At 51.4% G+C, this 56,907-nt stretch carries 56 protein-coding genes, 1 tRNA gene, 3 rRNA genes, 1 other RNA gene and 1 other annotated feature (2 of these 62 running past the window's edge); of the genes, 36 read left to right on the plus strand and 25 right to left on the minus strand.

What is annotated here, in order from left to right:
- The 3 genes from HV213_RS07725 to smpB all read right to left on the minus strand — a co-directional run.
- Positions 1-221, minus strand: the 5' portion of a protein-coding gene (locus HV213_RS07725; protein WP_181485264.1) for an integrase domain-containing protein. It extends 997 nt beyond the left edge of the window; only the first 221 of its 1,218 coding nucleotides appear in the window; the start codon lies at positions 219-221; its stop codon lies beyond the left edge, outside the window.
- A gap of 183 nt (positions 222-404) precedes the next feature.
- Positions 405-767: a transfer-messenger RNA gene (gene ssrA / locus HV213_RS07730) on the minus strand.
- Between the two features lie 144 nt (positions 768-911).
- Complete coding sequence (gene smpB / locus HV213_RS07735; RefSeq protein ID WP_110277446.1) at positions 912-1,394, minus strand: SsrA-binding protein SmpB; 483 nt, start codon at positions 1,392-1,394, stop codon at positions 912-914.
- Positions 1,395-1,544: 150 nt separating this feature from the next.
- On the opposite strand from smpB, the gene HV213_RS07740 reads away from it, so the two are divergent.
- Positions 1,545-1,982 carry a type II toxin-antitoxin system RatA family toxin gene (locus HV213_RS07740; RefSeq protein ID WP_197975057.1) on the plus strand — a complete coding sequence of 146 codons (438 nt, stop codon included), beginning with the start codon at positions 1,545-1,547 and terminating at the stop codon, positions 1,980-1,982.
- Entirely contained in the window at positions 1,972-2,262 is a 291-nt protein-coding gene (locus HV213_RS07745; protein WP_181485265.1) for an RnfH family protein, read from the plus strand. The genes HV213_RS07740 and HV213_RS07745 overlap by 11 nt, the downstream gene beginning before the upstream one ends.
- A 56-nt stretch (positions 2,263-2,318) precedes the next feature.
- Here HV213_RS07745 and bamE read toward each other — a convergent pair whose 3' ends face one another.
- The 3 genes from bamE to nadK form a co-directional block, all read right to left on the minus strand.
- Complete coding sequence (gene bamE / locus HV213_RS07750; protein ID WP_112217070.1) at positions 2,319-2,660, minus strand: outer membrane protein assembly factor BamE; 342 nt, start codon at positions 2,658-2,660, stop codon at positions 2,319-2,321.
- A gap of 147 nt (positions 2,661-2,807) precedes the next feature.
- Positions 2,808-4,469, minus strand: coding sequence for a DNA repair protein RecN (gene recN / locus HV213_RS07755; RefSeq protein WP_181485266.1), 1,662 nt, complete (start codon positions 4,467-4,469; stop codon positions 2,808-2,810).
- Positions 4,470-4,555: 86 nt separating this feature from the next.
- Positions 4,556-5,434, minus strand: coding sequence for an NAD(+) kinase (gene nadK, locus HV213_RS07760; protein WP_004104646.1), 879 nt, complete (start codon positions 5,432-5,434; stop codon positions 4,556-4,558).
- 124 nt (positions 5,435-5,558) lie between these two features.
- Between nadK and grpE the strand changes: the two genes are divergently transcribed.
- Positions 5,559-6,149 carry a nucleotide exchange factor GrpE gene (grpE, locus tag HV213_RS07765; RefSeq protein WP_110277451.1) on the plus strand — a complete coding sequence of 197 codons (591 nt, stop codon included), beginning with the start codon at positions 5,559-5,561 and terminating at the stop codon, positions 6,147-6,149.
- An 81-nt stretch (positions 6,150-6,230) separates the two neighbouring features.
- Here the strand turns inward: grpE and HV213_RS07770 are convergent, their stop codons facing one another.
- Both HV213_RS07770 and HV213_RS07775 read right to left on the minus strand, forming a co-directional pair.
- Positions 6,231-7,517: an HlyC/CorC family transporter gene (locus HV213_RS07770; RefSeq protein WP_181485267.1), complete on the minus strand. Its 1,287-nt coding sequence runs from the start codon at positions 7,515-7,517 to the stop codon at positions 6,231-6,233.
- Between the two features lie 18 nt (positions 7,518-7,535).
- The gene (locus tag HV213_RS07775) at positions 7,536-8,327 is read right to left on the minus strand and encodes a cytochrome C assembly family protein (protein ID WP_110277453.1); all 792 of its coding nucleotides are present in this window, start codon (positions 8,325-8,327) and stop codon (positions 7,536-7,538) included.
- Positions 8,328-8,493: 166 nt separating this feature from the next.
- Between HV213_RS07775 and ffh the strand changes: the two genes are divergently transcribed.
- The 7 genes from ffh (at position 8,494) to HV213_RS07810 (ending at position 14,126) form a co-directional block, all read left to right on the plus strand.
- On the plus strand, positions 8,494-9,858 hold the full coding sequence (ffh, locus tag HV213_RS07780; protein ID WP_110277454.1) for a signal recognition particle protein: 1,365 nt from the start codon (positions 8,494-8,496) through the stop codon (positions 9,856-9,858).
- 269 nt (positions 9,859-10,127) lie between these two features.
- On the plus strand, positions 10,128-10,376 hold the full coding sequence (gene rpsP, locus HV213_RS07785) for a 30S ribosomal protein S16 (RefSeq protein ID WP_110277455.1): 249 nt from the start codon (positions 10,128-10,130) through the stop codon (positions 10,374-10,376).
- 18 nt (positions 10,377-10,394) lie between these two features.
- Positions 10,395-10,943: a ribosome maturation factor RimM gene (gene rimM / locus HV213_RS07790; RefSeq protein WP_110277456.1), complete on the plus strand. Its 549-nt coding sequence runs from the start codon at positions 10,395-10,397 to the stop codon at positions 10,941-10,943.
- A gap of 46 nt (positions 10,944-10,989) precedes the next feature.
- Positions 10,990-11,757, plus strand: a complete 768-nt coding sequence (gene trmD / locus HV213_RS07795; RefSeq protein WP_110277457.1) for a tRNA (guanosine(37)-N1)-methyltransferase TrmD — start codon at positions 10,990-10,992, stop codon at positions 11,755-11,757.
- 39 nt (positions 11,758-11,796) lie between these two features.
- Entirely contained in the window at positions 11,797-12,144 is a 348-nt protein-coding gene (rplS, locus tag HV213_RS07800; protein WP_004104634.1) for a 50S ribosomal protein L19, read from the plus strand.
- Positions 12,145-12,264: 120 nt separating this feature from the next.
- Positions 12,265-12,702, plus strand: coding sequence for a DUF2946 domain-containing protein (locus tag HV213_RS07805; protein ID WP_181485268.1), 438 nt, complete (start codon positions 12,265-12,267; stop codon positions 12,700-12,702).
- Between the two features lie 53 nt (positions 12,703-12,755).
- Positions 12,756-14,126, plus strand: coding sequence for a PepSY-associated TM helix domain-containing protein (locus tag HV213_RS07810; RefSeq protein ID WP_181485269.1), 1,371 nt, complete (start codon positions 12,756-12,758; stop codon positions 14,124-14,126).
- A gap of 5 nt (positions 14,127-14,131) precedes the next feature.
- On the opposite strand, the gene HV213_RS07815 is transcribed toward HV213_RS07810, so the two are convergent.
- The 3 genes from HV213_RS07815 to HV213_RS07825 are packed head-to-tail and all read right to left on the minus strand — an operon-like array spanning position 14,132 to position 16,351.
- Complete coding sequence (locus HV213_RS07815) at positions 14,132-14,614, minus strand: OmpA family protein (protein ID WP_181485270.1); 483 nt, start codon at positions 14,612-14,614, stop codon at positions 14,132-14,134.
- 11 nt (positions 14,615-14,625) lie between these two features.
- Positions 14,626-15,849, minus strand: a complete 1,224-nt coding sequence (gene dgcN, locus HV213_RS07820; protein WP_181485271.1) for a diguanylate cyclase DgcN/YfiN — start codon at positions 15,847-15,849, stop codon at positions 14,626-14,628.
- Positions 15,842-16,351 (minus strand): regulatory sequestration protein YfiR, encoded by a 510-nt coding sequence (locus tag HV213_RS07825; RefSeq protein WP_181485272.1) that lies wholly within the window; start codon positions 16,349-16,351, stop codon positions 15,842-15,844. Before HV213_RS07825 ends, dgcN begins: the two co-directional genes overlap by 8 nt.
- Positions 16,352-16,693: 342 nt before the next feature.
- Here HV213_RS07825 and aroF point away from each other — a divergent pair, with 342 nt between their 5' ends.
- From aroF to HV213_RS07840, 3 genes are all read left to right on the plus strand, one after another.
- The gene (gene aroF, locus HV213_RS07830; RefSeq protein WP_181485273.1) at positions 16,694-17,764 is read left to right on the plus strand and encodes a 3-deoxy-7-phosphoheptulonate synthase AroF; all 1,071 of its coding nucleotides are present in this window, start codon (positions 16,694-16,696) and stop codon (positions 17,762-17,764) included.
- 9 nt (positions 17,765-17,773) lie between these two features.
- The gene (tyrA, locus tag HV213_RS07835) at positions 17,774-18,895 is read left to right on the plus strand and encodes a bifunctional chorismate mutase/prephenate dehydrogenase (protein ID WP_181485274.1); all 1,122 of its coding nucleotides are present in this window, start codon (positions 17,774-17,776) and stop codon (positions 18,893-18,895) included.
- 69 nt (positions 18,896-18,964) lie between these two features.
- On the plus strand, positions 18,965-19,837 hold the full coding sequence (locus HV213_RS07840) for an SMP-30/gluconolactonase/LRE family protein (RefSeq protein WP_181485275.1): 873 nt from the start codon (positions 18,965-18,967) through the stop codon (positions 19,835-19,837).
- On the opposite strand, the gene pheA is transcribed toward HV213_RS07840, so the two are convergent.
- The 4 genes from pheA to bamD all read right to left on the minus strand — a co-directional run bounded on the left by pheA (position 19,834) and on the right by bamD (position 22,602).
- Positions 19,834-20,994 (minus strand): bifunctional chorismate mutase/prephenate dehydratase, encoded by a 1,161-nt coding sequence (pheA, locus tag HV213_RS07845; protein WP_181485276.1) that lies wholly within the window; start codon positions 20,992-20,994, stop codon positions 19,834-19,836. The two genes, HV213_RS07840 and pheA, sit on opposite strands and share 4 nt — an antisense overlap.
- Positions 20,995-21,024: 30 nt before the next feature.
- Positions 21,025-21,149 (minus strand) — a sequence feature (Phe leader region).
- Positions 21,101-21,148 carry a pheA operon leader peptide PheL gene (gene pheL / locus HV213_RS07850; protein ID WP_101706155.1) on the minus strand — a complete coding sequence of 16 codons (48 nt, stop codon included), beginning with the start codon at positions 21,146-21,148 and terminating at the stop codon, positions 21,101-21,103. It overlaps the preceding feature by 48 nt.
- A gap of 106 nt (positions 21,150-21,255) precedes the next feature.
- Complete coding sequence (raiA, locus tag HV213_RS07855; RefSeq protein WP_110277468.1) at positions 21,256-21,591, minus strand: ribosome-associated translation inhibitor RaiA; 336 nt, start codon at positions 21,589-21,591, stop codon at positions 21,256-21,258.
- Between the two features lie 273 nt (positions 21,592-21,864).
- The gene (bamD, locus tag HV213_RS07860; protein ID WP_181485277.1) at positions 21,865-22,602 is read right to left on the minus strand and encodes an outer membrane protein assembly factor BamD; all 738 of its coding nucleotides are present in this window, start codon (positions 22,600-22,602) and stop codon (positions 21,865-21,867) included.
- A 131-nt stretch (positions 22,603-22,733) separates the two neighbouring features.
- Here bamD and rluD point away from each other — a divergent pair, with 131 nt between their 5' ends.
- The 8 genes from rluD to HV213_RS07900 all read left to right on the plus strand — a co-directional run bounded on the left by rluD (position 22,734) and on the right by HV213_RS07900 (position 34,346).
- Complete coding sequence (gene rluD, locus HV213_RS07865; RefSeq protein ID WP_110277470.1) at positions 22,734-23,714, plus strand: 23S rRNA pseudouridine(1911/1915/1917) synthase RluD; 981 nt, start codon at positions 22,734-22,736, stop codon at positions 23,712-23,714.
- Positions 23,711-24,442, plus strand: coding sequence for a purine nucleoside phosphorylase YfiH (yfiH, locus tag HV213_RS07870; RefSeq protein WP_181485278.1), 732 nt, complete (start codon positions 23,711-23,713; stop codon positions 24,440-24,442). The genes rluD and yfiH overlap by 4 nt, the downstream gene beginning before the upstream one ends.
- Before the next feature lie 129 nt (positions 24,443-24,571).
- Positions 24,572-27,145: an ATP-dependent chaperone ClpB gene (clpB, locus tag HV213_RS07875; RefSeq protein ID WP_181485279.1), complete on the plus strand. Its 2,574-nt coding sequence runs from the start codon at positions 24,572-24,574 to the stop codon at positions 27,143-27,145.
- A 441-nt stretch (positions 27,146-27,586) separates the two neighbouring features.
- Positions 27,587-29,126: ribosomal RNA gene (locus HV213_RS07880) — 16S ribosomal RNA — on the plus strand.
- A gap of 85 nt (positions 29,127-29,211) precedes the next feature.
- Positions 29,212-29,287: transfer RNA gene (locus HV213_RS07885), tRNA-Glu, on the plus strand.
- A 218-nt stretch (positions 29,288-29,505) separates the two neighbouring features.
- Positions 29,506-32,414: ribosomal RNA gene (locus HV213_RS07890) — 23S ribosomal RNA — on the plus strand.
- Positions 32,415-32,612: 198 nt separating this feature from the next.
- A 5S ribosomal RNA gene (rrf, locus tag HV213_RS07895) occupies positions 32,613-32,728 on the plus strand.
- Together the 16S, 23S and 5S rRNA genes with 1 tRNA gene alongside form the textbook arrangement of a ribosomal RNA operon.
- Before the next feature lie 319 nt (positions 32,729-33,047).
- On the plus strand, positions 33,048-34,346 hold the full coding sequence (locus HV213_RS07900) for an MFS transporter (RefSeq protein ID WP_181485280.1): 1,299 nt from the start codon (positions 33,048-33,050) through the stop codon (positions 34,344-34,346).
- A gap of 1 nt (position 34,347) precedes the next feature.
- On the opposite strand, the gene HV213_RS07905 is transcribed toward HV213_RS07900, so the two are convergent.
- The 5 genes from HV213_RS07905 to trxC all read right to left on the minus strand — a co-directional run bounded on the left by HV213_RS07905 (position 34,348) and on the right by trxC (position 40,072).
- Positions 34,348-34,674 (minus strand): YfiM family lipoprotein, encoded by a 327-nt coding sequence (locus HV213_RS07905; protein WP_181485281.1) that lies wholly within the window; start codon positions 34,672-34,674, stop codon positions 34,348-34,350.
- A 41-nt stretch (positions 34,675-34,715) separates the two neighbouring features.
- Complete coding sequence (gene pssA, locus HV213_RS07910) at positions 34,716-36,071, minus strand: CDP-diacylglycerol--serine O-phosphatidyltransferase (protein ID WP_181486358.1); 1,356 nt, start codon at positions 36,069-36,071, stop codon at positions 34,716-34,718.
- 114 nt (positions 36,072-36,185) lie between these two features.
- On the minus strand, positions 36,186-38,843 hold the full coding sequence (locus HV213_RS07915) for a bifunctional acetate--CoA ligase family protein/GNAT family N-acetyltransferase (RefSeq protein ID WP_181485282.1): 2,658 nt from the start codon (positions 38,841-38,843) through the stop codon (positions 36,186-36,188).
- 35 nt (positions 38,844-38,878) lie between these two features.
- Positions 38,879-39,577 carry a tRNA-uridine aminocarboxypropyltransferase gene (locus HV213_RS07920; protein ID WP_181485283.1) on the minus strand — a complete coding sequence of 233 codons (699 nt, stop codon included), beginning with the start codon at positions 39,575-39,577 and terminating at the stop codon, positions 38,879-38,881.
- Positions 39,578-39,646: 69 nt separating this feature from the next.
- Entirely contained in the window at positions 39,647-40,072 is a 426-nt protein-coding gene (trxC, locus tag HV213_RS07925) for a thioredoxin TrxC (RefSeq protein ID WP_004104599.1), read from the minus strand.
- Positions 40,073-40,275: 203 nt separating this feature from the next.
- Here trxC and HV213_RS07930 point away from each other — a divergent pair, with 203 nt between their 5' ends.
- Positions 40,276-41,346: a tRNA/rRNA methyltransferase gene (locus HV213_RS07930; RefSeq protein ID WP_181485284.1), complete on the plus strand. Its 1,071-nt coding sequence runs from the start codon at positions 40,276-40,278 to the stop codon at positions 41,344-41,346.
- A gap of 109 nt (positions 41,347-41,455) precedes the next feature.
- On the opposite strand, the gene ung is transcribed toward HV213_RS07930, so the two are convergent.
- A complete protein-coding gene (gene ung, locus HV213_RS07935) occupies positions 41,456-42,145 on the minus strand; it encodes a uracil-DNA glycosylase (protein ID WP_181485285.1) in 690 nt (229 codons plus the stop codon).
- 311 nt (positions 42,146-42,456) lie between these two features.
- Here ung and grcA point away from each other — a divergent pair, with 311 nt between their 5' ends.
- Positions 42,457-42,840: an autonomous glycyl radical cofactor GrcA gene (gene grcA / locus HV213_RS07940; RefSeq protein WP_110272046.1), complete on the plus strand. Its 384-nt coding sequence runs from the start codon at positions 42,457-42,459 to the stop codon at positions 42,838-42,840.
- Positions 42,841-42,884: 44 nt separating this feature from the next.
- On the opposite strand, the gene srmB is transcribed toward grcA, so the two are convergent.
- Positions 42,885-44,216 carry an ATP-dependent RNA helicase SrmB gene (gene srmB / locus HV213_RS07945; RefSeq protein WP_181485286.1) on the minus strand — a complete coding sequence of 444 codons (1,332 nt, stop codon included), beginning with the start codon at positions 44,214-44,216 and terminating at the stop codon, positions 42,885-42,887.
- A gap of 132 nt (positions 44,217-44,348) precedes the next feature.
- Between srmB and trmN the strand changes: the two genes are divergently transcribed.
- Positions 44,349-45,086: a tRNA(1)(Val) (adenine(37)-N(6))-methyltransferase TrmN gene (gene trmN, locus HV213_RS07950; RefSeq protein WP_181485287.1), complete on the plus strand. Its 738-nt coding sequence runs from the start codon at positions 44,349-44,351 to the stop codon at positions 45,084-45,086.
- On the opposite strand, the gene nadB is transcribed toward trmN, so the two are convergent.
- Complete coding sequence (nadB, locus tag HV213_RS07955; RefSeq protein ID WP_181485288.1) at positions 45,071-46,690, minus strand: L-aspartate oxidase; 1,620 nt, start codon at positions 46,688-46,690, stop codon at positions 45,071-45,073. The genes trmN and nadB overlap by 16 nt on opposite strands.
- A 285-nt stretch (positions 46,691-46,975) precedes the next feature.
- Between nadB and rseD the strand changes: the two genes are divergently transcribed.
- The 12 genes from rseD (at position 46,976) to acpS (ending at position 56,579) form a co-directional block, all read left to right on the plus strand.
- Positions 46,976-47,116, plus strand: coding sequence for a rpoE leader peptide RseD (gene rseD, locus HV213_RS07960; protein ID WP_167492730.1), 141 nt, complete (start codon positions 46,976-46,978; stop codon positions 47,114-47,116).
- Positions 47,113-47,688, plus strand: a complete 576-nt coding sequence (gene rpoE / locus HV213_RS07965; protein WP_110272050.1) for an RNA polymerase sigma factor RpoE — start codon at positions 47,113-47,115, stop codon at positions 47,686-47,688. The genes rseD and rpoE overlap by 4 nt, the downstream gene beginning before the upstream one ends.
- Before the next feature lie 32 nt (positions 47,689-47,720).
- The gene (gene rseA, locus HV213_RS07970; RefSeq protein WP_112215423.1) at positions 47,721-48,371 is read left to right on the plus strand and encodes an anti-sigma-E factor RseA; all 651 of its coding nucleotides are present in this window, start codon (positions 47,721-47,723) and stop codon (positions 48,369-48,371) included.
- Positions 48,371-49,327, plus strand: coding sequence for a sigma-E factor regulatory protein RseB (gene rseB / locus HV213_RS07975; protein ID WP_110272052.1), 957 nt, complete (start codon positions 48,371-48,373; stop codon positions 49,325-49,327). Before rseA ends, rseB begins: the two co-directional genes overlap by 1 nt.
- A complete protein-coding gene (gene rseC, locus HV213_RS07980) occupies positions 49,324-49,803 on the plus strand; it encodes a SoxR-reducing system protein RseC (protein ID WP_181485289.1) in 480 nt (159 codons plus the stop codon). Before rseB ends, rseC begins: the two co-directional genes overlap by 4 nt.
- 186 nt (positions 49,804-49,989) lie before the next feature.
- A complete protein-coding gene (gene lepA / locus HV213_RS07985; protein ID WP_181485290.1) occupies positions 49,990-51,789 on the plus strand; it encodes a translation elongation factor 4 in 1,800 nt (599 codons plus the stop codon).
- Between the two features lie 15 nt (positions 51,790-51,804).
- The gene (gene lepB, locus HV213_RS07990) at positions 51,805-52,779 is read left to right on the plus strand and encodes a signal peptidase I (RefSeq protein WP_181485291.1); all 975 of its coding nucleotides are present in this window, start codon (positions 51,805-51,807) and stop codon (positions 52,777-52,779) included.
- A 225-nt stretch (positions 52,780-53,004) separates the two neighbouring features.
- Entirely contained in the window at positions 53,005-53,685 is a 681-nt protein-coding gene (rnc, locus tag HV213_RS07995; protein ID WP_110272057.1) for a ribonuclease III, read from the plus strand.
- Positions 53,682-54,587 carry a GTPase Era gene (gene era, locus HV213_RS08000; RefSeq protein ID WP_181485292.1) on the plus strand — a complete coding sequence of 302 codons (906 nt, stop codon included), beginning with the start codon at positions 53,682-53,684 and terminating at the stop codon, positions 54,585-54,587. Before rnc ends, era begins: the two co-directional genes overlap by 4 nt.
- A gap of 131 nt (positions 54,588-54,718) precedes the next feature.
- Positions 54,719-55,456, plus strand: coding sequence for a DNA repair protein RecO (recO, locus tag HV213_RS08005; RefSeq protein WP_110272059.1), 738 nt, complete (start codon positions 54,719-54,721; stop codon positions 55,454-55,456).
- An 11-nt stretch (positions 55,457-55,467) separates the two neighbouring features.
- Positions 55,468-56,199, plus strand: a complete 732-nt coding sequence (pdxJ, locus tag HV213_RS08010; RefSeq protein ID WP_181485293.1) for a pyridoxine 5'-phosphate synthase — start codon at positions 55,468-55,470, stop codon at positions 56,197-56,199.
- Positions 56,199-56,579, plus strand: coding sequence for a holo-ACP synthase (acpS, locus tag HV213_RS08015; RefSeq protein ID WP_181485294.1), 381 nt, complete (start codon positions 56,199-56,201; stop codon positions 56,577-56,579). The genes pdxJ and acpS overlap by 1 nt, the downstream gene beginning before the upstream one ends.
- Here the strand turns inward: acpS and HV213_RS08020 are convergent.
- A complete protein-coding gene (locus HV213_RS08020; protein ID WP_181485295.1) occupies positions 56,576-56,836 on the minus strand; it encodes a YfhL family 4Fe-4S dicluster ferredoxin in 261 nt (86 codons plus the stop codon). The two genes, acpS and HV213_RS08020, sit on opposite strands and share 4 nt — an antisense overlap.
- Before the next feature lie 37 nt (positions 56,837-56,873).
- On the minus strand, positions 56,874-56,907 hold the end of the coding sequence (locus HV213_RS08025; RefSeq protein WP_181485296.1) for a LysR family transcriptional regulator. 893 nt of this gene lie beyond the right edge of the window; 34 of the gene's 927 nt are visible here — the last part of the coding sequence; the start codon falls outside the window, past its right edge — the gene reads right to left on this strand; it ends in the stop codon at positions 56,874-56,876.

The following is a 56,907-nucleotide window of genomic DNA, read 5'->3' on the forward strand; positions in this document are numbered from 1 at the left end:
ATCTGACGAGCTGCTGAGAGTGTAAGGGCTGGGTATGAGCCGAGACTCAAATTTGTGCGGCTGCTGCTTCCCGGTCGTTGATATCGGAAGCGCCAGAGCTTTTTACCAGTAGTTTTGACGAGTAAGAACAGGCCATCACCATCATGCAGGGTGAAGTCTTTTTCACGGGGTTTAGCTTTAAGTATTTCGTTGTTAGTAAGTGGGCGTGTAATGCGCGCCATGTCCGGATCCCTTCCATAATTGGTACACGTTTAATGGACCACAGTATAGCGTGTACCTAAACGTGTACCAATTTTCTCTGGATTTAGCCGGATGCCCTCGGACAAAGACAGACACAAAAAAGCCCGCAGGGCTTGTGCCATGCGGGCTTTCAGGATTTCACCGGACGTATCCGGATCATAATGTGGTGGAGCTGGCGGGAGTTGAACCCGCGTCCGAAATTCCTACATCCTCGGTACTACATGCTTAGTCAGTCTTTACATTCGCACGCCAGCTGCGGACAGACACGCCACTAACGAACTAGCCTGATTAGATTTAGCACTTCAGCCCCAGGCAGGACATCCATGCGATCTCTTTTGGGTTTGACCTCTCTTGATCCCCGTCTTAAGAGCGGAAGCTAGGGAGAGAGGGCTCTTAGCAGGTTATTAAGCTGCTAAAGCGTAGTTTTCGTCGTTTGCGACTATTTTTTTGCGGCTTTTTACGAGGCCAACCGCCCCTCGGCATGCACCTTGGGTTTCGCAAATCCCGTCGAATCCAGAATCAGCCCCAATGTGTACGTTGAGTATAACAGATTTATGAATGCGCTTACCAGCCCTCGTTTCGAGGATTATAGCGGTGAGTTGGGTGAAAAATCAGCATCAACAACGATATAGCGTAAGGGCCAGAAAACTGACCCTCATTAAGAAGGGGAATTAACGGCCAGCGTGTTTCATGATCCGGGCTTTATCCACCGCCCACTCACGATCTTTTATATCGGTACGCTTGTCGTGCTGTTTCTTACCTTTCGCTACGCCGATTTTTACTTTGCACCAGGCGTTTTTCCAGTAAAGAGAAAGAGCAACTACGGTGTAACCTTCACGGTTAATACGTCCATAGAGGTTGTCCAGCTCACGCTGATTTAGCAGTAGCTTGCGGGTGCGCGTCGGATCGCAGACGTAGTGGGTGGAGGCCACAGCCATTGGGGTAAAGTTGGCGCCGAACAGATAAGCCTCACCATCTTTCAGGATGACGTAGCTATCGCCGATGTTGGCTTTGCCTGCACGCAGAGATTTTACTTCCCAACCCTGCAGGGCGAGACCAGCCTCGTATTCATCTTCGATAAAGTATTCATGACGAGCGCGTTTATTCAGCGCAATGGTGGCTGATCCAGGTTTGTGGGCTTTTTTCTTAGTCATAGTATCCTGAAGTCATCGTCTTAAAACAGTCGTACCTCAATCCATCCTGCGAGGTGTAATGGGCTATCTTAGCACGAGTTGCAGTACAGCGTTTTTTTTAGCAGCAGATAAATGATATTATTTGCGCCGTGTTTATATGTGGAACCTGCTATGCCTCAGATTAGCCGTACTGCGCTGGTGCCTTTCAGCGCGGAACAGATGTATCAACTCGTAAACGATGTGAAGTCCTACCCTGATTTTTTGCCTGGTTGCACCGGTAGCCGTGTGCTGGAACTTGGGCCGACGCAAATGACTGCGGCGGTTGATGTGTCCAAAGCTGGCATCAGCAAGACTTTCACTACCCGCAATACGCTAACTAGCAACCAGAGCATTTTAATGAGCCTGGTCGATGGGCCGTTCAAAAAACTGATTGGCGGCTGGACGTTTATTCCGTTAAGTCCGGAGGCGTGCAAAATTGAGTTTCATCTCGATTTTGAATTCACCAATAAGCTGATTGAAATGGCTTTTGGCCGCATCTTTAAAGAACTGGCCATGAACATGGTGCAGGCGTTTACGGTCCGTGCTAAAGAGGTCTACAGTGTCGGCTAACATCGTTGTTGAAGTGGCCTATGCGTTGCCGGAAAAGCAGTATCTACAGAGCGTCAGGTTGGAGGTGGGAGCGACGGTTGAGCAGGCGATTGTCGCCAGCGGTCTCTTGACGTTACGCGATGATATTAATCTGGCAAAGAACAAAGTGGGCATCTATAGTCGCCCGGCAAAACTACATGATGAAGTGCATGATGGAGATCGTGTGGAAATTTATCGCCCGCTTATTGCTGACCCGAAAGAGCTGCGTCGCCAGCGGGCCGAGAAAAGCGCTGGAAAGTAATCATTTTTCAGACATTAAAAAAGCGCTCATTGAGCGCTTTTTTGCATTTTACGGCCTTACTCGGTAGTCAGAGCAGGTTTGTTATCTATATTAGTCAACACTCCACTGCTGTCGAAAGTCAGGGTGAGAGTCTGCTGGGTGACTTTTTCATGCCCAGGCTGCTGACGGAAAACATAGAACCAGGTGTTGGTACCAAACGGATCCGACATCATTGGAGTACCCAGTGCATAGGCGACCTGTTGTTGTGTCATGCCGACCCGAATTTTTGCTACATCGGTCGGTGCCAGATAGTTACCTTGGTTGATGTCAGGACGGTAAACCACTCGTTCCAGAGTGGAACAGCCTGCGGTCAACATAAGAAGAACCGCTGCGGCAGCAGTCAGCGTTTTACAGCGCATAGTGATTTGATTCCTTTTTGGGCCCGAGCAGTACGTGGCTCATCTGTAATATGCCGATGATAATAGACCTTTGCCCGGTTGGGAACCTTCGGCTGCAGGTCTATCGGCAATTTGCTGTTCACTATGACTCTGCGAAAATCAAAAAGTTTACGCAGCGAGCAACTCTTTCGCGTTTGCCAGGGTGTTGCGGGTGACCTCGCTACCGCCTAGCAGACGGGCTAATTCCTGCAAACGTGCACGTTTATCCAGAGGGTGCATATGCGTTTCCGTCATCTCCCCATCGGTTTCCTTACAGACGAAGAAATGATGATGACCGCAGCCCGCCACCTGAGGTAGATGGGTTACACACATCACTTGGGTTGATTCACCTAACTGGCGCAGCAGTTTGCCAACTACTGCTGCTGTCGGACCGCTAATACCGACATCCACCTCATCGAAAATCAATGCCGGCGTTTCCATTTTCCGTGCGGTGATAACCTGAATCGCCAGCGCGATACGAGAGAGTTCGCCTCCGGAAGCGACTTTGGCTATCGACTGTAGCGGTTGCCCGGGGTTTGTGGTCACTCGGAATTCTATATGGTCTGCACCTTCGGCGGTAAGGTGACGTTCATCAAACGAGACATCAATGGCGAACACACCGTGCGGCATGGAAAGTAAGTGCATACTCTCCGTAATCAGTTGGGTCAGCTCATCGGCACTGCTCTGGCGCAGGGCGTGCAGTTGCTTTGCCGTATCCAGCGCTAACTGATGGTGCTCGACTACCATTTGACCGAGGGATTCCAGAGAACCTGCGCTATCGTCCAGAAGACGCTGCTCTTCCAGCAAAGCCTGATGGAATGCCGGAAGTTCTTCGGGCGTAATCTGATACTTACGTGCCAGGGCAATTTGTCGGGAGATACGCTGTTCCAACTCAAACAGACGGTTCGGATCGAGATCGAGACGGTCGTTATAATGGCGTAGCTCATCGGTGGCTTCGATGAGCTGGATAGACGCCTCTTCCAGCATATCCAGCACCCCTGAAAGTTTGCTATCCATACTAACCAACTCATTTACCAGCTGTTTAGTGGTATAAAGCTGGCTTTGCAGATTGGCTTCTTCACCATCTGCTAGCACCGTTAGCGCATGTTGGCAGACGGTCAAGAGTTGGCCACTATTCGCCAGACGTTTGTACTCTTCATCAATTTGCTCAAATTCACCCGACAGCGGACTGAATTCGTTTAACTCTTTCAATTGATATTGCAGCAGATCCGCACGAGCTGCGCGTTCCTGACTTTGCTGCTGATGCTGAGCCAATTCGCGGCAGCTTTGATGCCACTGGCAATAGTGTTCAGCCATACGCTGAGTAAGTACATACTCACCGGTATAGCTATCAAGCAGTGTTTTCTGATGTTCGGATTTAGTCAGTAACTGGTGTGCATGCTGGCCGTGGATCTGGATAAGCTGCTGACCCAGCTCGCGAAGCTGGGAGAGAGGGACTGCGGTACCGTTGATAAAGCCGCGGGAGCGACCGTCTGCGCTAATAACGCGGCGAAGTAAACACTCACGTCCGCTTTCCAGTTGGTTCAGTTCCAGCCAACGTTGAGCTGCGGGAGTGTCTTTCAGGGAGAAGCGTGCGCATAAATCAGCACGGCTGGCGCCTCTGCGCACCATATCGGCTTCAGCCCGACCGCCGAGGCACAGCCCCAGCGCGTCGATAGCGATCGATTTACCAGCGCCGGTTTCACCGGTGATGGCGGTCATACCGTTGTGAAAATCGATTTCCAGCTCACGAACGATAGCAAAATTACTGATAGTGAGTTGTGCCAACATAGCTGCCTTCCTGTATGAAAAACCATTACTGTGTTTCCGTACAGTATAAACTGGTTTTTTATCCAGTAAAGAGGCTGGCTACAAAATCAGAACAATTTTTTCGACCAGCCAAGCTTGGTGCTTAATGTATTGAAATAACTGTAGTCTTTGGGATGGATGAGATTGAGATGATAATCGCAGCGGCGGATTAGCACATCTTCACCATCCTGAATGGGGAGTGCTATCTGGCTGTCGCAGCTAATTTCAAGGTCGCTGCAGCGTTGAGAAAAGCGCAGGCGGATGGTGCTGTCGCCGTTAATCACTAGCGGGCGGGCGGAAAGCGTATGCGGGAACATGGGCACCAGGGTAATAGCATCCAGCGATGGTGTGAGGATTGGGCCGCCAGCGGAGAGTGAATAGGCGGTGGACCCGGTCGGTGTGGAGATAATCAGGCCGTCGGAACGTTGAGAGAAGGCAAAAACCTCATCGATATAGACTTCGAACTCAATCATGTGCGCGACTTTACCAGGATGCAGGACGACTTCGTTAATTGCTGTGCTGATGCGTTTCTGGCAATCCTGCTGGCACACCTGTGCTTCTAATAAGAAGCGTTTTTCGGCGATATAGTGGCCTTCGAGAACATCAGCAAGTTGCTGTAGCGCATTATCCGGGTCGAGGTCAGTGAGAAATCCGAGATTACCGCGGTTAATCCCAATAACGTTAATGTCGTAGCGCGCCAGGGTGCGCGCAGCGCCGAGCATATTGCCGTCGCCGCCAACGACAACGGCGAGATCAGCCTGCTGTCCTATTTCCGCCAGTGTCCCGGTCTTAACGTTGCTAAGCTGTAGTTCATGAGCAATTTGCTGCTCAACCAGCACTTCATAACCTTTGCTGGACAGCCAGCGCCAGAGCATTTCATGTGTGGTCAGCGCGGTTGGGTGACGAGGATGCCCCACAATGCCTATACACTTGAAGTGGTTCTTCATGATCTGGATGTCCTTACGTTAAATGAATAGTGACAATCTGGCCGTGTTCACTTGAAACCCGGAAACTGATCCCCATAATAAGCGAAGTTAGCGAGATGAATGCGAAAAAAACGCGGAGAAATTCATGAGTAGTAAAGAACAGAAAACGCCTGAGGGGCAAGCCCCGGAAGAAATTATCACGGAGCAGCACGACGACGTTGAGGCGCTAGAGCCTGAAGTTTCGGCTGAGCAGGTGGATCCGCGCGATGAAACCATTGCGAATCTGGAAGCACAGCTTGTTGAAGCACAGAAGCGTGAGCGTGAAGTGATGCTGCGTGCGAAAGCTGATGAAGACAACTTGCGCCGTCGTACCGAGCTGGATATTGAAAAAGCGCATAAATTCGCGCTGGAGAAGTTCGTCAATGAATTGCTGCCGGTAATCGATAGCCTGGATCGCGCACTGGAAGTGGCTGATAAAGCGAATCCGGATATGGCTCCGATGGTTGAAGGTATTGAGCTCACGTTGAAGTCAATGCTCGATGTTGTGCGTAAGTTCGGCGTGGAAGTGATTGCTGATACCGACGTGCCTTTGGATCCGAACGTGCATCAGGCCATTGCGATGGTTGAGTCTGAAGATGTCGCGGCTGGCAAGGTGCTGGGTGTGATGCAGAAGGGCTATACCCTGAATGGTCGTACTATTCGCGCTGCGATGGTGACCGTGGCGAAAGCCAAGTAAATGACTTCAAACGGCTACCTCCGGTAGCCGTTTTGCTATTAATGGTGAACCGAAGTTTGCTGTGATCTTCTGGATTAGCCGTTACTCCGCAACGCTCTCGCGAATGGGCTTCACAGGCATCACCTTTACCTGTTTAATCATATTCTCCTGAACATCAAGAATATCGATATCATACTGTTCGATGCGTACGCGAGTGCCTGGCGCCGGGATCTCTTCAAGAGCTTCGAGGATAATTCCGTTAATCGTCCGGGCTTCATCTTCTGGCAGATGCCAGTTAAACGCTTTGTTAATTTCACGTACGTTGGCGGTGCCGTCAATAATCACTGAGCCATCGTTAAGCGGCGTGACTTCTTCTGCAAGCGTTGGCGACATTGATGTTGTGAAATCACCTACGATCTCTTCGAGGATATCTTCAACCGTCACCAGGCCCTGAATATCGCCATACTCATCAACCACCAGGCCAACTTTCTTCTTATTACGTTGGAATTTCACCAATTGGGTGCTGAGCGGGGTACCTTCCGGTACGAAATAAATTTCGTCGGCGGCGCGCAGCATTACCTCTTTGGTGAACTCCTTTTTCTCCGTCATCAGGCGATAAGCCTCGCGTACGCGTAGCATGCTCATTGCGTTGTCGAGGGTATCGCGGTACAGCACGATGCGCCCGTGTGGAGAATGGGTCAGTTGACGAACAATTGACTTCCAGTCGTCGTTAATATCAATGCCGACGATTTCGTTGCGGGGAACCATGATGTCGTCAACGCTGACTTTTTCCAGGTCCAGCACGGATAGCAGCATGTCCTGGTTACGGCGGGAGATTTGCGATCGCGATTCATTAACAATGGTACGTAATTCATCTTTACTTAATGCGCCACTGATAACGATGTCGGTTTTGATGCCCATCATGCGCATCAGGACTCGGGTGATAGTGTTGAGCAGCCACACCAGCGGCATCATCAGTATTTGCAGAGGGGCTAGCAGGAAACTGCTTGGATAGGCGACCTTCTCCGGATAAAGCGCAGCAATTGTTTTTGGTAGCACCTCGGCAAACACCAGCACCACAAAGGTCAGGACACCAGTGGCAATCGCGACGCCGACGTCACCATACAGGCGCATACCAACAATGGTGCCCAGCGCCGAGGCAAGGATATTGACGAGGTTATTGCCAATAAGCACCAGGCTGATTAAACGATCGGGTTTGCGTAGCAGCTTTTCGACGCGTTTTGCCTGGCGGTTGCCTTGTTTTGCCATATGGCGCAGACGATAGCGGTTTAGCGTCATCATGCCGGTTTCTGAACCGGAGAAATAGGCCGAGATAATCACCATAATGATCAGAGTAACGATCAGCGTGGTGGTGGAGATATGTTCCACTTAAGGTTCCTTAAAGACTTAACTCATGAACTGTTGTAATACGCGGCTACCGAAGTAAGCCAGCGTCAGCAGCCCTGCACCAGTCACGTTGAACCAGACGACCCGGCGTCCGCGCCACCCTTCATGATAGTGGCCCCAAAGCAGGACGATATAGACGAACCATGCCACGATTGACAGCACTGCTTTATCAATATTTTCCGCACTGAACAGGTTATGCATGTAGAACAGCCCGGTACACAGCGTCAGAGTTAGCAGAACTACGCCGATCTGGGTGATATGAAACATTTTACGCTCAATGCTCATGAGTGGCGGCATTTCGCTGCTAAAGGCCAGTCGTTTATTTTTTAATTGATAGTCAATCCACGCCAACTGTAGTGCGTAAAGGGCTGCGATAATTAGCGTAGCATAGGAGAAAAGCGACAGGCCGATATGCACCAACATACCCGGCGTGGTCTCCAGATGCGTGATGTACTCGTTCGGCATAAAGGTGGCGAAAGCGAGGTTGATCAACGCGAAGGTGTAGACGATAGGCAGCAATAACCAACCGCGATTACGTGACGCAACAATGGTCATTACCGTGCAAATCATCAGGCTAACCAGCGATCCCACGTTTAATAAACTGAGGTTTTGCCCGCTTTCGCCGCCGGGGAAAATGCGTGACTCCAACGCAAAGGCGTGACAAATCAACGCAATAGTTGCGGAAAGAATCGCCATCCGCCGCCAACTGCTATTTTTTTGCAGCAGTCCAGGGACGATCAGCGCGAGGCTGATGGAATAGGCGACAAGGGCGAGTAGAGCAAAAACAGGCATATGGGCGTCGACTGTTGACTAAATAGTAAAGAGAAGCAGTATAACGTCACGTGACTCAGGCTCCAACCGTTGCAGCACATTCGCGTTTATGTCGTGTTATACTGCGGCAATTCCATTTTTTTGTGTCGCTGCGGCGACCGACCGTTTCCACCTCAGGCGAGAGACAATGTTTGATAATTTAACCGATCGTTTGTCGCGTACGCTGCGCAACATTAGCGGCCGCGGACGCCTTACCGAAGACAATATTAAAGATACCCTGCGCGAAGTGCGCATGGCGCTGCTGGAGGCGGACGTCGCTCTGCCTGTGGTCCGTGACTTTATCAGCCGTGTAAAAGAAAGTGCGGTAGGCCATGAAGTTAACAAAAGCCTGACCCCAGGCCAGGAATTCGTCAAAATCGTGCGCAACGAGCTGGTTGCGGCGATGGGCGAAGAGAACCAGGCGTTGGATTTAGCCGCGCAGCCCCCAGCCGTTGTGCTGATGGCGGGCCTGCAAGGTGCAGGTAAAACGACCAGCGTGGCTAAGCTGGGTAAATTCCTGCGTGAGAAGCACAAGAAGAAAGTGCTGGTTGTCTCTGCGGACGTTTATCGTCCGGCGGCGATCAAACAGCTGGAAACGCTGGCTGAGCAGGTTAGCGTCGATTTCTTCCCGTCTGATGTTGGTCAGAAACCTGTTGATATTGTTAACGCTGCGCTGAAAGAAGCGAAGCTGAAGTTCTACGACGTGCTGCTGGTGGATACCGCCGGCCGTCTGCACGTCGATGAAGCGATGATGGATGAGATCAAACAGGTCCATGCCTCGCTTAACCCGGTAGAAACCCTGTTCGTTGTCGATGCGATGACTGGTCAGGATGCGGCGAATACGGCGAAGGCGTTTAACGAAGCGCTGCCGTTGACTGGGGTCGTGCTGACCAAAGTGGACGGCGACGCCCGCGGTGGTGCAGCGCTGTCGATTCGTCATATCACCGGCAAGCCGATTAAATTCCTCGGCGTCGGTGAGAAAACCGAAGCGCTGGAGCCGTTCCATCCGGACCGTATTGCTTCGCGTATCCTGGGTATGGGCGACGTGCTGTCGCTGATCGAAGATATCGAAAGTAAAGTCGACCGCGCGCAGGCTGAGAAGCTGGCCTCCAAGCTGAAAAAAGGCGATGGTTTTGACCTGACTGACTTCCTTGAACAGCTGCGTCAGATGAAAAACATGGGCGGTATGGCCAGCCTGATGGGCAAACTGCCGGGCATGGGGCAGATCCCGGATAACGTCAAATCACAGATGGATGACAAGGTGCTGGTGCGTATGGAAGCGATCATCAATTCGATGACGCTGAAAGAGCGTGCTAAACCAGAAATTATCAAAGGTTCACGCAAGCGCCGTATCGCCGCAGGTTGCGGAATGCAGGTGCAAGATGTGAACCGTTTGCTCAAACAGTTTGACGATATGCAGCGCATGATGAAGAAGATGAAGTCGAAAGGCGGCATGATGAAGATGATGCGGGGCATGAAGGGGATGATGCCGCCAGGATTCCCTGGCCGCTGAAAACAAGGGTATAAGGCTATCTTGTTTGCCATTTTAGCTCCGGGGTGTGCTCGAAATGCTCACGTACTACGTTTACGCTCCGCTTTCTGCGCGCACGCCGGAACTAAACTAGCTGCACCGATATACGCCTTCTATCCCTTGTTTAATGCTCAGTACCAAGATGCTGATTGCAATTTCCCCAGAAATCAGTAAAATTTTCGGGCTTTTAATATGACACCGGGCTCCGTTCCTCGATGGGGCCCGGTGTTTTATTCACACAAGAGGATGTTATGGTTACTATTCGTTTAGCACGTCACGGCGCAAAAAAGCGTCCGTTCTACCAGGTTGTTGTTACCGACAGCCGTAATGCACGCAACGGTCGCTTCATTGAGCGCGTTGGTTTCTTCAACCCGATCGCTTCTGCGAACGAAGAAGAAACGCGTCTGGATCTGGATCGTATCGCTCACTGGGTTGGCCTGGGCGCTACTGTTTCCGATCGCGTTGCAACGCTTATCAAAGCAGCAAACAAAGCAGCTTAATCTGTCACGGTGGTCATGATGAGCAAGCAACACACCGCACAAGCACCTGTTGATCCGATTGTATTGGGCAAGATGGGTTCTTCCTACGGTATCCGTGGTTGGCTCAGAGTGTTTTCCTCCACCGAAGACGCCGAAAGCATTTTTGACTATCAGCCCTGGTTAATCCAGAGAGCGGGTCAGTGGCAGGTCGTTGAGCTGGAAAGCTGGCGCCACCATAATCAGGATATCGTCATCAAGCTGAAAGGCATTGACGATCGCGATACTGCGAATCTATTGACCAATTGCGAAATTGTTGTGGATTCTTCGCAGTTGCCTGCGCTTGAAGAGGGTGATTATTACTGGAAAGACCTTATGGGTTGCCAGGTAGTAACCACTGAAGGCTATGGCCTCGGTAAAGTCATCGACATGATGGAAACCGGGTCTAATGACGTTCTCGTCATCAAGGCAAACCTGAAAGATGCATTTGGTATCAAGGAGCGGTTGGTTCCGTTCCTCGATGGGCAGGTTATCAAGAAAGTCGATCTCACTACTCGTACAATCGAAGTAGATTGGGATCCTGGTTTTTAAATTCTCCGGATAAACGGTAAATAAACGGCACTATGGGGATTGGCTTGTGTTTATAGGTATCGTTAGCCTGTTTCCTGAAATGTTCCGCGCAATTACCGATTACGGGGTGACTGGCCGGGCAGTAAAAAATGGCCTGCTGAACATCCAGAGCTGGAGTCCTCGTGACTTCGCGCATGACCGGCACCGTACCGTGGACGATCGTCCTTACGGCGGCGGACCGGGGATGTTAATGATGGTGCAACCTTTACGGGATGCCATTCATGCAGCAAAAGCCGCGGCAGGTGAAGGCGCAAAGGTGATTTATCTGTCACCTCAGGGACGCAAGCTTGATCAAGCTGGCGTCAGCGAACTGGCAACGAATCAGAAACTGATTTTGGTGTGTGGTCGCTATGAAGGCGTAGATGAGCGCGTAATCCAAACCGAAATTGACGAAGAATGGTCAATCGGCGATTACGTTCTTAGCGGTGGTGAGCTACCAGCAATGACGCTGATTGACTCTGTTTCCCGGTTTATTCCGGGAGTTCTGGGTCATGAGGCTTCGGCGACGGAAGATTCCTTTGCTGATGGATTACTGGATTGCCCACACTATACCCGTCCTGAAGTGTTAGAAGAGATGGAAGTACCGTCAGTATTGCTGTCGGGAAACCATGCTGAGATACGTCGCTGGCGTCTGAAGCAGTCGCTGGGCCGGACCTGGCTTAGAAGACCTGAACTTTTGGAAAACCTGGCTCTGACTGAAGAGCAAGCAAGGTTGCTGGCGGAGTTCAAAAAGGAACTCGCACAACAGCAACATAAACATGATGGGCAGGCGTAAGCCCCCAATATCAGTTTACCCAGGATAAGAGATTAAATTATGAGCAACATTATTAAGCAACTTGAACAAGAACAGATGAAGCAGGACGTACCTTCCTTCCGTCCGGGTGATACCGTGGAAGTGAAAGTATGGGTTGTTGAAGGTTCCAAAAAACGTCTGCAGGCATTCGAGGGCGTGGTTATCGCTATTCGTAACCGCGGTCTGCACTCTGCATTCACTGTTCGTAAAATTTCCAACGGCGAAGGCGTTGAGCGTGTTTTCCAGACTCACTCTCCGGTAGTTGACAGCATCTCTGTCAAACGTCGTGGTGCTGTGCGTAAAGCTAAACTGTACTACCTGCGTGAGCGTACCGGTAAGTCTGCTCGTATCAAAGAGCGTCTTAACTAAGATTCGCTTTCGCGACATCCTGAATGAAAGGGCTGGCCTGATGGGCTGGCCCTTTTTTTATCTTCATTTTAACCATTTTGTTGTGAATCATTTACAATGTCGCTCTCATCTGGAGGGGCGGTGGTCAGCAATATTTTTCATCAATCAGCATCTCAAGGGCGGGCCACATGGCTGGCGCTGTTTGCGATCCTGCTGATCGTGGTGGCCCCGCTGATTTCAATCTCCCTGCCAAAAGATCCGATGAGCGGTATGCATCATACGATGATGGACATGCCGCATGACATGTCATCATCTGAAATGACCATGATACAGAGTGATGCGACTGTCATACAGACGTCACACCACATGCCAGCCGATCATGCGGAGGCCTGCGGTTACTGTGTGCTGTTGGCTCATGTGCCGGGCTTAATCTTCGCGCTGATGCTGCTGGTCAGCTTGATGCTTCGGCGTCAGCGAGCTCCTGTAGCCCGAAGGGTACTGAAATACTGTTATGACTTTCACTGGCTTTATCCTCACACTCGCGCACCTCCCCACCAGTCTGCTTCTCCCTTTGCATAAAAAATAAAGTGCGCTCTGCGCAACGTTCTCTTTTGCTTTCGAAAAGGAAAAGTATGACTACCTGCACCTCGCGCGCGGCATGGCTAAACCTGCTGCGTCGTCTTCATTTCTATATCGGATTGTTTATCGGGCCGTTTATTTTTGTCGCTGCCCTGACCGGTACGCTGTATGTCGCTACTCCGCAACTGGAAAACTGGCTTTATCAGGATGCGCTTTATGGCACTTTCGATGGGGAAAAACAGCCACTTAGTGCACAAATTATGGTAGCGAAAGAGGCTACCCAGGGAAATCTCCATCTACAGGCTGTTCGTCCTGCGATAAGCGCGGGAGAGACAACCCGAGTGATGTTCGCCGATCCTAATCTTGGCGAGTCTGAAACGCGGGCAATTTTTGTTGATCCGGTAACCTTGCGGGTGAGAGGCGATATGGCGGTTTATGGTACCAGCGGTATATTGCCCCTGCGTCAGTGGATTGATTATGCCCATCGCTCACTGCTCTTGGGTAACGCTGGACGACTGTACAGCGAACTGGCGGCTTCCTGGATGTGGGTTGCCGCTCTTGGAGGGATTGCGCTGTGGTCGATGACCCGCCCGCGTCGTCGGATTAACAATAAGCTGCAGAATAGCCGACGCCTGCATGTTTCCCTTGGATGGGCGCTGCTGATTGGCATGCTGCTGTTCTCTGCGACTGGTTTAACCTGGTCGCAATGGGCCGGTGGTAATGTTGATAAGATACGCTCCGCTTTTGGTTGGCTGACGCCGCAGGTGAATACGCAGTTGCAAAGTGCAGTTCCAGCAGTTCACGATCCGCATGCAGAACACCATATGGAGGATATGGCTATGGGGGGGATGGCATCGTCCCTGGACGTAGAGGATTTTGACAAGGTTCTGCTGGTTGCTCACGCGGCGGGTCTGGATGCCAGCAAGCTGGAGATTCGCCCGCCGTCGGGTTCCGGGCGTGCGTGGACGGTAAATGAAATCGACAGGAGCTGGCCTACACAGGTTGATGCTGTAGCGATCGACGGTTCAAATATGCAGATCGTAGATCGTACTCATTTTTCTGACTTTCCATTAATGGCGAAGCTAACCCGCTGGGGCGTTGATTTTCATATGGGGATTCTGTTTGGTCTCGTAAATCAGCTGCTACTTATCGCCTTCGGTACTGCACTCTGCGTGATGATAGTGGTGGGGTACCGTTTGTGGTGGATCCGCCGTCCGGTGCATGCGGGGTTTAACCCGGCCGATACGCTAATACAGGCGTGGTTTGGTTTAGCATGGCCCGCTCGTATGGTTACTACCATTATTGCGGCGTTGTTAGGGTTGGCACTGCCGCTAATGGGGATCAGCCTCGCTGTATGTCTCGCCGTTGATTACCTGCGCTGGCGCGTAGCAACGGCGATGATAAGGGCTAAATCAGTCGAGTAGATTGTTTAAGGCGTGCTGATGACGACCGTGACGCGGCGGTTTTCAGCACGTCCTTTTGCAGTATCGTTACTGGCTATCGGGTATTTTTTACCTAATCCGCGGGTTGTTAAATTAGTGCGCGGGATATTGGCACCTTCGGCCCATGCATCTGCCACGCTGTTAGCGCGCTTAAGCGATAACATTTCGTTGTAGCTGTCTTCGCCATAATTATCAGTGTGACCTTCCAGGCGACTGTGCGTAATACCGGTCGTAGCCAGACGTGAAGCCATAGTATGGATTTGCTGTTTACTATCGGCGCGCAGATGGTAGTCGTTTTTGTCAAATAAGATGGTGTCAGATAATCCTAATGACCAGTCGCCGTTAGTTTCAGTGAAGCCATATGATTTCATTGCTGTAATTTGTTCCGCAGAAAATTTCCCTTGTGGGGCCTGGCAGCCGGTGAGAAAAAGCGCGGCCAGTAAGGCAGGAGCAAAATATTTTCTGATCATCGTGATTCCTTTTATTTTTGCGTGTGCTGTAAGCGCCGGTGTTTCATCCGATACATATTTTGATCGGCAAGCTCTTGCAGATTTTCCGCTGAGGCATGTTCCCAGGTTAAAGCATAACCCATACTCAGTGACAGCCTGGCGGTGTGGCCGTTATGTAGATTAAACGGCTGGAGAAACTGTTCGGATAACGAATGGCAGAGCGCCTGGACTTCAGCCTCTGTACGAACATTACGTAGCAAAATGGCAAATTCATCGCCGCCCAGGCGCCATGCCTGGTGCTGTTTACCAACAAAAGTCATAAGACGACTGGCGACTTCGATTAATACTTTGTCGCCTGCGGCATGACCCCAATTATCGTTAATGTATTTGAAGTTATCGCCATCGAGAAACAACAACGCTGAACTACTGTGTACGGTTTCGTCTTTCATTAACTCATTAATGACATTGCGAAAAGCGGCTCTGTTAGCGAGTCCGGTCAACGGATCGTGCAGTGAACTGCGCAGGAGCTGGGCATTTTTGGCCTGAAGCTGCTGCCGCCAGTCCTCCATTTCTCCCAGTAGACTGTTAAAGTCCTGGGCAAACAGGTGAAACTCTTCGATATGTTCTTCGGGAACCCGGCGAGAAAAATGACGGTTTTTCCGAATGTCGTGTACCACGTCGGTAATGCTCTGTAGCGCGGTCACAATCCCGCGGTGTAGAGAGTGAGTAAGTAGTAAAGCAATGCATGAGGCCAGAAAAATACTCCCGGTCAGCACAATAATCGAGACGCCGAGAAAGTGGCTTATTAGTTTGTCCAGAGCTGTCAGACGAAGTTCGCCTATTATTTTCCCCTGGTGCCAGATAGGTTGCACCGTTGGTTCCGGGAACAGCCATTTACTAATAACGCCGCTGATTTTTTCCTGGTTGACCAGATGATTGTTATGCCATGCCGCAAAGTGTTTTTGTTGGTTATCCAGCACGACTGCTTTGGAAAATTGCCCCTGTCTTCCTAGCGTTGCGAGCGTATCTTCGGCTGCTGAGCTATCACCAAAAACAAGCGCGGCCTCCAGGCTACGTCCCATGGTGGCGGCGGTAAGTTCCAGATTTTTTTGCGCATATTGCTTGAGCGTAAATATGGAGGCTGTGCTGAGCAACAGCCAGACTAAGGTCATGGAGATAACCACGCTTATCATGCTGATACGGCGTAGTGCTTTTTTAAATGTGGGGCGCGGAGCCTGAGAAAGATCCTTATTCATGTGATTTCTTCCGGGCAAGCATCAGTACGTCTGGATTGACCCGCACGCCGCTATGCGTCAGGACATCCAGATTTACGGAAAATCTTACTCTCTCGTCATTTATAAGCAGACAAAAAGCGCTACCAATAGAACAATCAGGATTCTGTTCTGCGATAAGTAATAAGGGGCGGGATCTATATTTGGTTGTAAATTCAGACTGCTCGGTGGGTGATTCACTACCAAAATAAAAACCATCGCAGGTCGTTTGTAAGGCTTCCTCTATATCACGCACAACAATTGGCTGATAGGGCAAAGATTCCGGAGTTTCTTCAGCCAGGCTGCGGATATAACGTGATGTCGAAAAAATGCATAACCTGGGTGGGCCAGATAACTTAGGCCAACGTGTATAAGTCACAATTCCTGAAACGATTGCGCGAACATTTTCAGGAGGTCCGGAGGCAACAGCGGAGATACCCACGATCGATAATACTAAAGTCAAAAAGAGACGGTGAAGAACTGTCATTGCGGATCCGTCAGGTTGTCATAGCGTGGGGGATGCAGATCGCTGATACCCGGGCGAAGAATAGCATTATTGGTCAAAATCGTCATTAGCCAGACTTATGGCTTTGAGATAATTCTCACCAGGATTTTTCGTAAAGGAAAAGGATGAACCGAAACGGCAAGTTTGGTTTTTCAGGATTGTAAATTTAAATGTACATCAATGATGAATTTTAGCGCCTTTTAATTTGCGTGTGTAAAGTAAAATTTACGGAATATGGATTGAAATCTTTACTTTGTATGGTATCGTTACGTCATCCTCGTTGAGGAAATAACTATCGCAAACGAGCTATACAGGATCGCAATCATGCAAAAAGACGCGCTGAACAACGTACACATTACCGACGAACATGTTTTGATCACCCCGGATCAGTTGAAGGCTGAATTCCCGCTGAGCGTTGAGCAGGAAGCGCAAATTGCGCAGTCTCGTCAGACTATTTCCGACATTATTGCCGGACGCGATCCGCGTCTGTTAGTGGTGTGTGGTCCTTGCTCAATTCACGATCCAGAAGCTGCGATTGAATATGCTCACCGTTTTAAAGCCCTTGCCGCAGAGGTCAGCGATAGCCTCTATCTGGTAATGCGCGTCTATTTTGAAAAACCTCGTACCACCGTCGGCTGGAAAGGGCTGATTAACGATCCGCATATGGATGGTTCGTTTGATGTTGAAGGTGGTCTGAAGATTGCGCGCCATCTGCTGGTTGAACTGGTGAATATGGGGCTGCCGTTAGCAACGGAAGCGCTGGATCCAAATAGTCCTCAGTACCTCGGCGATCTGTTTAGCTGGTCTGCTATTGGTGCGCGTACCACCGAGTCTCAGACTCACCGCGAGATGGCCTCTGGTTTGTCTATGCCGGTGGGTTTTAAAAATGGCACCGACGGGAGCCTGGCGACGGCAATTAACGCCATGCGCGCTGCAGCTATGCCGCACCGTTTTGTCGGTATCAACCAGGCGGGGCAGGTTTGCCTGTTGCAAACTCAGGGCAACCCGAATGGTCATGTGATTCTGCGCGGCGGCAAAACATCGAACTACGGTCCGGAAGATGTTGAGAAATGTGAAAAAGAGATGACTCAGGCGGGACTGAAACCGTCGCTGATGGTAGATTGCAGTCATGGGAATTCCAATAAAGACTTCCGTCGCCAGCCTACGGTTGCAGAATCCGTTGTTGCGCAAATCAAAGATGGCAATCGTTCCATAATTGGCCTGATGATTGAGAGTAATATTCATGAAGGTAACCAGTCATCTGAGCAGCCGCGTTGCGATATGAAATACGGTGTATCAGTGACCGATGCCTGCATCAGTTGGGAAACCACTGACGCGTTGCTCCGCGAGCTTGATAGGGATCTGCGCAGCCATCTGGCGGCCCGTGTAGTGTAAGAGGATTGTATGGTTGCTGAACTGACCGCGTTACGCGATCAAATTGATGAAGTCGATAAGGCGTTGCTGGAGCTTCTGGCACGCCGTCTGGAATTGGTTGCTGAAGTCGGTGAAGTTAAAAGCCAATATGGGCTGCCGATTTATGTTCCTGAGCGTGAGTCGGCAATGCTGGCCTCCCGGCGTGAAGAGGCCGCAGCGCTTGGTGTTCCTCCAGACCTTATCGAAGATGTACTGCGTCGCGTGATGCGCGAGTCTTACTCCAGCGAGAACGACAAAGGTTTTAAAACGCTGTACCCGAACCTGCGTCCGGTTGTTATTGTCGGTGGCGGTGGGCAGATGGGACGTCTTTTTGAGAAGATGCTGACGCTTTCCGGCTATCAGGTTCGTATCCTGGAGAAAGATGACTGGTCACGGGCGGAGGAGATGGTTGCTGATGCGGGTATGGTCATCGTCAGCGTGCCAATTCACACGACTGTGGCAACGATTGCACAGCTGCCGCCGCTGCCAGAGGACTGCATCCTGGTCGATCTGGCATCGATCAAAGCCGAACCGTTGCAGGCGATGTTAGCCGCGCATAAAGGGCCAGTGTTGGGTCTGCATCCAATGTTCGGTCCGGATAGCGGTAGCCTGGCGAAACAGGTAGTGGTGTACTGCGATGGTAGCCAGCCAGAAGCCTACCAGTGGTTCCTGGAGCAAATTCAGGTCTGGGGTGCGCGACTGCACCGCATTAGCGCTGTCGAACATGACCAGAATATGGCCTTTATTCAGGCGCTGCGCCACTTTGCGACTTTCGCTTATGGGCTTCACCTGGCCGAAGAGAATGTACGCCTTGAGCAATTGCTGGCACTATCGTCACCTATCTATCGCCTGGAGTTGGCGATGGTTGGTCGACTGTTTGCTCAGGATCCGCAGCTTTATGCTGATATTATTATGTCCTCAGAAAATAATCTGGCGCTGATCAAACGCTATTACCAGCGTTTTGGTGAAGCGATTAACCTGCTGGAGCAGGGGGATAAACAGGCATTTATCGATAGTTTCCGTAAGATTGAGCACTGGTTTGGTGACTACGCTCAGCGCTTCCAGAGCGAAAGCCGGACGTTGCTGCGGCAGGCAAATGATAATCGGCAGTAGGTCGTAAAACACGTATACAATAAAAGCCAGAGGGGTTATCCACTGGCTTTTTTTATAGGGATGAGAACGATGGCTGAACCACAACCGCTGTTTGATTACGCAGGACATTTGCCGGAATGTCCGACCTGGAGCGAGGCCGAACAGGTGTTGTACTGGGCCGATATTATGGAGTGTGAGATTCACCGCTACGATGTGCAGAACGGTGAACATCTGGTGCTGCAATTTCCCGAAGAGGTGGGTTGTTTTTCGCTGCGGGAGAAGGGCGGTTTCATTGTCGCTTTACGTAGCGCCATCTGGCTTACTGATGCTCACGGCCTACTGCAGCGAAAAGTGTGCGATAACCCTGGTAATCCGCAGTTAGCTCGTTTTAATGATGGTGGAACCGATCGCGATGGTCGCTTTTACGCGGGGACCTTTTGGGGGCCAGGTGACTTTAACGGTGCGCTTTTGATGCGTATTGATAACTATCTCTCTCCGCAGGTTATTCAGTGCGATATCCACGGCGCCAACGGCCTGGCATTTAGCGAAGATAAGTGCTGGATGTATACTTCGGATACGCCAAATGCAGTTATTTATCGTACGCCGCTGGATGAACAGGGTGAGCCGGGTAAGCGCGAGATCTTTCGTCGCTTTCAATCGGGGGAAGGGATCCCGGATGGTGCTGCTGTTGATATTGAAGGATGCTACTGGAGTGCAATGTTTGACGGCTGGCGTATTGCACGCTTTTCACCAGCGGGTGAGCAGTTGGAAGAATATTGTTTACCAGTTCGTTGCCCGACGATGGTCTGTTTTGGCGGTGCGGATATGAAGACTCTCTACATCACTACCACGCGGGAGAATATGGATTCCGATGAAGTGGCGAAGTATCCGCTCTCCGGTGCGATCTTCACCCTGCCGGTAGCGGTGGCAGGGATGAAGAAATTGCCATTTATCGAGCGTTAAACTGGATCGACCGGCACCACGTTTTCGCTGGGGTAGCAGCCCAGCACTTTCATCGAACGGGTAATCTCGGCCAGCTCTTTCAGTGCCTTACGCATGGACAGTGATTCCAGATTGGCCTGGATATCCAGATAAAACATCTCTTCCCACGGATTGCCATGAATTGGGCGCGATTCCAGCTTAGTCATGATCAGATTGTGGTTGCGCAGTACCAGTAGCGCCTCCACCAGGGCACCAGCTTGTTGGCCGGTGGCCATCAGCAAGGTTGTTTTCGCCGGAACCTGATCGGAAACGTTTACCGCTTTGCGGGCTAAAATCAGGAAACGGGTGATGTTTTGCGTCTGGTTAGCCAGGCAGTGTTCCAGAACCTGTAAACCATGCAGAGCGCCGCCCGCTTCGCTACCCAATGCGGCAACAGTCGGTGAGTTAGCCTGTGCCACTTTTTCCATTGCTGAGGACGTGCTGTCAGTATATTCAATGTTCCAGTGCGGATAGCGGCTAAGATACTGACTGCACTGCTGGAACGGCTGCGGGTGACTGTAGACGGTTGTAATTTGCTGCGCATCGGTTGATGTCGACACCAGCACGCAGTGATCGATAGGCAGAGTCAGCTCGCCAACGATAGACAAGCTAGTGTGCTGCAGAAGGTCGTAAACATCATTGATACCGCCGGAGCTGGTATTTTCAATCGGGACGACGGCATAGTCAGCCTGGCCGGTTTCCACCTGCTCAAAGATATCGGCGAATTTAGCGCAACCACTTTCGATAAACTGTTCGAAGTGGCGGGCGGCATACTGACGAGAAGCAAGGTGCGAGTATGAGCCTTTAGGCCCGAGAAACGCCACGCGCGCGGAGTGCGGGTTGATTTTATTCAGGTGCTGCTGCAATAGCGTTTGCTGAGTGAGGACCGAGTCTTCAATGATCAACTGGAACAGTCGCGTAATGTAATGAGCATCAAGATGGTGGTTCTTCCCTATTGTCATCAGGCGTTCCAGCAAGTCGCGCTCACGGTCGATATCGCGTACCGGACGATGTGATGCCAGCTTGGCTTTTCCGACCTCCACGGCCAGGCCGCGGCGCTCCGCCAGCAGCGCAAGCAGTTTCTCATCCAGAGCGCTTATCTTATCGCGTAGGGCCAGTAATGGGTTTTCCTCGGTCATATGTGTTGCCTTTCTTGTTATTGATTATCAATAAAAAAGGCCTCCCGTTTGGGAGGCCTTGTAGTTCGTCTTCGCATTCTTTATCACACGACGAATTGCCTCCCATTCAGGGGAAGGTAAAAAAGAATGCGAAGAAGAACGGGATCAGTTTCACGATGAATTCCTTGAGTTAGTGGGGATTACAGTACCTGTACTGTTTTCATTCTGTCAATAAAAAACGCGCCCGAAGGCGCGTGGCATGACACAAGCTTAAGTTAAGGATTACTCTTCTTCTTCCACAAAGCCTGCCTCTTTCACCGATGTTGCGGCGCGGCGGGCTTCCCCTTTGTGTTGCACTTTGTTCAGCTGCCGTTCCAGCTTGTTGATCAATTCGTTGATTGCGGCATACATATCTTCGTGCCGTGCGCTGGCAACTAAGTGGCCATTTGGCGTATTGATAGTTGCATCAGCGACAAAACCCTGCGGCTCCTTAGAGAGGATAATGTGCGGGTTAATTAAGTGAGTTTGCCATTTTTCCAATTTGGCGAGACGGTCTGCGACGTGCTGGCGAATTGCCGGAGTAATTTCCATTTGTTTACTGGTAATGTTCATTGTCATAAATTTTACCTCTTGTCTTTCCCGTCTTGGTGAATTCAGCATACCTCGCCCAATGTCAAAATACGTGATTTAAATCACATTTTATTGTCACTTTTTGTCAACAAATTCATTTTGTGAGGCAGGACAGGAACAGATGAGATTTTACTTGTCGAATGGAAGAAAGAGAGCCATATTTGATGAGTTAACCCGGCGCTAAACCGCTTCAGCTAAGGGTCTTCAATGAATAAAAAAACGGCAGCCATTTTGACTGCCGTTTTGCTTATCTAAAGGCGATCAGGTGTTTTTGCTGTTTGCCGCAATGATTTTCGCGACCTTGTCAGCCTGAGCACTCATTTGCATTTGGCGGTAAGCGTTTTCCATCTTCGGCAGTGCATCGCGAGTGGCCTGAGTATCTGGATAGTTACGCAGCATGCCATCTACGCGGTTCACAACGGCAACCCACGCTCCGCGATCGGTGTAATAATCAACAACCGACAGTTCATACTTCGCCAGACGATCCTTCAGGAACACCATACGTTTGTAGGCATCGGTTGAGTACTGGCTGTTCGGGTAACCACGAACCAGCTTGGAGAAGTCGGTAAAGGCATTGCGTGCATGTTGCGGATCGCGGTCGGAGCGATCGACACCGAAGAAACCTTGCAGCGCACTGTCATCCAACGCCATATTTGTCAGACCACGCATATAAATGACGTAATCAATGTTAGGATGCGTAGGGTTCAGGCGCACAAAGCGATCGATGGCTGCTTGAGCCAGCGGAAGGTCCGCGTTTTTGTAGTACGCATAAATTAGATCCAACTGTACCTGTTGGGAATAGGGGCCGAAGGGATAACGGTTATCCAACGCTTCCAGTTGCGTTATTGCCTGTTTCCAGTTACCGTCCTGCAGCTTTTGCTGAGCGGTTGCGTAGATCTCATTCGGCGGGTTATCGGGCACCTCTTCCTTTGAGCCAGAGCAACCCACCAAAGCCAGGCTCAGTGTGGCTGCTGCCACCAGGTATTTCATGCGCGTCATGACGTTTTGACTTCCTCAAAATGTTTATGCGGGAGAATCTCTGTTCCTGCTCCCGATTAAGACCAGCTACAATAGCACACTATATTAAACGGCAAAGCCGTAAAACCCAACGTTAAACGAAGAAGCTGTATATGGCACAACGAGTACAACTCAACGCAACGGTGACCGAAAAACAACTCGGTCAACGCTTAGATCAGGCTTTGGCCGAATTGTTCCCGGATTATTCGCGTTCACGCATAAAAGAATGGATCCTCAACCAGAGAGTGCTGGTAAACGGCAATGTTAGCGACAAGCCGAAAGAGAAGGTGCTGGGGGGAGAGACGATTTCTGTCGATGTTGAAATCGAAGAAGAAGTCCGTTTTCAACCGCAGGATATTCCGCTCAATATCGTTTATGAAGATGATGACATCCTCGTAATTAACAAACCGCGCGGTTTAGTTGTACACCCCGGCGCGGGCAATCCTGACGGTACTGTGCTGAATGCGCTGCTGCATCACTATCCGCTCATCGCCAATGTACCGCGTGCGGGTATCGTGCACCGTCTGGATAAAGACACCACCGGTTTGATGGTGGTGGCGAAAACTATCCCGGCGCAAACCCGACTAGTGGAATCTCTGCAACTGCGTGAAATCACCCGTGAGTATGAAGCGGTAGCGATTGGTCACATGACGGCTGGGGGAATGGTTGAAGAACCGATCAGTCGCCATCCTACCAAACGTACGCATATGGCGGTGCACCCAATGGGGAAACCGGCGGTGACGCATTATCGCATAATGGAGCATTTCCGCATTCATACTCGTCTGCGTTTGCGCCTGGAAACCGGCCGTACGCACCAGATTCGTGTGCACATGGCGCATATCACCCATCCGCTGGTGGGCGATCAGGTTTACGGTGGTCGCCCGCGTCCGCCGAAAGGGGCTTCGGAAGAGTTCATTTCAGCGCTGCGTAAGTTCGATCGCCAGGCTCTGCATGCCACTATGCTGCGTTTATACCATCCGGTTAGCGGCATTGAGATGGAATGGCACGCGCCGATTCCGCAAGATATGGTTGATTTGATTGATGCCATGCGTGCTGATTTTGAAGACCATAAGGACGATATCGACTGGTTATGACTAAATTGATTGTTCCGCAATGGGCTGCACCAGAAGGCGTGGCTGCCTGTAGTTCAACTCGTATTGGTGGGGTGAGTCAGTTTCCTTATGATTCACTCAACCTTGGCGCTCATTGTGGCGACAATCTACAGCACGTAGAAGAGAATCGTCGGCGGATGTTTGCCGCAGGCGGCCTGCCGTCATATCCGGTGTGGCTGGAGCAAGTTCACGGCACGGCGGTACTAAAACTTGACGGCGGGCCGTATGAATCAAAACGCGCGGATGCTTCGTACTGCAATGTGCCAGGTACGGTATGTGCGGTAATGACAGCTGACTGCCTGCCGGTGCTTTTTTGTAACCGCGCAGGCACTGAGGTCGCGGCTGCTCATGCCGGCTGGCGTGGGCTATGCGAAGGCGTACTGGAAGAAACGGTCTCCTGTTTTGCCGATCAACCAGAAAATATCATGGCCTGGCTTGGCCCGGCTATTGGGCCGGAAGCATTTGAGGTTGGTGCGGAAGTACGTGAAGCCTTTATGGAAAAGGATGCCCAAGCGGAGAGCGCATTTCGTCCTACGGGCGAGAAATACCTCGCTAACATCTATCAACTAGCTCGTCAGCGCCTGGCGAACGCCGGCGTGGAGCTGGTTTTCGGTGGCGACCGCTGTACTCTAAGTGAAAAGGATGATTTTTTCTCTTATCGTCGCGACAAGGCGACAGGGCGTATGGCAAGTTTCATCTGGCTGATATAACCTGCCGGACTAAGACGATCCAGAAGGCAGACTTATTTTTTTGCATAGTTCAGGTCTTTAACCTTGAATAATTGAGGGATGACCTCATTTAATCTCCAGTAGCAAATTTGACCTGTTATGGGAGGAGTTATGCGTCTGGATCGTCTTACCAATAAATTCCAGCTTGCTCTTGCCGATGCCCAGTCGCTTGCACTTGGGCACGACAACCAATTCATCGAACCTCTTCATTTAATGAGCGCCTTGCTGAATCAGGAAGGGGGATCGGTACGTCCTTTATTAACTTCAGCTGGCATCAATGCTGGAGAGTTACGCACCAATATTGAACAAGCACTGAGCCGTTTACCCCAGGTGGAAGGTACCGGTGGTGATGTTCAACCATCACAGGATTTGGTGCGTATTCTGAACCTTTGCGACAAGCTGGCGCAAAAGAGAAAGGACAACTTTATTTCGTCAGAACTGTTCGTTCTGGCGGCGCTTGAATCACGCGGTACGCTGACCGACCTTTTGAAATCCGCCGGAGCAACAACCGCCAATGTGAGTCAGGCGATTGAACAAATGCGTGGAGGTGAAAGCGTGAACGATCAGGGTGCCGAAGACCAACGTCAGGCATTGAAAAAATTTACCGTCGATCTGACCGAGCGTGCCGAGCAGGGGAAGCTTGACCCGGTGATCGGCCGTGATGAAGAGATTCGCCGTACTATTCAGGTACTGCAGCGTCGTACCAAAAACAACCCTGTGCTCATTGGTGAACCAGGCGTCGGTAAAACGGCCATTGTTGAAGGACTGGCGCAGCGAATTGTGAATGGTGAGGTTCCGGAAGGCCTGAAAGGCCGTCGGGTACTGTCACTGGACATGGGCTCGCTGGTGGCTGGGGCTAAATATCGTGGCGAGTTTGAAGAGCGTCTAAAAGGTGTGCTTAGCGATCTAGCGAAACAGGAAGGTAACGTTATCCTGTTTATTGACGAGCTGCACACTATGGTGGGGGCTGGTAAGGCTGATGGCGCCATGGATGCCGGGAACATGCTGAAACCGGCACTGGCTCGTGGTGAACTGCACTGCGTAGGCGCCACGACGCTGGACGAATATCGTCAGTACATCGAAAAAGATGCGGCGCTGGAACGTCGTTTCCAGAAGGTGTTCGTTGCTGAACCGACGGTAGAAGATACCATCGCAATTTTGCGTGGCCTTAAAGAACGTTATGAACTGCACCACCACGTTCAGATAACCGATCCGGCGATTGTTGCAGCGGCTACTTTATCGCATCGCTACATCGCTGATCGGCAGTTGCCGGATAAAGCCATCGACTTGATTGATGAAGCGGCATCCAGCATCCGCATGCAGATTGACTCGAAGCCGGAAGAGCTCGATCGCCTCGACCGCCGTATTATCCAGCTCAAGCTGGAGCAGCAGGCGTTGAAGAAAGAGTCGGATGAAGCCAGTATCAAGCGGCTGGATATGCTGAATGAAGAGCTGGCGGATAAAGAGCGTCAATATTCAGTATTAGAAGAAGAGTGGAAGGCTGAAAAAGCGTCACTCTCTGGAACCCAGACGATTAAGGCTGAGCTGGAGCAGGCAAAAATAGCCATTGAACAAGCACGTCGCGTCGGTGATCTGGCACGGATGTCTGAACTGCAATATGGCAAAATTCCTGAGCTGGAAAAACAGCTGGCGGCTGCAACTCAGTCTGAAGGCAAGACCATGCGCCTGTTGCGTAATAAAGTAACGGATGCAGAAATTGCGGAAGTGCTGGCTCGCTGGACCGGCATCCCTGTCGCCAGAATGCTGGAAGGTGAGCGCGAAAAGCTGTTGCGTATGGAACAGGACCTTCACCATCGCGTGATTGGTCAGAATGAGGCGGTTGAAGCGGTATCGAATGCGATTCGTCGTAGCCGTGCTGGCCTGTCCGATCCGAACCGACCGATTGGCTCATTCTTATTCCTTGGACCTACTGGTGTTGGTAAAACGGAACTTTGTAAAGCTCTGGCTAACTTCATGTTTGATAGCGACGATGCGATGGTTCGTATCGATATGTCCGAGTTTATGGAGAAACATTCCGTCTCGCGTTTGGTGGGGGCGCCTCCGGGATATGTCGGTTATGAAGAAGGTGGCTATCTGACTGAAGCGGTTCGCCGTCGTCCTTATTCCGTCATCCTGTTGGATGAAGTGGAAAAAGCGCATCCGGATGTCTTTAACATTCTGTTGCAGGTTCTGGATGATGGTCGTTTGACTGACGGGCAGGGCAGAACAGTCGACTTCCGTAATACGGTCGTCATTATGACTTCTAACCTTGGTTCGGATCTTATTCAGGAACGTTTCGGGGCGTTGGATTATGGCCATATGAAAGACATTGTTCTGGGGGTTGTTAGCCAAAGTTTCCGCCCGGAATTTATCAACCGTATTGATGAAGTCGTTGTATTCCACCCGCTGGGTGAAAAACACATTGCTTCAATTGCGCAGATTCAACTGCAGCGGTTGTACAAACGTCTGGAGGAGCGTGGTTATGAAGTCCGCATATCTGATGATGCGCTGAAGTTACTGAGCGAAAATGGTTACGATCCTGTTTATGGTGCACGTCCACTGAAACGGGCTATCCAGCAACAGATCGAAAACCCGCTGGCACAGCAGATTCTTTCTGGGGAGCTGATTCCAGGGCAAGAAGTGCAATTAATCGTGAAAGACGATCGGATTGTGGCAGTGCAGTAAATCACAAAACAACAAAAACGAGCCCATCGGGCTCGTTTTTGTTTAAAAACCAGACGATAATTTAAGCCGGACAAGGTTTTTGCTCGAAAAATAAACGGGTGGATCTTTTTTTTAAAATTCTCCTTGTCACTTCGGAATTACTCCCTATAATGCGCTCCCACTGACACGGCAGATGTGAATCACTTCACACAAACAGCCGGGTCGGTTGAAGAGAAAAACCTGAAAATAAGGTTGACTCTGAAAGAGGAAAGCGTAATATACGCCACCTCGCAACGGTGAGCGAAAGCCGCGTTGCACTGCTCTTTAACAATTTATCAGACAATCTGTGTGGGCACTCAAAGTGACATGGATTCTTAACGTCGCAAGACGAAAAATGAATACCAAGTCTCTGAGTGAACATACGTAATTCATTACGAAGTTTAATTCACGAGCATCAAACTTAAATTGAAGAGTTTGATCATGGCTCAGATTGAACGCTGGCGGCAGGCCTAACACATGCAAGTCGAACGGTAGCACAGAGAGCTTGCTCTCGGGTGACGAGTGGCGGACGGGTGAGTAATGTCTGGGAAACTGCCTGATGGAGGGGGATAACTACTGGAAACGGTAGCTAATACCGCATAACGTCGCAAGACCAAAGAGGGGGACCTTCGGGCCTCTTGCCATCAGATGTGCCCAGATGGGATTAGCTTGTTGGTGAGGTAACGGCTCACCAAGGCGACGATCCCTAGCTGGTCTGAGAGGATGACCAGCCACACTGGAACTGAGACACGGTCCAGACTCCTACGGGAGGCAGCAGTGGGGAATATTGCACAATGGGCGCAAGCCTGATGCAGCCATGCCGCGTGTATGAAGAAGGCCTTCGGGTTGTAAAGTACTTTCAGCGAGGAGGAAGGGGATGTGGTTAATAACCGCATTCATTGACGTTACTCGCAGAAGAAGCACCGGCTAACTCCGTGCCAGCAGCCGCGGTAATACGGAGGGTGCAAGCGTTAATCGGAATTACTGGGCGTAAAGCGCACGCAGGCGGTCTGTCAAGTCGGATGTGAAATCCCCGGGCTCAACCTGGGAACTGCATTCGAAACTGGCAGGCTAGAGTCTTGTAGAGGGGGGTAGAATTCCAGGTGTAGCGGTGAAATGCGTAGAGATCTGGAGGAATACCGGTGGCGAAGGCGGCCCCCTGGACAAAGACTGACGCTCAGGTGCGAAAGCGTGGGGAGCAAACAGGATTAGATACCCTGGTAGTCCACGCTGTAAACGATGTCGACTTGGAGGTTGTTCCCTTGAGGAGTGGCTTCCGGAGCTAACGCGTTAAGTCGACCGCCTGGGGAGTACGGCCGCAAGGTTAAAACTCAAATGAATTGACGGGGGCCCGCACAAGCGGTGGAGCATGTGGTTTAATTCGATGCAACGCGAAGAACCTTACCTACTCTTGACATCCAGAGAACTTAGCAGAGATGCTTTGGTGCCTTCGGGAACTCTGAGACAGGTGCTGCATGGCTGTCGTCAGCTCGTGTTGTGAAATGTTGGGTTAAGTCCCGCAACGAGCGCAACCCTTATCCTTTGTTGCCAGCGGTCCGGCCGGGAACTCAAAGGAGACTGCCAGTGATAAACTGGAGGAAGGTGGGGATGACGTCAAGTCATCATGGCCCTTACGAGTAGGGCTACACACGTGCTACAATGGCATATACAAAGAGAAGCGACCTCGCGAGAGCAAGCGGACCTCATAAAGTATGTCGTAGTCCGGATCGGAGTCTGCAACTCGACTCCGTGAAGTCGGAATCGCTAGTAATCGTGGATCAGAATGCCACGGTGAATACGTTCCCGGGCCTTGTACACACCGCCCGTCACACCATGGGAGTGGGTTGCAAAAGAAGTAGGTAGCTTAACCTTCGGGAGGGCGCTTACCACTTTGTGATTCATGACTGGGGTGAAGTCGTAACAAGGTAACCGTAGGGGAACCTGCGGTTGGATCACCTCCTTACCTTAAAGAACCTGCCTTTGTAGTGCTCACACAGATTGTCTGATGAATAGTAAATAGCAAGGCGTCTTGCGATTGAGACTTCAGTGTCCCCTTCGTCTAGAGGCCCAGGACACCGCCCTTTCACGGCGGTAACAGGGGTTCGAATCCCCTAGGGGACGCCACTTGCTGGTTTGTGAGTGAAAGTCGCCGACCTCTATATCTCAAAACTAACTCAGTGAGTTACGTTTGAGATATTTGCTCTTTAAAAATCTGGATCAAGCTGAAAATTGAAACGACACACTGTGTCTGTTCTCCGTAAATAAGAACAGAATGACGGTGTGTTCGAGTCTCTCAAATTTTTGCAGCACGAAGTGTTTTACGAAACATCTTCGGGTTGTGAGGTTAAGCGACTAAGCGTACACGGTGGATGCCCTGGCAGTCAGAGGCGATGAAGGACGTGCTAATCTGCGATAAGCGTCGGTAAGGTGATATGAACCGTTATAACCGACGATTTCCGAATGGGGAAACCCAGTGTGTTCCGACACACTATCGTTAAGTGAATACATAGCTTAACGAAGCGAACCGGGGGAACTGAAACATCTAAGTACCCCGAGGAAAAGAAATCAACCGAGATTCCCCCAGTAGCGGCGAGCGAACGGGGAGGAGCCCAGAGTCTGAATCAGTTTGTGTGTTAGTGGAAGCGTCTGGAAAGTCGCAGGGTACAGGGTGATACTCCCGTACACAAAAACACACAGGCTGTGAACTCGAAGAGTAGGGCGGGACACGTGGTATCCTGTCTGAATATGGGGGGACCATCCTCCAAGGCTAAATACTCCTGACTGACCGATAGTGAACCAGTACCGTGAGGGAAAGGCGAAAAGAACCCCGGCGAGGGGAGTGAAACAGAACCTGAAACCGTGTACGTACAAGCAGTAGGAGCCTCTTTAATGGGGTGACTGCGTACCTTTTGTATAATGGGTCAGCGACTTATATTCTGTAGCAAGGTTAACCGTATAGGGGAGCCGCAGGGAAACCGAGTCTTAACTGGGCGTTAAGTTGCAGGGTATAGACCCGAAACCCGGTGATCTAGCCATGGGCAGGTTGAAGGTTGGGTAACACTAACTGGAGGACCGAACCGACTAATGTTGAAAAATTAGCGGATGACTTGTGGCTGGGGGTGAAAGGCCAATCAAACCGGGAGATAGCTGGTTCTCCCCGAAAGCTATTTAGGTAGCGCCTCGTGAACTCATCTTCGGGGGTAGAGCACTGTTTCGGCTAGGGGGTCATCCCGACTTACCAACCCGATGCAAACTACGAATACCGAAGAATGTTATCACGGGAGACACACGGCGGGTGCTAACGTCCGTCGTGAAGAGGGAAACAACCCAGACCGCCAGCTAAGGTCCCAAAGTCATGGTTAAGTGGGAAACGATGTGGGAAGGCACAGACAGCCAGGATGTTGGCTTAGAAGCAGCCATCATTTAAAGAAAGCGTAATAGCTCACTGGTCGAGTCGGCCTGCGCGGAAGATGTAACGGGGCTAAACCATGCACCGAAGCTGCGGCAGCGACGCTTATGCGTTGTTGGGTAGGGGAGCGTTCTGTAAGCCGTTGAAGGTGGCCTGTGAGGGCTGCTGGAGGTATCAGAAGTGCGAATGCTGACATAAGTAACGATAAAGCGGGTGAAAAGCCCGCTCGCCGGAAGACCAAGGGTTCCTGTCCAACGTTAATCGGGGCAGGGTGAGTCGACCCCTAAGGCGAGGCCGAAAGGCGTAGTCGATGGGAAACAGGTTAATATTCCTGTACTCGGTGTTACTGCGAAGGGGGGACGGAGAAGGCTATGTTAGCCGGGCGACGGTTGTCCCGGTTTAAGCATGTAGGCGGATGTTCCAGGTAAATCCGGAACGTCATTCAACGCTGAGGTGTGATGACGAGGCACTACGGTGCTGAAGTAACAAATGCCCTGCTTCCAGGAAAAGCCTCTAAGCATCAGGTAACATCAAATCGTACCCCAAACCGACACAGGTGGTCAGGTAGAGAATACCAAGGCGCTTGAGAGAACTCGGGTGAAGGAACTAGGCAAAATGGTGCCGTAACTTCGGGAGAAGGCACGCTGATGGTAGGTGAAGTGACTTGCTCACGGAGCTGAACTCAGTCGAAGATACCAGCTGGCTGCAACTGTTTATTAAAAACACAGCACTGTGCAAACACGAAAGTGGACGTATACGGTGTGACGCCTGCCCGGTGCCGGAAGGTTAATTGATGGGGTTATCCGTAAGGAGAAGCTCTTGATCGAAGCCCCGGTAAACGGCGGCCGTAACTATAACGGTCCTAAGGTAGCGAAATTCCTTGTCGGGTAAGTTCCGACCTGCACGAATGGCGTAATGATGGCCAGGCTGTCTCCACCCGAGACTCAGTGAAATTGAACTCGCTGTGAAGATGCAGTGTACCCGCGGCAAGACGGAAAGACCCCGTGAACCTTTACTATAGCTTGACACTGAACACTGGTCCTTGATGTGTAGGATAGGTGGGAGGCTTTGAAGTGTGGACGCCAGTCTGCATGGAGCCAACCTTGAAATACCACCCTTTAATGGCTGGTGTTCTAACGTGGACCCGTGATCCGGGTTGCGGACAGTGTCTGGTGGGTAGTTTGACTGGGGCGGTCTCCTCCTAAAGAGTAACGGAGGAGCACGAAGGTTAGCTAATCCTGGTCGGACATCAGGAGGTTAGTGCAATGGCATAAGCTAGCTTGACTGCGAGCGTGACGGCGCGAGCAGGTGCGAAAGCAGGTCATAGTGATCCGGTGGTTCTGAATGGAAGGGCCATCGCTCAACGGATAAAAGGTACTCCGGGGATAACAGGCTGATACCGCCCAAGAGTTCATATCGACGGCGGTGTTTGGCACCTCGATGTCGGCTCATCACATCCTGGGGCTGAAGTAGGTCCCAAGGGTATGGCTGTTCGCCATTTAAAGTGGTACGCGAGCTGGGTTTAGAACGTCGTGAGACAGTTCGGTCCCTATCTGCCGTGGGCGCTGGAGAATTGAGGGGGGCTGCTCCTAGTACGAGAGGACCGGAGTGGACGCATCACTGGTGTTCGGGTTGTCATGCCAATGGCATTGCCCGGTAGCTAAATGCGGAAGAGATAAGTGCTGAAAGCATCTAAGCACGAAACTTGCCCCGAGATGAGTTCTCCCTGACTCCCTGAGAGTCCTGAAGGAACGTTAAAGACGATGACGTTGATAGGCCGGGTGTGTAAGCGTAGCGATACGTTGAGCTAACCGGTACTAATGAACCGTGAGGCTTAACCTTACAACGCCGAAGATGTTTTGGCGGAATTGAGAGAAGATTTTCAGCTTAGATTCAGAGTTGAGTAGGCAATAATTTACGCAGCAGCAAGGCGACAAGCGATGGAAAGGAAGGAGCATACTGAAGTATGTGACTGACTTTACGAGCGCGGGCAACGCGGCTGATGCGATAAAGAATTGCGTACTGAGCACAAAGAATTTGCCTGGCGGCGACAGCGCGGTGGTCCCACCTGACCCCATGCCGAACTCAGAAGTGAAACGCCGTAGCGCCGATGGTAGTGTGGGGTCTCCCCATGTGAGAGTAGGGAACTGCCAGGCATTAATTAAGTGAAGAGCCCATCCTGACGGATGGGCTTTTTGCGTTTTTGCTGCATAAGAATCGATCTATCAACGGCAGTATTTACATTCCTCTTTTGCAACATTAAAACCTGCTCAGCTTTACTCGCCGCCATATTTCACTTTTTCCTTGCCTACGTTCTGGCGTTAATTTTGAAAAAATACCTCACCGGAAAAGTGTGACTATAATCACATATAAAACAATAACAATTATATAACATTTTATTCACTAATTGATTTGCCGGAGTGCTGTGACACGCTCGACAAGGCAGATTGCCGTCTTTGCTGGAGCAGAATTATAATGACAGAAGGTAGCATTAATGCACGTGGTTCACTCGAACAAGGGGATACCCGGCGTCGTATATGGGCAATAGTAGGTGCATCTTCAGGGAATCTGGTCGAATGGTTTGATTTTTATGTCTACTCATTCTGCTCTCTTTATTTTGCGCACATCTTCTTCCCCTCTGGAAACACAACAACTCAATTGTTACAAACGGCAGGTGTGTTTGCTGCCGGTTTTCTGATGCGTCCGATAGGAGGCTGGTTGTTTGGTCGCATTGCCGATCGCCGTGGACGTAAAACCTCCATGCTTATTTCAGTTTGTATGATGTGTTTTGGTTCACTGGTGATCGCCTGTTTGCCAGGCTATGCAACGATAGGCACATGGGCACCGGCGTTACTATTGCTGGCTCGTTTATTCCAGGGGCTTTCTGTTGGGGGGGAATATGGCACTAGTGCAACTTATATGAGTGAGGTCGCCATTGAGGGAAAGAAAGGCTTCTATGCCTCATTTCAATACGTCACTCTGATTGGTGGCCAACTACTGGCAGTACTTGTCGTTGTCGCTTTGCAGCAGATACTGAGTGATGAGGACCTTCATGCCTGGGGATGGCGTATACCTTTTGCCCTCGGTGCGGTGCTAGCCATCGTGGCCCTGTGGCTTCGTCGTCAACTGGATGAAACCTCAAAGCAGGAAAATCGTGCGTTAAAAGAGGCGGGATCGTTTAAAGGGTTATGGCGTAACCGCAAGGCTTTTATGATGGTGCTGGGTTTCACCGCTGCCGGCTCGCTGAGTTTTTATACCTTTACAACCTATATGCAGAAGTATCTAGTGAATACGGCGGGCATGACGGCCAACACTGCCAGTATGATTATGACCGCTGCGTTATTCGTATATATGCTGGTTCAGCCCCTTTTTGGTGCACTTTCAGATAAAATTGGCCGCCGTAGCTCGATGCTTTGTTTTGGTGTGCTGGTAACAATCTTCACTGTACCTATTTTGAATGCACTGCAAAAAGTGAGTTCGCCGTATGCGGCATTTGCCCTGGTAATATGTGCACTGCTCATAATTAGTTTCTATACCTCAATCAGCGGGATTCTGAAGGCAGAAATGTTTCCGGCCCAGGTGCGCGCGTTAGGGGTAGGGTTATCTTATGCAGTTGCCAACGCGCTGTTTGGCGGCTCGGCGGAATATGTTGCCCTGTCACTAAAGTCGGCCGGGATCGAGCACGCTTTTTACTGGTATGTCACCGTGATGGGGGTTATTGCTCTCTTGGTTTCTCTGGCATTACACCGTAAAGGTAAGGGCCTGCGTTTATAGGCTATTGGTGTGCTAACTGCCATACGGCGAAGCCCGTAGTCGCACCAGCCACATCCCAGGCGAAATCTTTCCAACTCCAGCCGCTTCCTGCGGGGCGGCTGTCCCACAACTCTTTAGATGCACCTAAACTCACGGAAAACATAAAACCGATAGCGGCACTACGATCGCGGCTATAACCCTGGTGCTGGGCATATTCATTACCTGCAGCAGAGAGCATTGCTGAGGCGAGGAAATGCTGTGCTTTATCCTGGCCTTTCCAGGAGTCATTAGCCATATGACTGCAACCGGTTAGCAATAATAGCAGAGCGATAATCACGATAATGCGCATATAAAATCCACAAAAAACCCCACATATAGTGGGGCGGAAATTCAGAGGATACGGCTAATAAGACGGTCGATTCGGATACGTCTCAAGCGTCGAATTAGCTTGCGAACTTTTACCGGGTAATCAGCAATGCTTTGCAAATCACGGTAGTGTTGGACGATTGTCGTATGCTTGCGAATGAGATTAAGTTCTTTTTCACGCATTGCGCCAAGTTGATGTTTCGGATCGTGGATAAGAATGGCATTTTCCAGATCAAGTCGCCATGCGCGAGGGTTCAGGTTATTCCCAGTCAGCAACATCCATTCGTCATCAACCCACATGCCTTTCAGGTGGTAGCTGTTATCGTCATCTTTCCATAAACGGACAATCAGTTGGTCAGTATTGACATAATACTGCAGTCGACTCAGGAAGCGACGCAGATTAATTTCATAGAGATAGGGAAGTGCGCCGATGATTTTAAACGGCTGATCTTCTGGGATATAGAAATCGTTGGCCGTTTTATCGCCGACAATAATTTCAACTTTCTTTCCGCTACGTAGTAGTTGAATGATATTACGCACTAGTAGAGCAGGTAGGTTGAAATAAGGTGTGCAGATGGTCAGCTTGTGCTCCGCACAGGGCATTAGATGGAAGATAGTTTTATTTAGCAGGCTTGATTTGCCTAAGCCAACCAGTGGTGTTACTGATAACTGATCTTCATCGGCGTCGCCGAGAAAATGATAGCTGCTATCGCGAAGTTCCTGACGATACTGACGGATATCATTTTTGATTTCCGGACTTTTCGGTCGATCGGCTTTGTCCAGGCGATTAACCCCACGACCTTGCACCAGGTTATTCTCAACCCAATCGAACATAACATCGGCCATTTTACCGTTGCGAATGCACTGGTAGCGGTCATAGCGATACTTATCGTGTTGATGCAGGTAAACATCATTCAGACTCGCGCCGCTGTAGAGAACACAATCATCAACGATAAAACCTTTGAAATGGAGAACGCCGAGTGCCTCCCGGGTATTTACCGGAACGCCATAAACCGGAATATCGACGCCGGGATTTTCCTGTGCCATACGGCAATACCAATCGGCATTGGTGTTTGAGGCCGCGGCACCTATACGACCACGCTGGGCTCGATGCCAGTCGACCAGTATCCGAACATCTAATTCTGGACGCTGACGTTTAGCGTCATACAGTGCCTGCAAAATTCCTTTGCCGCCATCATCCTGTTCCAGATAGAGCGCAATAATGCAAATACGCTGGGTGGCTTGAGCTATCTTTGCCAGTAACGCTTGCCGAAAATCTGCGGGAGCGTAAAAGAACTCGATATCATCAACTGACTGAGAAAGCTTAGGGAGTTGGGCAAGGTGTTGTTGATGTTTATTACGTTTAAATTTTGACAACATCACAGTGCGTTTCTTCTCTGTTTATTGAAGGGTCTTCTGTACCATGCAGACGACGTAAGCGGGCAATAATACCATTACTACCCGTTAAAGTAGTCAACAATTGCGCTCACCCGTTTATGATTGCGCTGGTGCAAGTTGTAGAGACAAACTGACAATTCCATCTTCCAACTGGATATCAACCGTGAATCCCAGCTTTCTGGCGAGGCCGATCATGCCTTTATTGTTAGGCATTGTGATGCCGTTAAGTCGTTGCAGACCGTGGCTTTGCGTATAAGCAATTAATTTTTCTAGTAGCCTACGGCCTAAACCCAGACCTTTCAGGTCGGAGCGTACCAGCACGGCAAACTCGGCATCGATATTATCCGGGTCGGAGATCGCGCGAGTTACCCCGAGGATCTCATTTCCCTCTGCCGTTGCACGCACGGCAACAAAAGCCATTTCTCGATCGTAGTCGATCTGCGTCATATTGGCTAAATCGTCATGCGTAAATTCATTGATTTCGCTGAAGTAACGATAGTAAAGATCTTCCTTCGTAACCTGCCCGATAAAGGCCAGCAACTGCGGCTCATCTTCTGGAAGAATAGGGCGAAACAGGCAACGTTCGCCATTTTTCATTACCACCCACTCTTCCTGCTGTTGCGGATAGGGACGCACAGCCAGGCGACTTTCGCTATCGCCGGTAAAAGGGGCAAGACTTAACGTGACATCAAGCGCAGTAAACTCGTGACCGGAAGCGAGTAAAGGATGGATGTCCAGGCGCTGAATCTCCGGGCAGTCGACAATTAAATTAGATACCTGTACCAGCAATTGACTCAGGCCAGGAATGTCTAATGGTCGTAGTGCGCTGCGACCGCGCATTTTTTTACTCTTGATTGCCTGAATGACCAGATAGCGTGCCAGGTTCATATTCAACGGCGGTAGCGCGACGGCAGCCTGATCTTCTGCACGCCACTCGACGCCGCCTTCCCCCAGCATGATCAGTGGCCCGAAGACCGGATCGTGCTCTACTACCACTCGAAGCTCCTGTGCCCCGGCGCGGTTGGCCATACTTTGTACCAGCAGTCCGTGAATACGCGCCTGCGGCCAGGTCATTTTCACGCGATCGATAATGGCATCCGCCGCCTGCTGTACTTCGATGGCAGTACGTAGATAAAGCATAACCCCCTGAACTTCTGACTTATGGGGGATATCCGGCGAGCGTAGCTTCAGCGCTACCGGATAACCAATCTGCTCGGCGATATGTACTGCTTCGGCACTATCTGCAGCAATCCATGTCGGCAGAGTATGGATGCCATAAGCGCGCAGAACGGGGCTTACTTCATGGGTATCCAGCGATGTTGCGCCTTCATTGATTGCGCGCTGCAGCAAGTCTCGGGCTTCAGCCGTGTTGGTGGTTAACGAGTCTGACAGGACCGGTGTTTCACGGAGCTGTTTTTGGTTACGTCTGTATTCCACCATGTGCATAAAGGCGGTAATAGTGCCCTCGGGAGTCCGATAAGTCGGTAGGCCCGCATCGCTAAACAGACGCCGTGCTTCTTGAGAAGAGAATTCACCACACCAGTTGGTGAGAACGGTAACGTATTTACCGCGTGGGTGGCGTTTCAGGGCATCAATTAGCGCCAGTGCGCTTTCCGTTCCCGGTGCGGCGGCGCTTGGGGCATGGATCACCAGCAGTGCATCATAGTCATGGCTATCAAGCAGGACGTTAAGCGCCTTAAGGTAATGCTCGCTACTGGCATCATCGCGGAGATCTAAGGGGTTGGCGATACCGATGCCAGCAGGTAATACCTGGCGCAGTTTGTCGCTGGTCTCTTCGCTGAGAGCAGCAAGTTTGCCATTGCGCAGCCAAAGCTCATCCAGCGCCAGCGCCGCCGGAGCGGCACCGTTACTGATAATCATCAGTTTTTCGCCGCGCAGGGGGCGCATATGGCTGAGGGTTTCGACAGCAGAGAACAGCTCATGTGTGTCCTGTACCCGCAATAAGCCCGCACGCTGAATGGCAGCATCCCATGCAGGATCCATTCCTGAATTAACGTGCAGCAGTTTCTGCGCCGCCGGACTACGCCCGCTTTTAATCACCAGGATAGGTTTATTACGCGATGCGCTACGCGCCGCCGAAACAAAACGGCGGGCATCACTAATATGCTCAAGGTAGAGCAGAATGGCACTAGTCTTGCTATCGCGAGCAAGGAAGTCGAGTAAATCATCGACGTCGATATCCAGGCTGTCACCCAGTGCTATAAAGTAAGAAAAACCCATCTCTCGCTGCTGCGCCCAGTCGAGGATAGTGTTAGAGACCGCTGCTGACTGGGAAATAAACGCCAGTTTGCCGCGATGAATTGGAACCGGAGAAAAGCTGGCATTAAGCCCCTGCCATGGCGCAAGCAGGCCGAGACTGTTTGGCCCGAGCAGGCGCATTTGATAGCGGGCGGCACACTTAAGCAGCGCAGGGTATTGGTCGGGTATTGAAGACAGAATTATGCAGGTTTTACACCCTTTTTGCCCCAAAGCTTCCAGCAACTCAAGGTTTCTCCGGGCATTAGTGCATAGCACAGCAAGATCGGGCGTAAAGGGCAGACTGTCGATAGTCGGCCAGGCCAGCACGCCCTGAACCGCTTTCCACGCTGGCGTCACAGGAAGAACGGGGCCATTAAACCCGCCAGCCAGCAGGTTGCGCATCATCAGATAACCGGCGCGCTGTGGTTTCATTGATGCGCCAATAACGGCGATCGATTTTGGCCGCAGCAATGCTTCCAGGCCTCGTTGGCTCATACCGGTCTCCTTAAATCTCCAGTGACCGAATGATTTTAAACGTTTTCTGTCGGGTGTGCTGTGATGCTGCCCTTATGCTGCGTTTTTCCTGCCAGATAGCGTGCTTTGAACAAGCTAAAGTGATCGCCAAGCGCCGCAGCCGCGGGTTTATCTCCCGCGAGATCCAGCAACGCAATCGCCACTTCGGCAGTGCAGTATTGCCCTTGTGCATGGGCTTCCCGCAGGTGGTAAGCAGAGATGCGGGACAGGTCAACGGAAATAATCGGCAGTGCATCAAGCCAGGGGCTTTTACGGAACATTTTTCGCGCTTCGGGCCAGGTTCCATCGAGCATAATAAATAGCGGCGGTTTGCCCACAGGCGGTGCATCAAGTACCTGACGTTCGGTGCCGGCATAAGAAGCAGGAAAAACCACCATTGGCTGATAATGAGGGTCGGCAACTAAATCGAGCAATGCCTGTGGTGGTTCAGTACGGGACCACTGGAACGCTTCGGTATCCGGGAGGGTATCGGCAATAAGGCGCCCGGTATTGCTGGGCTTCATCGGCTCGGTATCGAACATTACCAGACAAAAACGACTGGAAGCGGCAACCGGGTTGAGGGTCTCGCAAAGGCACTCTTTCAACGGCAGCAGGCAACGCTGGCAGCGGTGAATACGGTTGCCGCGAGCAAGGAAAGGCCGGGTGGCGCGAGCGAGGCGTTCGGCGCGAAGGCGAAGGACGGCGTTATCAGTCATGGAGATCGCTAAGAAAAAACGCCATTGTCGCAGAGGTGAAAACGGGGCACAAGCGATGCCCCGTCAGGTTTACTGCTGGCCGGCTTCGTTTAGCCAGCTATCGAAAGGCGCTTTAGGGACGGCACCGTTCAGCATGTCGATGACTTCGCCATTTTTAAACATCATAATGGTCGGGATGCTACGAATGCGAAAGCGGGCGCTGAGTTCCCGTTCCATTTCGGTATTCACTTTCACGAAACGCATTTCGCCACTGCGTTCTTCAGCCACATCTTCAAAGATCGGCGCGAAGTTCCGGCAGGGGCCGCACCATGGCGCCCAGAAATCGACAACGACGGGGAGATCGTCCTTCAGTAGTTTATCCAGCGTTGCCCCGGTCGCGTTGATTACGTCACCGTCAAAAAGATCGTGACCGCAGCGTCCGCATTTCGCGCCATCGGCGCTACGATCGTCGGGGATGCGGTTCAGAGCCTGACAACTGGCACAAACGGTATTCATAACTAACCTCTGGTTATGGGTTGCAGCGCGGCACGTGGCCGATTTGTTTCTGTAATGTTACATATTATTGATGAGTAGCTATTAAAGGACAATGTGTTTTGTTCGATGAATACGATAGACCCAGGCTTTTAAATGAAATAATGGCTAAGTGGTGACACATCGGGTAATCTGCGCGCTTCGCGCAGCGCAGGTGGAGAAAATTGATGAGCGACGAACTGAAAAATAAAAGCGGCAAGGTCAAAGTGATGTATGTCCGCAGTGATGATGATTCTGAGAAACGCACCCAGAACCCGCGTACCGGGAAAGGGGGAGGTCGTCCAGGAAAATCACGCGTTGACGGCCGCAACCGCCCTGCGCGCGATGAAAGAAGTAGCCGTGGTGGTGATCGTAAACGTGACGAGCGCAAGCGCGATGATTTCGGTGGTGAAGGTTCCTCACCGTGGCGTACCGTGTCTCGTGCGCCTGGTGAAGAAGCACCGGTAAAAGCCGATCACGGTGGGATCAGCGGTAAAAGCTTTATCGATCCGGAAGTGCTGCGCCGTCAGCGCGCGGAAGAGACCCGCGTTTATGGTGAGAATGCCTGCCAGGCTTTATTCCAGAGCCGTCCGGAGGCCATCGTGCGAGCCTGGTTTATCCAGAGCGTAACACCTCGCTTTAAGGAAGCCCTGCGCTGGATGGCGGCAAACCGCAAAGCCTATCACGTGGTTGATGAAGCGGAACTGGCAAAAGCTTCAGGTACTGAACATCATGGTGGCGTTTGCTTCCTGATTAAAAAGCGTCATGGTACATCGGTTGAACAGTGGGTTGCCAAAGCTGATGCTGAAGATTGCGTTCTGGCGCTGGAAGATGTGGGTAACCCGCATAACCTCGGTGCTATCATGCGTAGCTGCGCACATTTCGGTGTTAAAGGCGTTGTTGTGCAGGATGCCGGAGTACTGGAGTCAGGTGCTGCAATCCGTACAGCGGAAGGTGGCGCAGAGCACGTTGAGCCGATCACTGGCGACAGCTTCATTGATACGCTCGAGAGATTCCGCAGCGCGGGTTACGCCATTGTTTCTACTTCCAGCCATAACGGTACTCCGCTGTTTAAAGCCGAACTGCCGAAGAAGATGGTGCTGGTGTTAGGGCAAGAGAGTGATGGTCTGTCCGATGCGGCGATCTCCAGTGCCGATCTGAATGTAGCTATCGAAGGGACAGGTAATGTGGAGAGCCTGAACGTTTCCGTTGCTACCGGCGTATTGCTGGCAGAGTGGTGGCGTCAGAATAAGGCTTGATACCTTAATTCAAAGTAAAAAATGCCAGCATAGCTGTAATGCTAATGCTGGCATTTTTTTGTCCTGATTCTGAGTGATGGCTGGTCCGTAGATTCATACGGACAGTCATTTACTCGCTTTCAGTCGGTAGCACCGGTACCCAGTCAATCGGTGCTTCACCGCGTTCGGCCAGCCACTGATTGGCCTGGACAAAATGGTTGCTGCCAAAGAACCCGCGATGGGCGGAAAGCGGTGATGGATGCGGCGCTTTCAGTACACAATGGCGCTGACGATCGATAATTGCCCCTTTCTTTTGCGCATGTGACCCCCACAGCAGGAACACCACTCCTTCCCGATGCTGGTTGATCAATGAAATCACTTTATCGGTAAAGGTTTCCCATCCGAGGCTGGCGTGAGAGTGTGCTTGTCCCGCACGTACCGTTAATACGGTATTGAGCAGCAGCACGCCCTGACGCGCCCAGCTTTCGAGATAACCGTGAGTCGGGCGCTGAAATCCAGGTATCGTCCCTTCCAGTTCCTTGTACATATTAAGCAGTGATGGTGGTGTCGCAATTCCAGGTAGAACAGAGAAGGCAAGGCCGTGAGCCTGCCCGGGTCCGTGGTAGGGATCCTGGCCCAGAATCACCACTTTGACATCGCTTAATTCGGTGTAACGAAACGCATTAAAGACATCTTTTTGCGGTGGGTAGATGGTGATGCCAGATTGGCGTTCTTCTGCCACGGTTTTTAGGGTGTTAACAAAATAAGGCTGCTGCTTCTCTTCTGCCAGTACATCGTGCCAGATTAATGGGGTGGTCATTTTGCTCTCCTGCAAAGTGTCATTGCCATAGCTTAACTGCATCTTTCTACAACACAAAATTTGCGCCACGCGATTGACGTTCTGCATGCAAAAAAAATTGAAATTTTACAAATTTATTTAGTGTTGGATATGGCGTAACTTGATGTAAAACAATAATATCCACTCATACCCACTTTCATTGAGTGGTTTTTGTTGATTTAAATCAATGAATGCCGGGTGCCCGACTGTTATATATACACTCATACAACAATGGTTTTACCAATTGGCCGCGAAGGCCAATAATCGAATAAACACTGCCCGGGAGGCATCAAATGATTACTGGTATCCAAATTACTAAAGCTGCAAACGACGACCTGCTGAACTCTTTCTGGCTGCTGGATAGCGAAAAAGGCGAAGCACGCTGCCTGTGCGCCAAAGCCGGTTATGCTGAAGATGACGTGGTTGCGGTAAGCAAACTGGGCGAGATCGAATACCGTGAAATTCCGGTAGACGTGAAACCGGAAGTTCGCGTTGAAGGTGGTCAGCACCTGAACGTAAACGTACTGCGTCGCGAAACGTTGATGGATGCGGTTGAACATCCGGAAAAATATCCGCAGCTGACTATTCGCGTATCTGGTTACGCGGTACGTTTTAACTCCCTGACTCCGGAACAGCAGCGCGATGTTATCGCCCGTACTTTTACCGAAAGCCTGTAAGATTAAGTTTTGATGTGAAAACGCCGGGATATCCCGGCGTTTTTTTACTTTTCGTTTGGCTGCTGTGGCGTATCGCTCCCGCTTGCCTTGCGACGCTTACCAATGTTCTTGGTATCACGGTGACGTTTCTTCACGCGCGGCTTCTCTTTATCTTTCTCTTTTTTCTCTGCACGCTTCGCTAATACTTTCTTAGACGGCTTACCAGTCTGCTTCTCGCTCGGTGCGCGAGTCGTTGGGCGCAACTCATCGATGACTCGGGCTTTTAACGGCTCTTCAATATAACGGCCAATTTTGCCCAACAGCAGGTGGTCATGAGCCTCAACCAGAGAAATGGCGACGCCTTTTTTCCCTGCGCGACCCGTTCGACCGATGCGGTGTAGATAGGTGTCGGCGGTACGCGGCATGTCGAAGTTGATGACGTGACTCACATCCGGAATATCGATACCACGTGCAGCGACATCAGTCGCAATCAGCACATTCATACGACCGTCTGTCATTCGTTTAATTGCTTCGTTGCGCTTCGCCTGAACCATCTCACCTTCAAGCCAGCAGGTATTGATACCCGCTTCACGCAGCCAACCCGCCAGTTCATGAACACGCTCGCGTTTACGCACAAAGACGATAGAACGCGTGGCATCTGGTTGCTTCAGTAAATTTACGAGCAGCGCGGTTTTGTGTTTGATGTCATCAGCACGGTAGTACCACTGATGAATTTTCTTACGCTCGCGAGTGGAAGGGGTGGCAGAGACTTCAACCGGATCTTCCAGCAGACGTTCAGCAAAGTCCTTAATCGCGTCGCCTTCAAGAGTCGCGGAAAACAGCATGGTCTGCTTACGCCAGCGAGTTTCACCAGCTATGTGTTCAATATCCTGGGCGAAGCCCATGTCGACCATGCGATCTGCTTCATCAAGGATTAGCGTTTCAACGGCGCGGCAGTCGAAGTTTTCTTCTTTAATGTATTGCAGCAGGCGTCCGGTGGTCGCGACCACGATATCTTGGTTTTCACTGAACACTTCCGCGTGGTTCATATACGCTACGCCGCCGGTAATAGTGGCGATATCCAGATGAGTATGTTTTGCCAGTTCACGCGCATGGTCAGCAACCTGCATCGCCAGCTCGCGAGTCGGCGTCAAGATGAGAATGCGCGGCGGACCGGACTTCTTGCGTGGAAAATCGAGCAGGTGCTGCAACGCTGGCAGCAAATACGCCGCTGTTTTACCGGTGCCGGTCGGGGCTGAACCGAGAATGTCACGGCCATCAAGCGCAGGCGGAATAGCGGCGGCCTGAATGGCTGTCGGGCGTGTGAAACCTTTATCCTGGAGCGCTTCCAGTAGGTTTTCGTCGAGTTCAAGTTCGGAAAAAGTCGTTACAGTCATGATCTACCTCTGAGTGGACCGCCGATTATAGACGTTACGGACGCAATGTTCATCTGTTTGTAAGGCTATCTGTTCTCCGGTATTGTGCATAGCCTTAAGCCCAGGAGTTTTTTGCCCGCAAGGTTATCGAGGATGTCTCAGTCGAAGTTTGCGCTGCCGCGCAATGGTTTTACATTTAAACAATTTTTTATTGCCCACGATCGCTGTGCGATGAAGGTGGGCACTGACGGCATTTTACTTGGCGCATGGGCTCCGATAGCGCAGGTTAAGCACGTACTGGATATTGGTACTGGCAGCGGCCTGCTTGCGCTAATGATAGCGCAGCGAACCGTGGAGGCGGTCACTGTTGACGCTGTAGAACTGGACGAAGATGCGGCAGAACAGGCGCGGGAAAACGCTGAAGAATCCCTGTGGTCCGGACGTATCCAGATCCACCAGGCTGATATTCAGCAATGGCAGTCGCCGCAAACCCGACGCTACGAACTGATTGTCAGCAATCCGCCTTTTTTTGCTGAAGGTGTCCCTTGCGCGACCTCACGGCGTGAGCAGGCCCGCTATACCACCACGCTCGATCACACAACGCTGTTAACCTGTGCCGCTGAATCCATTACGGAAGAGGGATTTTTTTGCGTTGTGTTGCCGGTTGATGTCGGCAATGCATTTGTTCAGCGGGCGCAGAATATGGGTTGGCATCTACGTTTACGTACCGACGTGGCGGAAACGGAAATGCGTCCACCGCATCGGGTTCTGTTGGCTTTTTCGCCGACAGCGGGTGAGTGCTTTAGCGACAGGTTGGTTATCCGTGGGCCAGAGCAGCAGTATTCCGAAGGATTTACCGCTCTGACCGAGGATTTCTATCTTTTTATGTGAACCAGTGGCGACAGCACTGACGGTCCGCTAGTCGGCAACTGTTCCGGATAGTCCAGCGTATAGTGCAGACCACGGCTCTCTTTACGTAGCATGGCGCAGCGCACAATCAACTCGGCAACCTGGACCAGGTTACGCAGCTCCAGCAAATTATTGGAGACGCGGAAGCGGGTGTAATATTCGTCCAGTTCCTGCTGCAGCATAGTAATGCGTCGCAGGGCGCGCTCAAGTCGGCGGGTGGTGCGCACAATGCCGACATAATCCCACATTAATAAGCGCAGCTCATGCCAGTTATGTTGGATAACAACAAGTTCGTCGGGGATCTCGACCTGGCTTTCGTCCCATAAAGGAAGCTCATTGACTCTCTGCGCGAAAGGCATGCGCTTAACGATATCTTCGGCTGCGGACCAACCGTAAACAAGACACTCCAACAGCGAGTTTGAAGCCATGCGGTTAGCGCCATGTAATCCGGTATAGCTGACTTCGCCGATGGCGTACAGGCCGTCGACATCAGTACGTCCGTTATCGTCAACCATCACACCGCCGCAGGTATAGTGAGCAGCCGGAACAATAGGCACCGGCTCTTTTGTCAGATCGATTCCCAATCCCAGTAACTTCTCGTAAATCATCGGGAAATGGTGGCGAATAAATTCTGCGGGTTTATGGCTGATGTCGAGATACATGCAGTCGACGCCAAGGCGCTTCATTTCATGGTCGATGGCTCGGGCGACCACATCGCGGGGGGCCAGTTCACCGCGTTCGTCAAAGTCCGGCATAAATCGTGTGCCGTCCGGGCGCTTCAACAGTGCGCCTTCACCGCGCAAGGCTTCTGTCAGCAGGAAATTGCGCGCCTGCGGATGGTATAAGGCGGTGGGGTGAAACTGATTGAACTCAAGGTTGGCGACACGGCAACCCGCACGCCAGGCCATGGCAATCCCATCACCGGAAGAGACGTCTGGATTTGTCGTATATTGGTATACCTTAGCCGCGCCTCCGGTAGCCAGTACCACCGCTTTTGCGCTACAAGTTTCAACCGTCTCCTTATTTCGATTCCAGACCCAGGCTCCTACCACGCGACGCGTACCCGGCAGGCCGATTTTATCTGAGATAATCAGGTCAACGGCGTTGCTGCGTTCCAGCACGCGGATGTTGGGATGAGAAAGTGCTTTGCTGACCAGCGTTGTCTCTACGGCTTTACCCGTCGCATCGGCTGAGTGGAGAATTCGGCGGTGGCTATGACCCCCTTCTCGGGTCAAATGATAGCTTTCAGCCCCATTAGCCTGAACCTGAGTATCAAACAGGACGCCCTGATCAATAAGCCACTGAACGCAGGGTTTAGCGTTGCTGGCGACAAAAGAAACGGCATGGCGATCGCAAAGGCCGGCTCCGGCAACCAACGTATCTTCTACATGGGATTCAACGCTGTCGGTTTCATCGAAGACGGCGGCGATCCCGCCTTGAGCATAGAAAGTTGACCCTTCACTGATAGGGCCTTTGCTCAGTACCGTGACTGTGCAGTGTTCCGCCAGCCGCAAAGCAAGGGACAATCCGGCAGCACCGCTGCCAACAATCAGTACATCACAAGAGGAATCAGAAGTTGTGTTCATGAGTTTTGTTTAATTTACTAAACAGGATTGCAGCACAATAGCACCAGCTTGCGCTGAATCGTACATTTTTTTTACTCAATGTTGTGGCGACTAAACATGACGCTTTGATGGGATGGGCTGTAAATGTAAGAAAAGTTTTGCGAAGCAACTCGTTAGCTTCAGATTTTATAGTGAAATAAAAGTCGGGTTACGTTACCCTTCTGGCGGGCTTTGCGCTTTTTCTTATTATCTTACATATCGTTTAGCTACCGGGGCATATAATGAGAGATAACGACCCGTCAGCCGGTGCCAGACGAAAAAAAAAGGCGTAACGGAACTTTATTGTTTTCAGACACTCCAACCCTCAGCTTGCTCATTTATGCAGTCATTGGGTGGTGTTTTGAATACGCATGGGAATTGGGTTTGGGGAGACATTACCTCGGATGAGCGAGCAGTTAACGGATCAGGTCCTTGTTGAACGGGTCCAGAAAGGAGATCAGAAAGCATTTAACCTGCTGGTGGTACGCTATCAGCATAAGGTTGCAAGCCTGGTCTCCCGCTACGTGCCACCGGGCGATATCGCTGACGTTGTTCAGGAGTCGTTCGTAAAGGCATGGCGTGCGCTGGATTCTTTCCGGGGGGATAGTGCTTTTTACACCTGGTTATATCGTATCGCCGTCAATACGGCGAAGAATTATCTGGTTGCTCAGGGACGCCGTCCGCCATCCAGCGATGTTGATGCCAATGAGGCAGAAAATTTCGAAAGTGGTGGGGCATTGAAAGAAATTTCGAACCCTGAGAACTTAATGTTGTCAGAAGAGCTGAGACAAATAGTTTTTCGTACCATCGAATCGCTTCCGGAAGATTTACGCATGGCAATTACCTTGCGGGAGTTGGATGGCATGAGCTATGAAGAAATAGCCGCCATCATGGATTGTCCGGTGGGCACAGTGCGTTCGCGTATCTTCCGGGCACGAGAAGCTATTGATAATAAAGTTCAACCGCTAATCCGGCGTTGACGATAGCGGAATACTGGAAAAGGGTATCAGGCATGCAGAAAGAAAAACTTTCGGCCTTAATGGATGGTGAAACGCTGGATAACGAACTGCTCAATGAGCTAGGTCGTTCATCTGAAATGCAAAAAACCTGGGAGAGCTATCATCTCATCCGCGATACGCTGCGAGGCGATACCAGTGAGATGCTCCATTTTGATATCTCTGCTCGCGTCATGGCCGCCATTGAAAATGAGCCCGTTCGTCAGACGGTTCCTCTAATTCCTGAATCTCAGCCTGCCCCGCATCAGTGGCGCCAGATGCCTTTCTGGCAAAAAGTGCGCCCATGGGCAAGTTCATTAACCCAAATGGGGGTCGCTGCGTGCGTTTCCCTTGCTGTTATCGTCGGCGTCCAGCAGTATAATGGGCAGTCTGATGCATCTCAGCAGCCTGAAGCGCCGGTGTTTAACACCATGCCGATGATGGGGAAAGCCAGCCCGGTTAGTCTGGGCGTGCCAGCGGATGCTTCAGCAGGCAGCGGTCAGCAGGCGCAAGTGCAGGAACAGCGCCGCAGAATTAATGCTATGCTGCAGGATTATGAATTGCAGCGTCGCCTGCATGCTGAACAGCTTCAGTTTGGTCAGGCCCAGACTCAGCAAGCCGCTGTTCAGGTGCCGGGCTATCAAACTTTAGGAACGCAATCGCAGTAATGAAGCAACTTTTGTGTGCCATGTCGCTCATGGCAGGCAGCTTGTTTTTCTCCGCCAACGCCTCGGCTGATACATCGTCCGGGGCGTTGTTGCAGCAGATGAACCTGGCTAGCCAGTCCCTCAATTACGAGCTGTCTTTCGTCAGCATCAACAAGCAGGGCGTTGAGTCGCTGCGCTATCGACACGCGAAACTGAATAACCGCCCCCTCGCTCAGCTATTACAGCTCGACGGCCCTCGCAGGGAAGTCGTACTGCGCGGTACTGAAATTAGCTATTTTGAACCTGGCCTCGATCCGTTCACGTTGAATGGTGACTATATCGTCGATTCGCTGCCTTCATTGGTGTACAGCGACTTCAAACGGCTGGCGTCGTATTATGATTTCATCTCTGTTGGGCGTACGCGTATTGCCGATCGTTTATGCGATGTGGTGCGAGTCGTGGCCCGTGACGGTACGCGTTATAGCTACATCGCCTGGCTAGATGCTGAAACAAAGCTGCCGCTGCGTGTTGATTTACTCGATCGCGATGGGGAAACCCTTGAGCAGTTCCGGGTCGTTTCTTTCAGCGTTGGCGACAATGTCAGCGCCAGTATGGAAACTCTGGCAAAGGCGAGCCTGCCGCCGCAGCTTTCCGTACCGGAAGGTGGCGATAAGGCTAGCTTCAACTGGGCTCCAACCTGGCTGCCGCAGGGTGTTGCGGAAGTCTCCAGCAGCCAGCGTCGTCTACCAACGTTTGATGGTCCGGTAGAGTCCCGCCTCTACTCTGATGGGCTATTTAGTTTCTCCATCAATATTAATCGTGCCGCAGCAAATAGCAGCGATCAGTTGTTGCGTACCGGGCGTCGCACCGTGGCTACCATTGTGCGCGATAATGCAGAGATAACCATTGTTGGCGAACTGCCCCCGCAAACCGCGAAGCGTATTTCTGACAGCATTAAATTCAAGGCCGTACAATGATCAAAGAGTGGGCAACGGTCGTTTCCTGGAGTAACGGAATTGCGCAGGTGCATTGCGATGTTAAAGCATCCTGTAGTAGTTGTGCTTCCCGTGCCGGTTGCGGTAGTCGGGTGTTGAATAAGCTCGGGCCGCAAACCAGCCATACGATTAGCGTGCCTTGTGAGCAGCCGCTGGCTGCCGGGCAAAAAGTAGAATTGGGGATTGCCGAAAGCAGTTTGCTTGGCTCAGCCATATTGGTCTATATGGCGCCGTTAGTTGGATTGTTCTTGATGGCGTCTATCTTCCAGGTTCTGTTCGCGAATGATTTTGCTTCGCTGTGTGGGGCAATACTTGGCGGCGTTGGCGGGTTTTTGGTGGCTCGTGGTCTTTCTCCTGGTTTAGCGGCTCGTCAGTCGTGGCAACCGGTGATTATTAGCGTCGGTTTACCGCCAGATTTAGTTCGTATTGAGACGCCTTCCGCACCATTGGGTCAGTGATTTCACTGGCCCTAATCTTTATTTACAACTCCCGCAAGATCTCGTCATTTACTCCGACTATGCTAGCCGTAAGAGCATTTCCTGGTTTCGTGGATGTAGTGTAGAATGCGGCGTTTTCGGATCAAAAAAACGTCAGGCACAGAATAGCGGCCTCATGATACGCGTAAGGCATAACTAACTCTAAATATGAAGAATATACGTAACTTTTCAATCATCGCTCACATTGACCACGGTAAGTCGACGCTGTCTGACCGAATTATCCAGATTTGCGGTGGCCTTTCCGATCGTGAAATGGAAGCCCAGGTCCTGGATTCCATGGATCTTGAACGCGAGCGCGGGATTACCATCAAGGCACAGAGCGTCACGCTGGATTACAAAGCGACCAATGGCGAAATCTATCAGCTGAACTTTATCGACACCCCGGGGCACGTGGACTTCTCCTATGAAGTTTCTCGTTCACTGGCGGCGTGTGAAGGGGCCCTGTTGGTGGTTGATGCGGGTCAGGGCGTAGAAGCTCAGACGCTGGCTAACTGCTATACGGCGATGGAAATGGACCTGGAAGTAGTGCCGGTCCTGAATAAAATCGACCTGCCTGCGGCCGATCCTGAACGCGTGGCGGAAGAAATTGAAGACATCGTCGGTATTGATGCTACCGATGCAGTGCGCTGTTCGGCGAAAACCGGCGTTGGCGTGCCCGATGTCCTGGAGCGTCTGGTACGCGATATTCCGCCGCCGGAAGGCGACCCGGAAGCGCCGTTACAGGCACTGATCATCGACTCCTGGTTTGATAACTACCTTGGTGTTGTCTCGCTGGTGCGTATTAAAAACGGCACCATGCGCAAAGGCGACAAAATCAAGGTAATGAGCACCGGTCAGGTCTACAACGCCGATCGTCTCGGTATTTTCACGCCGAAACAGGTTGATCGCACCGAGCTGAAATGCGGCGAAGTCGGCTGGTTGGTTTGCGCGATTAAAGACATCCTCGGCGCACCGGTTGGCGATACGCTGACTCTGTCCCGTAACCCAGCAGATAAAGCGCTGCCAGGTTTTAAAAAGGTCAAACCGCAGGTTTATGCTGGTCTGTTCCCGGTGAGTTCTGATGATTATGAGAACTTCCGCGATGCGCTGGGCAAACTGAGCCTCAACGATGCCTCTTTGTTCTATGAGCCGGAAAGCTCTACTGCGCTGGGCTTTGGTTTCCGCTGCGGCTTCCTGGGTCTTCTGCACATGGAGATCATTCAGGAACGTCTGGAGCGTGAATACGATCTGGATCTGATCACCACGGCGCCGACGGTAGTTTATGAAGTAGAGACCACTTCAAAAGAAGTTATCTACGTCGACAGCCCGTCTAAACTCCCGCCGCTGAACAATATTCAGGAACTTCGTGAGCCGATCGCTGAGTGCCATATGTTGCTGCCGCAGGAGTTTTTGGGCAACGTCATTACCCTGTGCATAGAAAAACGCGGTGTTCAGACCAATATGGTCTACCACGGTAATCAGGTTGCGCTGACCTATGAAATTCCGATGGCGGAAGTGGTGCTCGATTTCTTTGACCGCCTGAAATCTACTTCCCGTGGTTATGCGTCGCTGGACTATAACTTCAAACGTTTCCAGGCTTCCAACATGGTACGCGTGGATGTGTTGATCAACAGTGAGCGAGTCGATGCGCTGGCGCTGATTACGCACAATGATAATGCGCCTTACCGCGGTCGCGAACTGGTAGAGAAGATGAAAGAGCTGATCCCACGTCAGCAATTCGACATCGCTATCCAGGCTGCTATCGGCAACCACATTATTGCCCGTGCTACTGTGAAACAGCTGCGTAAAAACGTCCTGGCGAAATGCTATGGCGGCGACGTCAGTCGTAAGAAAAAGCTGCTGCAGAAGCAGAAAGACGGTAAGAAACGCATGAAGCAGGTCGGTAACGTTGAGCTGCCACAGGAGGCGTTCCTCGCCATTCTGCACGTCGGTAAAGACGGCAAATAACCCTAAGGAGTTGGCATGGCGAACATGTTTGCCCTGATCCTGGTCATCGCTACCCTGGTGACGGGTCTATTGTGGTGCCTGGATAAATTTATTTTCGCGCCAAAACGTCGTGAACGTCAGGCCGCAGCTCAGGCAGCGACCGGCGACCAGTTGGACAAAAAAACACTGAAGAAAGTCAGCCCTAAACCGGGCTGGCTGGAAACCGGTGCTTCGGTATTCCCGGTCCTGGCGATTGTTCTGGTAGTGCGTTCGTTTATTTACGAACCTTTCCAGATCCCTTCGGGTTCGATGATGCCTACGTTGTTGATCGGCGATTTTATTCTGGTTGAGAAGTTTGCTTATGGGATTAAAGACCCTATCTACCAGAAAACGCTAATTGAAACGGGTCATCCGAAACGAGGCGATGTCGTGGTCTTCAAATATCCTGAAGATCCGCGTCTGGACTACATCAAACGTGCGGTCGGTTTACCGGGTGATAAAGTTACATACGATCCGATTAGCAAGCAGGTCACCATCCTGCCGGGCTGCAGTTCAGGCCAGGCGTGCGGCAATGCCCTGCCGGTAACTTACTCCAACGTCGAGCCGAGCGATTTCGTGCAAACCTTCTCCCGTAGTAACGGTGGTGAAGCAACCAGCGGTTTCTGGCAGTTGCCGAAAGGTGAAACCAAAGCCGACGGCATTCGTCTGACCGAGCGCAAAGAGACGCTGGGTGAGGTAACGCATCGTATTCTGACCGTGCCGATTGCTCAGGATCAGGTGGGGATGTATTACCAGCAGTCTGGTCTGCCGTTGGCGACCTGGATTGTGCCGCCGGGGCAGTATTTCATGATGGGTGACAACCGCGATAACAGCGCCGACAGCCGTTATTGGGGCTTTGTACCGGAAGCAAATCTGGTCGGTAAAGCAACCGCAATCTGGATGAGTTTTGAAAAACAGGAAGGCGAGTGGCCTACCGGAGTACGTTTATCACGTATCGGTGGTATCCAGTAATTTTCCTGCCTCTATTCACGCTGCCACCACAATAACGGCAGCGTGAATTATTTAAGATTTAAATCTATTCAAACTAACGACATCCCTTGTCGTTGCGTATAGAATATCCCCCCGAAGTTTTAGGTTGTCTCTCGTAAGATTGACACAGCACACGAAACCGCGTTGGCTTTTACTCAGGTCGGTTTCGTGTGCTGCATTTTTGACGCATTCATTTATTGGTAACGCATGAATCCCATCGTAATTAATCGGCTTCAACGGAAGCTGGGCTACACTTTTCATCATCAGGAGCTGTTGCAACAGGCATTAACTCACCGCAGTGCCAGCAGCAAACACAATGAGCGCCTGGAGTTTTTAGGTGACTCTATATTGAGTTTCGTCATCGCAAATGCGCTCTACCATCGCTTCCCACGGGTCGACGAAGGTGATATGAGCCGCATGCGCGCGACGTTGGTTCGGGGCAACACGCTGGCAGAAATGGCCCGCGAGTTTGAGTTGGGTGAATGTTTGCGTCTTGGGCCGGGTGAATTGAAAAGTGGAGGTTTTCGCCGTGAATCCATTCTGGCGGATACCGTTGAAGCATTAATCGGCGGGATTTTCCTCGACAGTGATATTCAGAACATCGAGCGCCTGATTCTCTCCTGGTACCAAAGTCGCCTGGACGAAATTAGCCCTGGCGATAAGCAAAAAGATCCTAAGACCCGTTTGCAGGAGTATCTGCAGGGGCGTCACTTGCCGCTTCCGTCTTACCTGGTGGTTCAGGTTCGCGGTGAAGCGCATGACCAGGAATTTACTATCCACTGCCAGGTTAGCGGCCTGAGTGAACCGGTGGTCGGCACAGGTTCTAGCCGTCGTAAGGCAGAACAGGCCGCCGCCGAACAGGCGTTGAAAAAGCTGGAGCTGGAATGAGCGAAGAAAAAACCTATTGCGGATTTATTGCCATCGTTGGTCGCCCTAACGTTGGCAAATCCACCCTGTTGAATAATCTGCTTGGGCAGAAGATTTCAATCACCTCTCGTAAGGCGCAGACCACGCGTCACCGCATCGTCGGTATTCATACTGAAGGTCCGTATCAGGCAATTTATGTTGATACCCCGGGCCTGCATATGGAAGAGAAGCGCGCTATTAACCGCCTGATGAACAAAGCGGCCAGTAGCTCGATTGGCGACGTTGAACTGGTGATTTTTGTCGTTGAAGGTACACGCTGGACGGCAGATGACGAAATGGTTCTGGGGAAGCTGCGTGACGCCAGAGCACCGGTTATCCTTGCGGTGAACAAAGTTGATAACGTGCAGGAAAAGGGCGATCTGCTGCCGCACCTGCAGTTCCTCGGCAGCCAGATGAATTTCCTCGATATCGTACCACTGTCCGCAGAGACCGGCCTGAATGTCGATACCATCGCGGGCATCGTGCGTAAGCATCTTCCGGAAGCGATTCATCACTTCCCGGAAGAGTACGTCACCGATCGCTCCCAGCGCTTTATGGCTTCTGAGATCATCCGCGAGAAACTGATGCGTTTCCTCGGTGCTGAGCTGCCGTATTCGGTGACTGTCGAAATTGAACGTTTCCAGACTAATGAACGTGGTGGTTACGATATTAACGGTCTGATTCTGGTTGAGCGTGAAGGGCAGAAGAAGATGGTGATTGGCAACAAAGGGGCCAAAATCAAAACCATCGGCATTGAAGCGCGTAAAGACATGCAGGATATGTTTGAAGCGCCGGTTCACCTGGAGCTGTGGGTGAAAGTCAAATCTGGCTGGGCCGATGACGAACGTGCGCTGCGCAGTCTCGGTTACGGCGAAGACCAGTAGTTTTCATACTCTATGGCTTTCGAGGTGCAGGAAGGCGGCAAGACCGCGAATCCCCGGGAGCTTACTCAGGTAAGTGACTGGGGTGAACGGGCGCAGCCAACGCACCTGCAACTTGAAAGACGACGAGTATGATGGAAGGCTGGCAGCGCGCTTTTGTCCTGCATAGTCGTCCCTGGAGCGAAACCAGCCTGATGCTGGACGTCTTCACGGAAGAGTCAGGTCGCGTGCGTCTTGTTGCTAAAGGCGCACGTTCCAAACGTTCTAATCTCAAAGGTGCTCTTCAGCCTTTTACTCCCTTGCTGCTTCGCTTTGGCGGGCGTGGCGAAGTCAAAACGCTACGCAGCGCGGAAGCCGTCTCGTTGGCGCTCCCTCTCAGCGGTATCACGCTCTATAGCGGTCTTTACGTTAACGAACTGCTTGCCCGCGTGCTTGAGCATGAAACGCGCTTCTCCGAACTTTTCTTCGATTATCTGCACTGCATCCAGTCTCTGGCTGGCGCAAGCGGTTCTCCTGAACCGGCACTGCGTCGCTTTGAACTGGCGCTGCTGGGACATCTTGGTTACGGCGTCGATTTCCTCCACTGTGCCGGGAGCGGTGAAGCGGTTGACGATGCCATGACCTATCGCTACCGTGAAGAAAAAGGCTTTATCGCCAGCGTGGTTATTGATAACAGCACCTTTACCGGGCACCATCTTAAGGCGTTGGCGAATCGCGAATTTCCGGACAGCGATGCGCTGCGTGCGGCAAAACGTTTCACTCGTATCGCCCTGAAGCCGTATCTTGGTGGGAAACCGTTGAAAAGCCGGGAGCTTTTTCGCCAGTTTATGCCCGCGCGGGCGGCGCGGGCCAATAAAACCAATAACGATTAACGAGGATTGTCATGGCTGAATTACTGTTAGGGGTCAATATTGACCACATTGCGACATTACGCAACGCTCGCGGCACCGCTTATCCTGACCCGGTGCAGGCGGCCTTTATCGCCGAGCAGGCCGGTGCTGACGGTATTACCGTCCATCTGCGCGAAGACCGCCGACACATCACCGATCGCGATGTGCGTATCCTGCGCCAGACTCTCGATACTCGCATGAATCTTGAGATGGCGGTGACGGAAGAGATGCTGAATATCGCCTGCGAGACTAAACCACATTTCTGCTGCCTGGTGCCGGAAAAACGCCAGGAAGTGACCACCGAGGGTGGTCTGGACGTTGCGGGCCAGCTCGACAAAATGCGCGATGCCTGTAAGCGCCTTGCCGACGCCGGTATTCTGGTTTCCCTGTTTATCGATGCTGATAATGCGCAAATTAAGGCCGCGGCGGACGTGGGAGCGCCCTATATCGAAATTCACACTGGTTGCTACGCCGATGCTGCAACTGATGCTGAGCAGGCAAAAGAGCTGGAGCGTATTGCTAAAGCGGCAACTTACGCCGCCAGCCTCGGGTTAAAGGTTAATGCCGGTCACGGTCTAACCTACCATAACGTTAAAGCCATTGCGGCATTGCCGGAAATGCACGAGCTGAACATCGGCCATGCGATTATTGGTCGTGCGGTGATGAGCGGCCTGAAAGAGGCGGTTGCGGAAATGAAGCGTCTGATGCAGGAAGCGCGCGCGTAATGGCTATCCTCGGACTGGGCACTGATATTGTTGAAATAGCCCGTATTGAAGCGGTGATCGCCCGCAGCGGCGATCGGCTGGCCCGTCGCGTACTTAGTGACCATGAGTGGGCGATATGGGAACAGCATCAGCAACCGGTCCGTTTTTTGGCTAAGCGCTTCGCGGTAAAAGAAGCTGCTGCCAAGGCGCTTGGGACCGGCATTCGCAACGGTCTGGCGTTTAATCAGTTTGAGGTTTACAACGACGAGCTGGGTAAGCCAAAGCTGCGTTTGTGGGGAGAGGCGAAAAGTCTGGCGGCACGTTTAGGAGTCAGCAGCATTCATGTGACGCTGGCCGATGAGCGCCACTATGCCTGCGCTACGGTCATAGTCGAAAGCTAGATTTTTTCGGCGTGGTGCAGCAGGACGAATTTATCCCACAACTGCTCTTCGTTTTCATTATGCGCCGGATCTTTCAGAATAGTATTCGGGATTGGACACACTTTCTGGCAGGTCGGCGTTTCATAATGACCTACGCACTCGGTGCAGCGGTCGCTGTTAATTTCATAAATGCTATCACCCATTGATATCGCCTCATTCGGGCATTCTGGCTCGCACATATCGCAGTTGATGCATTTTTTGGTGATTAACAGCGCCATCAGGAAATTCTCAGAAACAACACAAATAGGGCGGGCATTATACGCCCATTTTCTGCTCAGGCCAGCTCTTT

This window comes from Klebsiella sp. RHBSTW-00484 (assembly GCF_013705725.1).
Lineage (GTDB): Bacteria > Pseudomonadota > Gammaproteobacteria > Enterobacterales > Enterobacteriaceae > Klebsiella.

Excerpts from the sequence above, each read along its gene's own strand:
- HV213_RS07905 (WP_181485281.1), bottom strand. The coding sequence starts at position 34,674 with ATGCGCATTATCGTGATTATCGCTCTGCTATTATTGCTAACCGGTTGC.
- HV213_RS07815 (WP_181485270.1), bottom strand. The coding sequence starts at position 14,614 with ATGATCAGAAAATATTTTGCTCCTGCCTTACTGGCCGCGCTTTTTCTC.
- recN (WP_181485266.1), bottom strand. The coding sequence starts at position 4,469 with ATGTTGGCACAACTCACTATCAGTAATTTTGCTATCGTTCGTGAGCTG.
- HV213_RS07915 (WP_181485282.1), bottom strand. The coding sequence starts at position 38,843 with ATGAGCCAACGAGGCCTGGAAGCATTGCTGCGGCCAAAATCGATCGCC.
- bamE (WP_112217070.1), bottom strand. The coding sequence starts at position 2,660 with ATGCGCTGTAAAACGCTGACTGCTGCCGCAGCGGTTCTTCTTATGTTG.
- recO (WP_110272059.1), top strand. The coding sequence starts at position 54,719 with ATGGAAGGCTGGCAGCGCGCTTTTGTCCTGCATAGTCGTCCCTGGAGC.
- rpsP (WP_110277455.1), top strand. The coding sequence starts at position 10,128 with ATGGTTACTATTCGTTTAGCACGTCACGGCGCAAAAAAGCGTCCGTTC.
- pssA (WP_181486358.1), bottom strand. The coding sequence starts at position 36,071 with ATGTTGTCAAAATTTAAACGTAATAAACATCAACAACACCTTGCCCAA.
- HV213_RS07810 (WP_181485269.1), top strand. The coding sequence starts at position 12,756 with ATGACTACCTGCACCTCGCGCGCGGCATGGCTAAACCTGCTGCGTCGT.
- HV213_RS07920 (WP_181485283.1), bottom strand. The coding sequence starts at position 39,577 with ATGACTGATAACGCCGTCCTTCGCCTTCGCGCCGAACGCCTCGCTCGC.
- raiA (WP_110277468.1), bottom strand. The coding sequence starts at position 21,591 with ATGACAATGAACATTACCAGTAAACAAATGGAAATTACTCCGGCAATT.
- trmN (WP_181485287.1), top strand. The coding sequence starts at position 44,349 with ATGTCTCAGTCGAAGTTTGCGCTGCCGCGCAATGGTTTTACATTTAAA.
- rseB (WP_110272052.1), top strand. The coding sequence starts at position 48,371 with ATGAAGCAACTTTTGTGTGCCATGTCGCTCATGGCAGGCAGCTTGTTT.
- srmB (WP_181485286.1), bottom strand. The coding sequence starts at position 44,216 with ATGACTGTAACGACTTTTTCCGAACTTGAACTCGACGAAAACCTACTG.
- rluD (WP_110277470.1), top strand. The coding sequence starts at position 22,734 with ATGGCACAACGAGTACAACTCAACGCAACGGTGACCGAAAAACAACTC.
- era (WP_181485292.1), top strand. The coding sequence starts at position 53,682 with ATGAGCGAAGAAAAAACCTATTGCGGATTTATTGCCATCGTTGGTCGC.
- HV213_RS07825 (WP_181485272.1), bottom strand. The coding sequence starts at position 16,351 with ATGACAGTTCTTCACCGTCTCTTTTTGACTTTAGTATTATCGATCGTG.
- pdxJ (WP_181485293.1), top strand. The coding sequence starts at position 55,468 with ATGGCTGAATTACTGTTAGGGGTCAATATTGACCACATTGCGACATTA.
- HV213_RS07930 (WP_181485284.1), top strand. The coding sequence starts at position 40,276 with ATGAGCGACGAACTGAAAAATAAAAGCGGCAAGGTCAAAGTGATGTAT.
- ung (WP_181485285.1), bottom strand. The coding sequence starts at position 42,145 with ATGACCACCCCATTAATCTGGCACGATGTACTGGCAGAAGAGAAGCAG.
- bamD (WP_181485277.1), bottom strand. The coding sequence starts at position 22,602 with ATGACGCGCATGAAATACCTGGTGGCAGCAGCCACACTGAGCCTGGCT.
- tyrA (WP_181485274.1), top strand. The coding sequence starts at position 17,774 with ATGGTTGCTGAACTGACCGCGTTACGCGATCAAATTGATGAAGTCGAT.
- smpB (WP_110277446.1), bottom strand. The coding sequence starts at position 1,394 with ATGACTAAGAAAAAAGCCCACAAACCTGGATCAGCCACCATTGCGCTG.
- clpB (WP_181485279.1), top strand. The coding sequence starts at position 24,572 with ATGCGTCTGGATCGTCTTACCAATAAATTCCAGCTTGCTCTTGCCGAT.
- dgcN (WP_181485271.1), bottom strand. The coding sequence starts at position 15,849 with ATGAATAAGGATCTTTCTCAGGCTCCGCGCCCCACATTTAAAAAAGCA.
- rplS (WP_004104634.1), top strand. The coding sequence starts at position 11,797 with ATGAGCAACATTATTAAGCAACTTGAACAAGAACAGATGAAGCAGGAC.
- HV213_RS07775 (WP_110277453.1), bottom strand. The coding sequence starts at position 8,327 with ATGCCTGTTTTTGCTCTACTCGCCCTTGTCGCCTATTCCATCAGCCTC.
- rpoE (WP_110272050.1), top strand. The coding sequence starts at position 47,113 with ATGAGCGAGCAGTTAACGGATCAGGTCCTTGTTGAACGGGTCCAGAAA.
- nadB (WP_181485288.1), bottom strand. The coding sequence starts at position 46,690 with ATGAACACAACTTCTGATTCCTCTTGTGATGTACTGATTGTTGGCAGC.
- yfiH (WP_181485278.1), top strand. The coding sequence starts at position 23,711 with ATGACTAAATTGATTGTTCCGCAATGGGCTGCACCAGAAGGCGTGGCT.
- grcA (WP_110272046.1), top strand. The coding sequence starts at position 42,457 with ATGATTACTGGTATCCAAATTACTAAAGCTGCAAACGACGACCTGCTG.
- rnc (WP_110272057.1), top strand. The coding sequence starts at position 53,005 with ATGAATCCCATCGTAATTAATCGGCTTCAACGGAAGCTGGGCTACACT.
- HV213_RS07740 (WP_197975057.1), top strand. The coding sequence starts at position 1,545 with ATGCCTCAGATTAGCCGTACTGCGCTGGTGCCTTTCAGCGCGGAACAG.
- rimM (WP_110277456.1), top strand. The coding sequence starts at position 10,395 with ATGAGCAAGCAACACACCGCACAAGCACCTGTTGATCCGATTGTATTG.
- grpE (WP_110277451.1), top strand. The coding sequence starts at position 5,559 with ATGAGTAGTAAAGAACAGAAAACGCCTGAGGGGCAAGCCCCGGAAGAA.
- pheA (WP_181485276.1), bottom strand. The coding sequence starts at position 20,994 with ATGACCGAGGAAAACCCATTACTGGCCCTACGCGATAAGATAAGCGCT.
- HV213_RS07840 (WP_181485275.1), top strand. The coding sequence starts at position 18,965 with ATGGCTGAACCACAACCGCTGTTTGATTACGCAGGACATTTGCCGGAA.
- lepB (WP_181485291.1), top strand. The coding sequence starts at position 51,805 with ATGGCGAACATGTTTGCCCTGATCCTGGTCATCGCTACCCTGGTGACG.
- lepA (WP_181485290.1), top strand. The coding sequence starts at position 49,990 with ATGAAGAATATACGTAACTTTTCAATCATCGCTCACATTGACCACGGT.
- rseA (WP_112215423.1), top strand. The coding sequence starts at position 47,721 with ATGCAGAAAGAAAAACTTTCGGCCTTAATGGATGGTGAAACGCTGGAT.
- nadK (WP_004104646.1), bottom strand. The coding sequence starts at position 5,434 with ATGAAGAACCACTTCAAGTGTATAGGCATTGTGGGGCATCCTCGTCAC.
- ffh (WP_110277454.1), top strand. The coding sequence starts at position 8,494 with ATGTTTGATAATTTAACCGATCGTTTGTCGCGTACGCTGCGCAACATT.
- HV213_RS07900 (WP_181485280.1), top strand. The coding sequence starts at position 33,048 with ATGACAGAAGGTAGCATTAATGCACGTGGTTCACTCGAACAAGGGGAT.
- acpS (WP_181485294.1), top strand. The coding sequence starts at position 56,199 with ATGGCTATCCTCGGACTGGGCACTGATATTGTTGAAATAGCCCGTATT.
- rseC (WP_181485289.1), top strand. The coding sequence starts at position 49,324 with ATGATCAAAGAGTGGGCAACGGTCGTTTCCTGGAGTAACGGAATTGCG.
- trxC (WP_004104599.1), bottom strand. The coding sequence starts at position 40,072 with ATGAATACCGTTTGTGCCAGTTGTCAGGCTCTGAACCGCATCCCCGAC.
- HV213_RS08020 (WP_181485295.1), bottom strand. The coding sequence starts at position 56,836 with ATGGCGCTGTTAATCACCAAAAAATGCATCAACTGCGATATGTGCGAG.
- aroF (WP_181485273.1), top strand. The coding sequence starts at position 16,694 with ATGCAAAAAGACGCGCTGAACAACGTACACATTACCGACGAACATGTT.